Source organism: Pseudomonas duriflava (assembly GCF_007830155.1).
Taxonomy (GTDB): domain Bacteria; phylum Pseudomonadota; class Gammaproteobacteria; order Pseudomonadales; family Pseudomonadaceae; genus Chryseomonas; species Chryseomonas duriflava.
This window is the reverse complement of record NZ_VLKY01000008.1, coordinates 57,672-115,342: the sequence shown is the minus strand read 5'-3', so window position 1 is coordinate 115,342 and position 57,671 is coordinate 57,672. Positions and strand designations below refer to the sequence as shown.

The window sequence follows — 57,671 nt, the reverse complement described above, 5'->3', positions numbered from 1 at the left end:
GTAGCCAGACAGGCCTAGCCGATCGAATCGACCAAATTATGGCTTTTGGGCTTTGTATGATCAGTAACCGCGTATGTTGACTGCATCAGCCCGGGGGGTCAACGCCGAAGCCATTTACAAGCCAGCCAGAAAAGAATGTAGCACCCACTAGTAAATTCAAACAAACGTTTGTATTGGACCTGTTTATATAGCCAGATATAATGTCTTCTTATTTATACCAGCCGCCAAAACATAACTAGCATCAAAAGCCTTGAGGAGACTGTCCGTGGAACGCGAATTTATGGAATTCGACGTCGTTATTGTCGGCGCTGGCCCGGCAGGCCTTTCTGCTGCCTGCCGGCTAAAGCAGAAGGCGGCTGAGTCAGGTCAAGAAATCAGTGTCTGTGTTGTTGAAAAAGGTTCGGAAGTAGGCGCGCATATTCTTTCCGGTGCCGTATTCGAGCCGCGTGCGCTGAATGAGCTTTTCCCCGACTGGCAGGCCTTGGGCGCGCCCCTGAACACTCCGGTCATTCGTGACGACGTTTATGTACTCAAGGATGCCGAGCGGGCCAGAAAATTACCTGGCTTTATCGTCCCTAAAACCATGCACAACCAGGGCAACTATATCATTTCCCTAGGTAACCTGTGCCGCTGGCTGGCACAACAAGCTGAAGGGCTAGGCGTAGAAGTCTACCCGGGCTTCGCCGCTCAAGAAGCCTTGATAGATGAAACTGGTGTTGTTCGAGGCATTGTAACGGGCGACCTTGGGGTTGATCGAGAAGGTAATCCCAAGGGAGGCTATTACACGCCAGGTATGGAACTTCGCGCCAAATACACCCTGTTTGCAGAGGGTAGCCGTGGCCATATCGGTAAACAGTTGAGCCAGCGTTTCAATTTAGGCGCCAACTCGGACGTTCAGCACTACGCCATCGGTATCAAGGAAATCTGGGACGTCGATCCGGCTCGGCATGAGCAAGGTCTTGTAGTGCATACCGCCGGCTGGCCTTTGGATGATGACAATCCAGGCGGCTCGTTCCTATATCACCTGGAAAACAACCAAGTCGTAGTAGGCCTCATTGTTGACCTGGCCTATAGCAACCCTTACCTGTCGCCTTTCGATGAATTTCAGCGTTATAAGCACCATCCTGTCATCAAGCAGTATTTGGAAGGCGGCAAACGCGTTTCTTATGGTGCACGCGCCATTACCAAAGGTGGCCTGAATTCTTTACCCAAGCTGACTTTCCCTGGCGGCGCACTAATTGGCTGCGATGGCGGCACCTTGAATTTTTCGAAAATCAAAGGCAGCCATACCGCCATGAAAACCGGCATGATGGCTGCTGAGGCGATTGCTGAGGCCTTATCTACCGGACGTGAAGCCGACGAACTTACTGGCTATACAGAAGCCTTCAAGAACAGCTGGGTTTATGAGGAGCTCTACAAGAGCCGGAATTTCGGAGCGGCCATCCATAAATATGGAGCGATCAAGGGCAACGCATTCAATTTTATCGAGCAGAACCTGTTTAGCGGTAAGCTACCCATTACTCTGCACGATACCAAGCCTGATCATGAATGCCTGAAAAAGGCTTCTGAGTCGAAGAAAATTGATTATCCCAAGCCCGACGGAAAGATCAGCTTTGACAAACTATCTTCAGTATTCCTCTCCAACACAAACCACGAGGAAGACCAGCCCGTTCACTTGAAACTCAAGGACCCTTCGATTCCTATCAGCCGTAACCTACCCCTTTATGACGAGCCGGCGCAACGTTACTGCCCAGCCGGGGTATACGAGGTGGTTACGCAAGAGGACGGCGAGAAGCGCTTCCAAATCAATGCGCAGAATTGTGTACATTGCAAGACATGCGACATTAAGGATCCGTCGCAAAACATTACCTGGGTTCCACCAGAAGGTACAGGTGGACCAAACTACCCTAACATGTAAAACAAAAGGGCTTCTTTCGGAGCCCTTTTCAGTCCTGCTTATCAATTGGAAAAAATGTACCGTGACTCCAAAGACCTAGCCAAACCTCGTCACTTCGCCTTTCCGTCACCGCTACTTCGACCAATCGATAAAAGACGTTTCGATGGATTAGTGCCTCTAAATTATCGCGTACTAATATGTAGGGCGAAGGCTCCTGACTTACAGGATCAAGCACTACACGAAACGGATGTTCAGCGCTTGCTTCTACCATATCACCAACCTGAGTTGTAAAACGCAACACCTGATGTTTGCCTTCGCCCAAGACATCACACTCAGTTGCCACAAAAGGAGCATCGTCCACACGAATGCCGACCTTTTCAACCGGTGTAACCAGCACGTAGCTGTCTTCATCCTTGCGCAGGATTGTGGAAAACAGCCGAACCATGGCAGGCCGTGCAATAGGCGTTCCTTGGTAATACCACGTACCGTCGCGAGCAATACGCATATCGATATGACCACAAAAAGGCGGACTCCATGAATGAACCGGAGGAAGCCCCTGCTTTTTTTCATCAGCAGGCAATTGCGCTAACAATGCTCCAGCTTTGTCCAGCTCACTCATAAGGACTCCTTTCGTGGTTTTAACGGCTTAACCCCAACAAGTGCTGCGCATAATCTCGCAAGGGCTGAGCGAGCAGATCTTCAGGACGCTGGTCATAGAATGTCAAAAACCCGCCTCGGCTACGTATACGAGCGGTATCTACTAGATAGTAAGTACTCGTTTCAATCAGCATCACCTGAATCACACTGCGGTCACGCCCTACTCGATCTAACGCTTCTTGATCCTCCCACTCTTCGAAGGTTCCGATATTGTCATCAGCAGCAGCAAAACGGGTGTAAAGCAGATAATGAGCACCTAGGTTACGCGCCTCAAGAATAGCTTCATCCAACCCAATTGGTGCTTTAGCTCGACGTACACGTGGAAAATATTCTACAAAACCATTGAATGCCTGTTCGGCCACGACATTAGGTCTTGTATACGCATGCCCAGACGGCACGAAAGCTCCCTGGGCAATATATACATAGGAATCAGGCTGCAGCCGAAAGTTATTTAACCGCTGCGTACGGCTGTAGTCGAGAAAACCTGCGTCACGCATGTGATAGGCCGTACCAGCCGCCATGTCACTGACATTCATGCACCCGGACAACATCATGATCGCGCACAAGGCGAGGAAGCTACGCATTTCTATCTCCTGAACCGGTGACGAAAAACCGGCACTGAAGCGCGTATTAGCAGTTTCCAGGCCAACCTAACCGCCGATGATTTTCATTACAGTAACGTTGCCAGAAAAGGCAATGTCCTGCTTATCTGCCAAGGCTTTAACCAACAATCGCTGCAATGCTGGCAGAGCTAGGTGCCGCGGCTTATCGAGCAGGTCACCAATGAAGTGTCGATTGCTGGAAGACAGGCAACCATGCAGCCACCCAGTAGAGGACAAACGCAAGCGCGAACAGGTTCGACAAAAAGGAACGCTTTCATTGGCAATAATCCCAAAATAACCACCACTCTCCACGCGATAACGCAATGCTGTCGCATCAACAGGAGCATTCGCCTGAACGAAGGGGTGAACCTTGCCGATTAAGGCCAGCAGCTCAGCCAACGAGACAAACTGCTGCTGAAAACCATTAGGATCTCGCGCCAGATGTCCCATCCTCATTAATTCAATGAAGCGCAACTCAAAACCACGCTCAAGACAATAATCTAACAGCGGGACAACCTGGTCTAGGTTCTGTCCACGCAGTGGCACCATATTAATCTTTATCTTCAAGCCGGCCTGTCGTGCTTCCTCTAATCCAGCCAGAACTGTCTGCAAATCTCCGCCACGTGCTAAAACGGGAAAAGCCGCCGCATCTAACGTATCGAGTGATACATTCAAACGACGAATTCCATTATCAACGATGAGCGGTAACTTACGTGCCAATAACTGACCATTTGTGGTCAGGCTGATGTCTTTAAGCTTGAGCGCAGAAACCGCCTGCAGGAAGGGTTCAAACTTAGGTGTGACTAGAGGTTCACCACCAGTAATACGCAACCGTTCGATACCGGCAGCATCAATAAGATATTCAACCCCTCGCGCCATAGCATCAGCCGATAACTCATCCTGAGCAGCGACCAGGCGCTTTCCATTAGGGACACAATAGGTGCAAGCATAGTTGCATGCAGCGGTGAGGCTGATCCGCAGGTTGCGAAAGGCCCTACCCTGGCGGTCAACAATCATGCTTGGACTCCAACTGCTAGACAGAAAAATTAAAAGTGAGGGTGGACGCCAACAACTTCAACGTATAGCAGAAGGTTCCTGCTCACGCTTACGGCGGTTTCCCATACGCACCCCAATATCCATCAGGAACTGAAAAAAACCTTCCTGATCCTTGATTACGTCACGCCAGAATGGTGAGTGATACAGTGCTACCGCACCGTGAACCAACGCCCAGGCAGCGCAATAATGAAAATAAGGCGGAACATCCTCTAGTTTACCCTCAGCTATCCGTCCCTCAATCAGCTGAGTTAGACGCTCAAAATTTGACGCTCTAATCTTATGCAATTGTTCGACCAACTCAGGAACTTGATTCGTCTTGACTATCTTCTCTTCAAGTCGGTCAAACAGGCGATAACGCTGAGGGTCGCGCATCCTGAACTCGAAATAGGCACGAGACAAAGCCTCACGATCCCGAGCGACATCATCAGAGTGAAACAATGCAGCCAAATCACGCTCGTAATCTACCATCAGCCTTAGGTATATCTCGGCTTTGGAACGGAAATGTTTATAGATCGTTCCCTTACCGATTCCTACAGCATCAGCAATCATTTCGACGGTAACGCTATCTTCTCCCTCCGCCAAAAATAACTGGAGTGCCATATCAAGAATTTCTTGCTCACGACGGCGAAATTCACGGACCTTTCGAGGTTCTTTCTGCATAAAAATACGTTTCTTCTTAGAGTTTAGATGCGGAAGGTTCGATTGGAAGCCAAGCTGGAACTTGGTTAACTGAAGGTATAAGCCAATGAATGGGACAAAGCAGGCTATATCAAACAAGCATTATGCCTAAACTCTAACGAATGTGCAGGGATAGGACATGAAAGTCTGGACAGACGAATTTTCTTATGACGCCTCGCTGTACTATCTCAACCATGCAGCCATCAGTCCATGGCCCAACTGTACTGCGCAAGCTGTAGCTTCGTTTGCCTACAGGAGCACTCAACTGGTACGTGAGTATTCGGCATGGCTTGTACTGGAAAATAGATTAAAGCAGCGAGTAAAAAGAATATTTAATGCCCCGAGTGTCGATGATTTGGCTCTGGTCAAAAACACATCAGAAGCACTCTCTTTCGTGGCGTTCGGCCTCGACTGGCGTCCCGGAGACAATGTTGTAATACCTGCACAAGAATTCATCTCGAATCAGGTTATATGGGAAGCGCTGACGCCATATGGCGTAAGTATTATAAAAGTACCGCTTTCAAGCTTTACCCCCGAAGCAGACCTCTTAGCTGCCTGTACCACACAAACACGTTTGTTAGCCGTCAGCTCCGTACACCCTGTTACAGGCCTGCGTCTAGACATGGCCTCTTTAGGCCGGACATGTCGGCAGCGGGGAATACTGCTATGTGTAGATGCCATTCAGCATATCGGAGCTACCCCATTTGACGTCTCTGAGAGCGAATGCGCCTTTGCCATGGCAGGTGGGCACAAATGGCTACTTGGTCCGGAGGGGCTGGGCGCCTTTTACTGCAGGAGTGATATGCAAGAGCAGTTAGCCTTGCATGAATACGGCTGGTACATGTTGGAGGATGACGGCAACGATCCATCAACTAGCAGTTGGCGCCCTGCGCACTCAGCACGCCGCTTCGAATGTGGAACGCCTAACATACTGGGCGCTACAGCACTTGAAGCCAGCTTGGCGCTATTGGAGAAGATCAGCCTGAAAACCGTTCATGCCGAGCTTGAAATACGTATGGATTATCTAGTGAAGGGTTTAAATCGCTTACCAGGCATTCAATTGCATAGCCCGATTGCTCCCTCTCGCAGAGCCGGTATCGTAACTATTACTCTGGCTGGCTGGAACGCTACCCACCTACTGGAAGCTCTGAGGAAAGAAGGTATCGTATGTTCAATGCGCGGAGCAGGTATTCGCCTTTCGCCTCATTTTTATACATCCCAGCAAGCACTTGATCGTACCTTGATTACACTCGAAAGGTTAGCGTCACGATAAGTGCTCAACACTCAAAATCCTATTCCAAATCTGTTTAAAAAATGATCAAACCAGACTGGATGTTCCTTAGAACTGAACAATACTTCTAGGTACCACGATGCCACTCCCCCGAGGCACCGCTGGTGGAAAGCGCGTTAGCGCATTCCGTTTAAACTCCTAATGGTCTTGGCCCGGTTCGTTTACGAAGCCGGGTTTTTTTTTATTTCACAGCATTAGGTATTCAAGGCCAAAGGAAACAGTCGGTAGAAATTTTCTGTAGTCTGCTCGGCTAGTGTTTCGACCGGTACCCCGCGCAACGTTGCCACAAATTCAGCCACCTCTCGGACATACTGCGGCAGGTTAGGTTTTCCACGATAAGGTACAGGCGCTAGATAGGGGGAGTCCGTTTCGATCAGCAAACGGTCAGCGGGTACTTTACGGGCAACATCCCGCAAGGTTTCGGCATTTCTGAACGTGACGATTCCTGAGAGGGAAATATAAAAACCTAAATCGAGAGCTGATCTAGCCATATCCCAATCTTCAGTGAAGCAGTGCAGCACACCAGCACTGGCAAGATCAGCCTCACGCAATAAATCCAACGTATCGGCTTTAGCCTCCCGAGTATGAACGATCACAGGCTTGCCTGTTAACCGTGCGGCCTCGAGATGCAATCGGAAAGAAGACTTTTGCAAAGCTGCTCCTTCCGGCTCGTAATGATAATCCAACCCCGTCTCGCCAATCGCGACTACTTTAGGATGCTCCAACTCACGTAGCAGCCAATCGAGTGCAGGTTCAGAGTCAGGCGATACATCCAAGGGGTGAACGCCAATCGAGCAATGCACATCGGTATAACGCTCAGCTACGGCCTTCACATCAGCCGCATTATTGACACTCACACCAATGCACAAGAACTGCCCCACGCCTTGCGCCCGAGCCGCGCTCAAAGCTGCATCAAGCGACCCATCATAAGCGGTTAGGTCGAGACGATCCAAGTGACAGTGCGAGTCGACAATTTTCATGGTATTTCCTGAAGACAAAAAAGCACAACGCGCCTTTCGAAGCGCGTTGATAGCAAAGTATTACATCGTATGGGTAGGTCGATCGGACTTGAGGGCGCCTGCCAGGTAGGTCTCGATCTTGTTGCGTGCCGTGTTATCACCGTCATTGAATTGCACCCCTACACCAGCGGCTCGATTGCCCTGAGCCCCTTTTGGAGTGATCCATACAACCTTACCGGCCACCGGAATTTTTTCCGGCTCATCCATCAGGTTAAGGAGCATGAAAACTTCGTCACCTAACCTATAGGTCTTACTGGTTGGAATAAAAAGGCCACCATTGCGAATGAAAGGCATATAAGCAGCATAAAGCACGGACTTGTCTTTGATTGTTAGCGACAGGATTCCGTTACGCGGTCCAAGATTCGGCGGCAAACTCATGAGCGGCACTCAATAATCATTAAACGTATTCTAGCTTTGTGACGGTAGGCTTGCCCACCGTACGAGCAAGGACTCCAACAGTAATACGCGATTAAGATTGGCCTTGTTCATGACATGCTGACGCTGCTCCAAAACCCACGCCTGCCACGCCAAAACCTGATCAGTCGCAGCCTTATCACCAAGATACTGGATTACTTTGGCCATATCAGCGAGACCTGAATACGTGATATCGCGAGTCATCTGGTAGCGCAAGATCAATAATGCCCATTCACAGAACCAATCGAGTAGTAGACCAAGCGGCATGCTGTTCCAACTTTCAGCTAGGGCACTGGGAGAGAGCTGACGCTTCAATAATTTCTTCAGACCGTCCACTACCTGCTCACGACAGGCCAGCACGCCAGCATTTTGCAGGCGGACCGCTTTTAGCGGAGAGCCGCCAGATAACACCAGCAAATCTTTGCGTGTTGACTCTGACAGTTCAGGCAACATCTCAGCCAGCCAGGCAAGACTGACCGATTCAGTAGGCATGGGGCATGCCTGCTGAACACAACGACTTTTTATCGTAGGCAGCAAACGGCTAGGTTGGTGGCTCAACAAGAGCAAAACGGTATCGCCTGAAGGCTCTTCGAGACTTTTTAGTAAAGCATTGGATGCGTTGAGATTCATAGCTTCGGCGGGCTCCATAAGCACAAGCTTGCGCCCCCCTAGCTGAGGTGTCTGAGTAACAAAGCCAACCAGATCACGTATTTGATCTACCCGAATCGGCTTCTCCAACTCCTCAGGCTCGACTAGAAAGAAGTCAGGATGCGTACCAGCCTTTAGTAGCAAACAGGCCTTACACTGCCCACACGCCTCACGATGACGAACATTCTGACAAAGCAGGAGAGCCACAAGGCGGTCTGCCAGGGCACGCTTCCCAATACCAGCCGGACCATGCAGCAAATATGCATGGGAATGCTGCTTCCGATCTGCCAGCCGAGACCACGTAGCACTTTGCCATGGATAACATTCAGCCACGGCTACGTTCCAGCAGTACCGGAAAAATTTCATCGAGCTGCCGCTGGACTTCTGCCAACGGCTGGGCCGCGTCTAAAACTTTATAACGATCAGGAGCGGCTTTAGCACGCTTGAGGTATGTCTGACGTACAGCTTCGAAAAAGTCCTGATGCTCCTGCTCGAAACGATCCAGACGACCACGCTGTACCGCACGCTGTAAACCGATTTCCACAGGCAAATCGAATACTAAAGTAAGGTCAGGTTGTAAACCTGCCTGAACAAACTCTTCCAGCATAGCGATTCGCGCTTCAGGCAAGCCACGGCCGCCACCCTGATAAGCATAAGTGGCATCAGTAAACCGGTCACACAACAGAACAGCACCTCGCGCTAGCGCAGGACGAATAACGGTACTCAAATGTTGAGCCCGCGCAGCGAACATCAACAGTAACTCAGTATCCGAATCCATTTTTTCATTATTAGGAGCCAGCAAAAGCTCACGGATACGCTCGGCCAAAGGAGTCCCCCCAGGCTCGCGCGTCAAAACCACCTCGCGTCCAGCCTGACGTAACTTGCCAGCTAAGTACTGAAGATTAGTGCTTTTGCCGGCACCTTCAGGGCCTTCCAACGTAATGAACAAGCCGCTCACGGTGCCTCCTTGATAATAGGTGCTGGACTCGAACGATAATCGGACCGGCGATTAAGCTGATACTCCCGTACTGCACGGTTGTGTGCCTCGATGCTGTCGGAAAATATATGAGTACCATCCCCACGCGCGACAAAGTAAAGGCTTTTGCCAGGTTCGGGATGTAATGCGGCATGAATTGCTTCACGTCCCACCATGGCAATAGGTGTAGGAGGCAAACCAGGGTTGACGTAAGTATTGTAAGGCGTTGCTTCACGTAGATTCGAGCGAGTCAACTTTCCCTTGTAGCTTTCCCCCATGCCGTAAATCACCGTTGGGTCGGTCTGCAATAGCATATTGAGCGCTAGTCGGCGTACAAAAACACCTGCGATTTGCCCACGCTCTTGAGGAACACCTGTCTCCTTTTCTACCAACGAGGCCATGATAAGCGCCTGATAAGGATCCTTATAAGGCACATCCGCTGCTTTAGCGGCCCATTCTTCTGCCAAGACTTGTTCGAGCCGTTGACTGGCCTGCTTGAGGATGTCGCTGTCACGTGTACCTTTGACATAACGGTAGGTATCCGGGAAGAAGCGGCCCTCTGGATGTAGGCCCGGCTTACCCAGGCGCGCCATGACTTCGCTATCGGAGAGACCCGTCAATGTTTGCTCTATCTTTTCCTGACGAGCCAGCGCGTCGCGTAGCTGACGGAATGTCCAACCCTCTACAAAAGTAATGTTGTACTGAACAACCTCACCCCGCTGCCAAAGCGCAATTAACTCTTGTGCAGTCTGCCCAGGCATAACGCGATATTCGCCGCTATGAAGAGCCTGCCCAGAGACATTGAACCGCCAGTACAGGCGCAGCCAGAAAGCATTGCTTAAAAGCCCCTCAGCCTCTAACTGTCTTAACGTTCCACTTGGAGTAGCTCCTCCAGGAATATCGATCAGACGCTCCTCGTTAACTACTAGCACCTGCTGAAGCGCTTGGTGCTGTAGCCATCCCATCCCACCTATGGCTAACCCAAGCAGAAGCAGGCCGCTCTCAAACATCAGCAACAATTTACGCATTAGGAATCCAGTATTGTTTCAATCTCGCCTTGAAGCTTTTGAGTCAACACGCCAATTGGCCACTCATGTTCAGTGCACGCCCGTACAGGCCAGATACCGTACTGGCTGTTACACATGAATACTTCATCTGCCTTTGAAAACTCGCTCCATGAAAGATCGCGCACCTCGACCTTGATTGATAAGCGAGTCGCCGTACGCATGATCAAGCCTCTCATCACGCCAGCAACACCGCAACGCAACAAAGCTGGCGTGATAAGTACGCCATTGCGCACGATGAAGACGTTACTGAATACCCCTTCAATGACGCGCCCTTCTTGGTCACACATCAACCCTTCAGCAAACATAGGGTCTTGCCACTCCGATCTTGCCAGGACTTGCTCCAGGCGATTCAGGTGTTTGATTCCGGCCAGGCGTGGTTGTATGGCCAGACGGGTAGAACACGGAAACACACGTATCCCGTCCCGGCTGTTTTCAGGCGCATAATAAGGAGCAGGAGATCCCAGCAGTATTCGCTGAGAATTGGCAGGTGAAGGCATAGCATATCCTCGAGCGCCCTCTCCTGCTGTTACGATCAGTTTGGCAACCCCATCACCAATTAGCTGACAGAAAGCAGCTATCTCAGCATCCAGTATTGAATGCTCTACCGTAATTCCGAGACGCTGACATCCCTCTTTAAGACGAGCCAGATGATCATCCAACAGTCGCGGCTTGGCCGAACGCACTCGAATGGTTTCGAACAAGCCATGACCGTAGGCCAGGCCCCGGTCGCGCAACGCTATACCGTTTACAGGCTGGCCATTACACCATTCCAACATTAGTCAACGAAACGGCGGAAAACGAGACTACCGTTCGTACCGCCAAACCCAAAAGAGTTAGACAGACTAATTTCTATCTTTCGCGACTTGGGCTGATGCGGCACGAAGTCCAAGTCGCACCCCTCACCTGGCTCATCCAAGTTAATAGTAGGTGGTGCCACCTGATCACGTAAGGCCAGTACACTGAAAATAGCTTCAACAGCCCCTGCCGCACCTAATAAATGCCCTGTCATCGATTTCGTAGAACTAACCGACAGACGATACGCTTGCTCTCCAAAGACTCTTTTAATAGCTGATGCCTCAGCCATGTCACCAGCTGGAGTTGAGGTACCGTGAGCATTAATATAATGCACCTCATCTGGACTAATGCGCGCATCCTTCAAAGCACTTTCCATACATCGAGCAGCACCTGATCCGTCTTCCGGGGGGGCAGTCATGTGAAAAGCGTCAGCACTCATACCGAACCCAATCAGTTCAGCGTAGATTCGTGCCCCTCGCGCTTTAGCATGCTCTAATTCTTCAAGAATCAAAGCTCCGGCACCATCGGACAATACGAAACCATCGCGATGACGGTCCCATGGTCGACTGGCCTTGGTCGGCTCCTCATTGCGAGTAGATAGTGCACGTGCTGCGCCAAACCCGCCAAGGCCTAACCCGGACGTGGCCATTTCAGCACCTCCAGCCACCATGACATCCGCGTCACCATAGGCAATATTACGGGCAGCCATTCCTACGCAATGCGTAGCCGTCGTACAAGCTGTCGCAATGGAGTAATTCGGTCCTTGTAAACCCAAATGGATAGACAAAAAGCCCGATACCATATTGATGATGGATCCTGGCACAAAAAAGGGAGAAATACGGCGAGGCCCCTGATCCATCAAGGCCTTACAATTATTTTCTATATTGGTGAGACCACCAATACCTGAACCGATCGCAACTCCAATGCGCTCGCGGTTCGCATCCGTTACCTCTAACCCCGAATCACGCATCGCCTGGAAGCTAGCTGCCAGCCCATATTGAATGAAGAGATCAAGTTTCCGCGCTTCTTTCGCTGAAAGATATTTCTCTACATCAAATCCTTTGACCGAACCTCCAAAACGGGTGGCAAAGGCGGAAACGTCCATGTGCTCAATCGGGGCAATACCGCTCCGGCCTGCTAGGATACTGTCCCAGCTGCTCTGCACGTCCACGCCTACTGGCGATACCATGCCCATGCCCGTGATCACGACGCGTCTACGCGACACAACGATTTCCTCATAGCTCGTTTATCCGGTCATCTCAAGTTAATGCACTTGTAACCGTTATATAGAAAAGCCGCACGCCTTTACAGGACGTGCGGCTTTCGTGTTCTAGCGAAGGTACGACTTATTGCTGATGAGCAACAATATAGTCGATAGCTTCTTGAACAGTGGTGATCTTTTCGGCTTGTTCGTCCGGGATTTCGGTCTCGAATTCCTCTTCCAGAGCCATCACCAGCTCAACGGTGTCAAGGGAGTCGGCGCCTAGATCCTCGACGAAGGAAGCGCTGTTGGTTACTTCCTCTTCTTTTACGCCGAGCTGTTCAGCGACGATCTTCTTAACGCGTTCTTCGATGGTGCTCATACCGTGTTTTCACTCCTATGGAAAAATCCGCGCAGCCGGACTGCACGTAAGTGTATAGAAAGGGTTTTCACTATTTCAAGCTGACGCGACATCCTGACCCTTGATCCAAGATTTTGCCAGTCTTGAAAAATACAAAACTTTCGATCTAATGCTGGAAAATCACTTAACTCATGTACATGCCGCCATTCACCGGTACAGTTGCACCAGTGACATAAGCAGCACCATCAGTAGCCAAGAAAGCAACAATCTTGGCAATCTCTTCAGCTTGCCCTAATCGCCCCAATGGAATTTGAGTCAACAGCGCCTCGCGCTGAGCTTCTGGAAGCTCACGCGTCATATCTGTATCGATAAATCCTGGCGCCACGGCATTGACAGTAATAGCCCTGGACCCCACTTCCCGGGCCAAAGCCCGTGTAAAACCTTCAAGACCGGCTTTCGCAGCGGCATAATTCGTCTGGCCTGCATTACCCATGGCACCTACAACGGAGCCTATGCTGATAATGCGCCCCCAACGTGCCTTGGTCATCCCACGCAACACAGCTTTCGACAAACGGAACAAGCTGTTGAGATTGGTATCGATTACATCGAACCATTCATCGTCCTTCATGCGCAGCATCAGATTATCACGCGTGATGCCGGCATTGTTCACTAAGATCGCAGGAGCACCAAATTGCTTTTGGATTTGATCAAGCGCAGCGGCAACCGAAGCCTCATCTGCGACATTCATAATCAAACCGGTTCCTTCGATCCCGCTGCTCTTGAGCGTTTCGGCGATGCGGGCAGCACCATTCTCACTGGTAGCCGTACCGATAACCGTAGCCCCTAAACGCCCCAACTCAAGAGCGATAGCCTGACCAATACCTCGTGTGGCACCGGTAACCAGCGCAACTTTACCTTGAAGGCTCATGTTTTCTCCTTATATCAGGCCAGCACAGCCTGCGCAGCAGCAAAAGCATCGGGTGTATCCAACCCATGGGTCTCAATGCCTTTGACGCAACGCTTGTTCAATCCAGCCAAGACTTTTCCGGGGCCGCACTCTACCAGCTGTGACATGCCTTTGTCCGCAAGCAGTTGAATCGTTTCCACCCAACGCACTGGACTATATAGCTGAGCAAGCACGCTCTGCTTAAGCTCATCCACTGTAGAACTTATAGAGGCATTTACATTCTGAATAACCGGAATCGCTGGCACCTGCCAGTTCAGGCTCTCTATGGACTCAGCAAACCGCTCGGCAGCAGGTCGCATGAGCTCACAGTGCGAAGGAACGCTTACTGGAAGCGCGACTGCACGCTTAGCACCACGCGCCTTACAAAGCGTAATAGCTCGATCTACCGCAGCCGCATTACCAGCAATCACGACCTGGCCGGGCGCATTAAAATTAACAGCGCTTACCACCTCGCCTTGGGCTGCCTCGCTACAGGCCGTCAAAACATCCTGATCTTCCAGACCAAGAATCGCGGCCATAGCACCTGCGCCAGCGGACACAGCGTCCTGCATCAGCTGCCCACGCCGCTCCACAAGCTTTATAGCTTGGGCAAACTCAAGCGAGCCGGCAGCAACCAGGGCCGAATACTCGCCCAAGCTATGTCCAGCAACATAGGCCGGACGATGGCCGCCCTCAGCCTGCCACAATCGCCATAGAGCGATGGAAGCACAAAGAATAGCTGGCTGAGTCTTATCAGTCTGGTTCAGACGGTCTTCCGGTCCCTGCTGCACAAGCATCCACATATCATATCCGAGCGCCTCGGAAGCTTCGGCAAAGGTAGCGCGCACCAAAGGATGCCGAGTTTCCATGGCAGTCAACATGCCCAGCGACTGTGAACCCTGACCAGGAAATACGAAAGCGAAGGAAGCTGACATATTCGATCTCTTTTTGATTTCGTCGAAAACCCATATCTTAGCAAGATGCCTGGGCGTAATCCTGTTTGGATGCCAAGTGCCGCACACCGGTCACACTTGGTGAGCTGACCCACCCTGCAAAGATATAAGCTGTTGAGCCATCCTGCCCATTAGATCATTCTCCACAGCGGTTACAGCACGAGCCAAGGCAGACTGGAAACCTGCCCCATCAGCATTTCCATGACTTTTGACAACCACCCCGTGCAACCCTAGGAAGCCAGCCCCATTACGCTTGTCAGGACGTACTTCGTCTTTGAGCTGCGACAGCAAAGGCTGCGCCAGCATACGAAAGAAATTACTGCCTAAGCGTCCTGCTTCGAGCTCTCGAAGCAGCATCGTAATTAACCCTTCGCTTGACTTTAGCAATACATTACCAACGAAACCGTCACATACGACAACATCAGCCTCTCCACGAAATACTCCGTCACCCTCTACGAAACCGGCGTAATTAATTGTACTCGCCTTAAGTAACTCAGCCGCCTGCTGTACAGCCAGCACTCCCTTAACGTCCTCAGTACCAACATTCAACAAGCATACCCTGGGAGCAACTACTCCATGAGCAGCTGCAACTGCCGCACCCAAATGGGCAAATTGGTATAGATGCTGAGCCGTACAATCAAGATTTGCGCCTAAATCCAATAGAACACATTGCCCATTGGAAACAGGCAAGAGTGTATACATAGCGGGCCGTTCAATACCTGGCAACATGCGTAACGTCTGACGAGCAAAAGCCATCAGCGCCCCTGTATTGCCCGCACTAACACAAGCATCTGCCTGACCGCCAGCCACCAAGTCGAGCGCCACTTTCATAGATGAATCAGATTTGCCACGCAATGCACGTGAAGGCTTCTCTGCCATTCCAACAACCTGACTGGCCGTTTGAACATGCAGACGAGAACTGTCGAAACGGTATGAGTCCAGACAAGGGCGAATTAAGCCCACTTCGCCTACCAGGACTAGCTTGACAGCAGGGTGACTCTTAAGAAATGAAATACAAGCAGGCACAATGCAGCGGGGACCGAAGTCCCCGCCCATTGCATCGACAGCGATGACAGGTAACGACAAGGATTACTCGTCGGAGCCCTTATCAATCACTTTACGACCACGATAAAAACCGTCGGGAGAAACGTGGTGACGCAGGTGAACTTCACCAGTGCTCTTCTCTACGGACAAGGCATTCGGCTCGAGCGCATCATGCGAACGACGCATATCACGGGCGGAACGGGATTTTTTGTTCTGCTGAACAGCCATAACTCATTAACTCCTAAACGTTTGGGTCACGCTTCAACTGCGCCAGTACGCTGAACGGGTTGGCTCGCTTTTCCTCGTCCGCGCTTTCTTCGGGCGCTTCAGGCGCTTCGAATCCTGCTGGATGATGGCAAATGCCCGGCTCATGAGTTGGAATGATTGGCAAGGCGAGTATTAACTCATCTTCCAACAACCCTATCAGATCCAAAGGCTCTTCACCGACTTCCAGTGCGTCATAGCCTTTTGGCAATGCATCCGCCGATTGCCCTTCCCATAACACGGCATATTCATACTCGCCATGAATAGGAAATCCAGCCGGCTCCAAGCATCGCTGACATACCATTTGCACTTCTGTATCCAATTCGCCACGAATGACGACAAGCCTTTGCTCATTGCGAAAAAATTCGAAAGCGGCTTTTACCGTACCTTCCGAACTTGTTAGCTGCTCGCAAAGACGCGGCAAACTGGAAACCGGTAATTCACCCCGAAGAGTAACACCGCGATCAGCCAGTTTACGTGGATCTACGTGAGGTGGAATTGGCCCATTCAACATAAGCGCGCCATTATAGAGACGACCTCAAGCCTGTCAAAGGAAATTAGGCAAAGGGTACTATCCCAAGCCGACTTTTGGTCGTTTATCCCAACCCAGCCCTCAAAGAGACTCATCTATTATGCTCCCGCTAGTATTAGCTTCCGGCTCGCACTATCGACGCGACCTCCTGTCGCGTCTAAATCTGCCTTTCGAACACGAGTCGCCTGACATTGATGAAACACCACTACCTAACGAGACAGCGGAGTCCTTAGTACGACGCCTGTCCGAAGCCAAGGCGCGTACCCTTGCAGCCAAATATCCTGATCATTTGATTATAGGCTCTGACCAGGCTGCCACACTTGAAAACAAAATTCTTGGCAAACCGCTTGTCTTTGAGCGCGCACGCGATCAACTCATGAACGCCCAAGGCAAAAGCGTAACGTTTATGACAGGCCTTTCCTTACTCAATACCCGTACCGGGCACTGTCAATCGGATTGCATTCCTTTTACCGTGCACTTTCGAAATCTAGACGAAGCCACCATTGAACGCTACTTACGAACCGAGCAGCCTTTCGATTGCGCCGGCAGCTTTAAAGTTGAAGGCCTAGGCATCACTCTGTTTCGCTCTACCGAGGGGGAAGACATGACCAGCCTGATCGGTCTCCCCCTGATACGCCTGACTGATATGCTTCTTAAGGAAGCTGTCTTGCTACCTTAATATCTGGATTGGGCCCACTTAACGCAGTACGGGCCCTTGCCAACCCATCATCAAAGCAAGATGCTCGGCAACACTAGTACCAATCCGCTTGGCAAAACGATCGAAGGGTGAGTCCTGAACCGTATAGTCAACTAGCTTTTCCTCTCCAACGATCTCACGCGCCACATAACTGGCACTGCCCAGACCATCAATCAAGCCCAACTCTAAAGCTTGCTCGCCAGACCAGACCAAGCCGGAAAAGAGCTCAGGATGCCCTTCCACCTTCAAACGATCACCCCGCCCCCTTTTGACACTATCAATGAACTGCTGATGCGTAGTGTTCAAGACCTGCTGCCAAAAGCGAGTTTCCTCTTCTTTAGCCGGCTGGAAAGGATCCAAAAAGGCCTTATGCTCTCCAGAGGTATAAACGCGCCGCTCTACCCCTAGCTTATTCATGGCCTCAACAAACCCGAACGAGGCTGCCGTAACACCAATGGAGCCAACCAAACTGGCTTTATCCGCATAGATAGCATCAGCTGCACTAGCAATATAATAGGCTCCGGAAGCCCCCAGATCTGAAATCACAGCGTACAATTTGATATCTGGATGCAACGCACGAAGCCGTTTAATCTCATCATAAACATAACCTGACTGAACCGGACTACCGCCAGGGCTGTTGATACGCAAAACGACCGCTCGGACACTGGAGTCATCGAAAGCCTTGCGTAAGGCGCCAACAATATTGTCCGCGCTAGCCTGCTGATCGTCTGCAATCGTGCCCTTCACTTCAATGAGCGCTGTATACCCACCCTCATGTGAAGCTTCGGAGGTAAGATCCGACAGAGGAACGAATAAGGCCAGCATGATGAAAAGATAAGTAAACGTCAGAAACTTGAAAAAAATCCCCCACCGCCTAGCTCTGCGCTGCTCATGCACGCTAGCTAACATGGTCTTTTCGATAAGCTTCCAGCTTTTCTCATCAGCCGGTCGATCCTGCGCTTTCCAATCGTCTGCCATTGAAGAGTCCTAACTGTTTTATCGTTCGCTGCGTACCAGCCAAGTGCGCAACTCATTGAAATGATCGATGACCATACGCGGCTTATAATCACGCAACACATGAGACGGTTGCGCCCCATAACTGACCGCAACAGAATCCATTTGCGCCCTACGAGCCATTTCTAGATCAAATGCCGCATCGCCGATCATGAGCGCCCTGGAAGAATGCGTCGAACAATGCGCCAGAATTTCGTTAAGCATAAGCGGGTCAGGTTTGCTTGCAGTTTCATCCGCGCAACGGGTGACATCAAAAAAATGTGACAACCCCTTAGATGCCAGCGCACGATTCAAGCCTTGACGACTTTTCCCGGTTGCGACAGCCAGCCAATACCCTTGTGACCGGAAAGCCTGCAGCGCCTCAGTTACACCATCAAACAAGGGAGAGGGCTCTTGATCGTGCAGGATGAAATATTGGCTATAACATTGACGAAAACTTTCTACCGCCTCGCCTTCTAACTCAGGATAAAGCGTGGAAATGGCCTCGGGCAAACCCAGACCAATAATAGCTTTTATGGAGCTGGCGCTTCGTGCAGGCAGGCCCAGCTCTTTCGCCGCCGCCTGCATTACATGGATGATACGCTCAATGGAGTCACATAACGTACCGTCCCAATCAAATATCAGCAGATCATAGCTAGCCATCCAATCGGCCCACTGTGGTACTCCACATGTCATCGACAGGAGCCGTTAATTGCAATTCCCCGCCCTCGGGCAGTGGTATACGCAGGCTAGCGGAGTGTAAAAACAACCGCCTGCCACCTAACTCGCGGATCTCATGCGAAAAAGATTCATCACCATATTTAGGATCGCCGGCTATGGCATGCCCCGCATGCTTGGCATGTACCCGAATTTGATGAGTGCGCCCAGTAACCGGCTTTGCCTCTACTAATGTCGCAAAATCGCCATAGCGTCGAAGCACCCTGAACTCAGTCAAGGCATCCTTACCCTCAACATTTACCTCGACCATACGCTCACCAGAGCGCAGGTTGTTTTTCATAAGAGGTGCACGAATCTGCTTTTTCGCAGCTGGCCAATGCCCTCGGACCAAAGCATGGTAACGCTTATCGACACCATCACCTCGCAGCGCCTCATGTAGGTGCCTCAGCATGCTTCGCTTCTTTGCGATCATAAGCAGCCCCGAGGTATCCCGGTCCAGGCGGTGGACTAACTCAATATCACGTGCCTCCGGACGCAACTGTCGAAAAATTTCAATAACGCCTTGGCTGATACCACTGCCACCATGCACAGCAATACCGGCAGGCTTGTTGATCACGATAAGGGCCTTGTCCTCATAGACAATAGCTGCCTCCATGCGCTCAAGCCAGCCCTGTGATACAGGCACTGGTTCGTCACGCTCTGCCAGGCGCATGGGCGGAACCCGGATAATATCGCCAGCCTGCAAACGATAGTCAGGCTTGATTCGCCCCTTGTTCACGCGCACTTCGCCTTTACGCAAAATACGATAGATAAGTGTTTTCGGCGCACCTTTGAGCTGAGTGCGCAGGTAATTGTCGATACGCTGGCCAGCCAGCTCCGACGGCACTTCGAAAAGCTGCACGCCGGTATTTTGCGAAGGAAGATTGGTCATGAACATATAATAGCAATTTCCACTTAATTGAAGCACTTAATGGTTGCTGTTATAGTCCGGAAGCCATTAACCCTGGCATGACATAAAGTGTGCGAATGCACTTCCCTGTCATAAACATGTTCTGTGGGCGTCAGGCCGTCCTTGGAGTGGCTCACCTCATCCATAGCAGTAGGTAAACCACTCAAAAAATGCCTTGAACCAAAACACCGTGCCCACTGTTGAATTGTGTGAGCGCAAAAAACAACCGCTCCGGATTCTGCGAGCGGCACCTGATTCCTGAAGGATGTGTGCAGGGTGGAGATGCACAAACCATGGAGTGCGTAGCCAAAAGCTGGCATAGACGCCAAATGTCCGCCTCCATCGGTCTGATTCCTCCTCCTGACTGTTTGACGTTGCTGCTGTTACGACAGCCAGCAGGAGACGTAGTCGCGGCTCGGCACGACCGAGTGCTGCTGGACACGGAGGCGGACCGCTCTGTTTCCGATACGATCCCAAGCACCGACCCTCGGAGAGTCGTGTGTGCCGAACGCCGTTTCCGGTAGCCCGGAAACCGACGGTATTACATGAAAAGAATGCTCATTAACGCCACGCAGCCTGAAGAACTGCGTGTTGCCCTAGTCGATGGCCAGAAGCTGTTTGATCTAGACATTGAATCTGGCAGTCGCGAGCAAAAAAAAGCCAATATTTATAAAGGTCGCATTACCCGTATAGAGCCCAGCCTGGAAGCAGCCTTCGTAGATTTTGGCTCCGAACGTCACGGCTTTCTTCCCCTCAAGGAGATCTCCCGGGAGTACTTCAAGAAAGCTCCAGAAGGTCGTATTAATATTAAGGACGTGCTCTCCGAAGGCCAGGAAGTCATCATCCAGGTTGAAAAAGAGGAGCGCGGCAACAAAGGCGCGGCACTGACCACCTTTATCAGCCTGGCAGGCCGTTACCTGGTCCTGATGCCCAACAACCCTCGTGCGGGTGGTATTTCTCGCCGTATTGAAGGTGAAGAGCGCAACGAGTTACGCGAAGCACTCAATGGCCTGGACGTTCCAGGGGATATGGGACTGATCGTGCGCACTGCCGGTCTCGGTCGTAGCACTGAAGAGCTGCAGTGGGACCTAGATTATCTCCTGCAACTGTGGACAGCCATCAAAGATGCTTCGGTTGAGCGCAGCGCTCCCTTCCTGATTTACCAAGAAAGCAATGTCATTATCCGTGCCATCCGCGACTATCTACGCCAAGACATTGGCGAGGTCCTTATTGATAGCATCGAGGCCCAGGAAGAAGCCCTAAGCTTTATCCGTCAGGTCATGCCTCAATACCAGAGCAAGATCAAGCTCTATCAGGATAGCGTCCCCCTGTTCAATCGCTTCCAGATCGAAAGCCAGATCGAGACAGCTTTCCAGCGCGAAGTAAAATTGCCTTCAGGCGGCTCTATCGTAATCGACCCAACCGAAGCCTTGGTGTCTATTGATATTAACTCAGCTCGTGCAACCAAGGGCGGAGATATCGAAGAAACCGCTTTGCAGACCAACCTGGAAGCCGCTGAGGAGATCGCGCGCCAGTTGCGTCTACGGGATATTGGCGGCCTGATTGTCATCGACTTCATCGACATGACGCCCGTCAAGAATCAACGCGCCGTAGAAGATCGTATGCGTGAAGCTCTTGAGGCCGACCGCGCTCGCGTTCAAATCGGACGCATTTCACGTTTCGGTCTTTTGGAAATGTCCCGTCAACGTTTGCGTCCTTCTCTTCGAGAGACCAGCGGTATTGTCTGCCCACGCTGTAATGGACAAGGCATTATTCGGGATGTTGAATCGCTGTCGCTGGCTATTTTGCGCCTGATTGAAGAGGAAGCCCTGAAGGACCGTACCGCAGAAGTACGTGCGCATGTACCTATACAGGTAGCGTCATTCCTACTAAATGAAAAGCGCAACAGCATTACCAAGATCGAACTACGTACTCGGGTTCGTATCATCATTCTTCCAGATGATCACCTCGAAACACCACACTTTGAAGTTCAGCGTCTGCGTGACGACAATCCTGAGTTGATGAATGGCCAATCCAGTTATGAAATGGCTCATTTAGAAGTTGAGGAAGCTCAGCCCGTTAGCGCGACTCGTAGCCTGGTTCGTCAAGAGGCCGCCGTTAGGGTTGCTCCGGAGCGTACGCCAGCACCACAAATCGAAGAGCCTGCTAAACAAGCTCACCAGCCGGAGCCCAGCCTGTTCAAAGGGCTCGTAAAGTCGTTGGTAAGCTTATTTGCTGGCAAGACGGAAGAGCCCGCCCCTGCACCGGAAAAGGCTAAACCTGCCAGTGAAGCTCGCCGTGCGGAAGAACGCCGCAATGGGCGTCAGCAGAACCGCCGACGTGACAACCGCCGTGACGAAGAGCGTAAACCACGTGAGGAGCGCCAGCCTCGCGAGGAGCGCGCTGTACGCGAAGAACGCCCCGTCAAGGAAGAGCGCACTCCACGAGAGGAACGCCAACCGCGTGCCGACCGCCCACCACGCGCTGAGCGCCAACAGGCCCGTGAAGAAGCCGAGGCACGCAACGACGCCCTACTGAATGCAGAGTCGAATACTGAAGAAGAACTGCTTGAACAGGGTGACGAGCATGAAAACGATGAGCGCCCTCGCCGTCGCTCTCGCGGTCAGCGCCGTCGTAGTAATCGCAGAGAGCGTCAACGTGACGTTAACAGCGAAAACAGCGAAAACAGCGACAATGAGGCCGAGGAAGTTACTTCTAGCGAGACTGGAGAACAGGCAGACCCGCGCGAGCAGATTCCTGCCAGCGCAGCCGTCGTAGTCGAGAGTGTCAATGCGGAAGCCGCACTAGCCACCATTCACAAGCACACCGACAGAGCACAGGCACCTGTAGATATCACGCCCAACAAGGACGAAACATCGATATCTTATGAAACGCCCGCGAAGAGCCTGACACCAACAGCAACGGAGCAAGCATCAGCACCCGAGACCGAGACCGAGACCGCTACTACGGCCACGCCTGAAAGCCAGAAAGCTGTTACACCCGAAACGTCGGTTTCGACGTCTGACGCCCCGATGCCTGCCCCAGGTAACGCTTCGGAGCCAGTTAGCGCCGAGGTGAAGCCGTCCGTCTCAAGCGAGACAAAGTTGCCTGAAAGCTCTCAGAGTTCAACTACGGCCAGCAACCACCCCGTATCGATGCCTGCCAGTACAGGTCGTGCCGCCAATGACCCTCGTGAGCGCCGTCGCCTACAGCGTGAAGCGGAGCGTCTTGCCAGAGAGGCTGAACTCTTGACAGCCCAGACTCGCAGCCAGGACATCGGCTCATCCATTGAGAATGCGAGCTCTCGTTCAACTGCAGATGCTATGCCTGCAACGCCAGTATTGGCGGCCGACTCTGAACCTGTAGTCGAGATTTCTGCTCCTAAAGTAAACGCCTCCGCTATTGAAACAGCTGCTGACTATGAAAAAGGCGCATCTGAGGCTACTTCTCAGCCAGCAACAGTTCAGCCCGAAACCATCAAAACGGAGCCGTCGCAATCATCAGCCGAGATTGTGACACCAAGCACCCAAAGCCTGGTTCAGCTACCAGAAACTATGGTTGAGGAGTCTGAAATTCCAGCCAACGCGTCAGGCAATACAACCGCTACCGTAGCCGAGGCACCTGAAGGTACTAAAGAGCAAGATAAAGAAGAACCCAAGCCTCAGGGCTAAGCTTTTGCTGATAAAAAAGGGATGCCCTGGCATCCCTTTTTCTTTCAACGTTTCTAAAGCTTTAAGTCAGCGTCCCTGGCTCCATTTCAAGCGTCACTGAAAACCGCTGCGCTATATCAATCTTAATCCGCTCGGCCAGTTGCATGACCTCATGACCAGTACCCCCTCCACGGTTTACCAAGACTAATGCTTGCCGATCATGTACGCCTATCGCTCCGTCCCGATACCCACGCCAGCCCGCTTTATCAATAAGCCATCCCGCAGCCAGCTTGCTTCTGCCATCGGGCTGCGGATAAAGGACTACATCAGGATAACGGAGCTTGAGGTGTCGAGCTGTCTCCTTGTCTACAACAGGATTTTTGAAAAAGCTGCCAGCATTGCCAAGCATGGCTGGATCAGGAAGCTTTTCGCGGCGAATGGCGCTGACAGCCTGACTGACTGCTTCAGGCGTAGGCACAATAATGCCCATTTCATCGAGTTTTTGTCTGATGGGACCGTAATCCAAACGCAGATTAGGATTACGACTTAGCCGAAAGCGGACCCGCAAAACAATCCACTTCCCAGGCTCAGCCTTGAAGCGGCTTTCACGGTAAGCAAACGCACACTCTTCCAGCGAAAACTCTTGTAGCGACTCACTCTCCCGCGCCAAAGCAGTCAAACCCGCAAATACGTCTTTAAGCTCGACGCCATAGGCACCAATATTCTGAATCGGTGAGGCGCCAACCGTACCGGGAATAAGACTCAAGTTTTCGAGACCAGACAAACCTAGCGCCAACGTAGCGTCTACCAGTGTCTGCCATGATTCTCCAGCTTCGGCCTCGATGATAACCGCCCCGTCCTCCGACTCGCTCAACAAGCGAATACCGCGACTGGCCATATGTAGCACCAGCGCATCGATATCTTCTGTCAGTACCAAATTACTGCCGCCGCCAAGCACATACAAAGGGACGTCATGCTGCTTGGCAAATGCCAATGCCTCGCATACATCCTTATCCTGGCTGGCCTTTGCATAAAAGCGGGCCGTGACATCGAACCCAAATGTATTTAAAGGTTTTAGCGAAACCTGCTCCTGCACGACAAGACTCAAGCGGCCTCCTCTATGCTCGCTATCAAGGCCTGACACCCTGTCTCGATCAATTCGATGACCTGGGCAAACCCATCCATCTCGCCAAAATAAGGATCCGGAACTTCCGCTACAGGTAAACCGTAACGACGCAAGAACAAGTCCAGCTGAGCAGTACTTGCCTGCGGGCGCAATGCCTCAAGACGAGAAAGATTATCCTGATCCATAGCCAGGATCAGATCGAAACGATGGAAGTCATCCACCGCCACCTGTCGAGCACGCAGTGATGAAAGATCATATCCTCGTGCAGCCCCAGCCTCGATAGCACGTTGGTCAGGTGCCTTTCCAACATGCCAGTCACCCGTGCCAGCAGAGTCCACGCTTACTCGATGCGATAGTTTTTTTGACAAAAGCTGTTGAGTCAACACTGCTTCAGCCGTGGGTGAACGGCAAATGTTTCCCATACAAACGAACAAAATGCGCATGTCAGCCCCCTAGAATACGGCGAACACGCTCCAGATCTTCAAGCGTGTCGACACCCGCTTCCGGTGGCTCAATAGCATCCGCCACATGGATTCTAACGCCGTTCCAGAGTGCGCGTAATTGTTCTAGAGCTTCAGTACGCTCCAACCCACACGCCCCCCACCGAACAAAATCTCGCAAGAAGCCTGCTCGATAAGCATACAAGCCAATATGTCGCCTATAAGGCACTTCGGACGGCAAGGTATCACGCGATAAGGCAAAGGCGTCCCGAGCCCATGGCAGCGGCGCACGGCTGAATGTCAATGCCAGACCCTGCCGATCACTAGCGACCTTGACGACATTCGGATTGAACAGCGCCTCTATGTCTGTAATAGGCTCAGCCAGCGTTGTGATACCTGCTTCCGGGTGATTGATGAGATTGACAGCCACTTGATCGATAATCGCCGGTGGAATCAAAGGCTCATCGCCTTGAACATTAACGACGATAACATCGTCCGGCAAGGCAAGTAGATCTGCGACCTCAGCCAAACGATCCGTACCCGAAGCATGCTCAGCAGACGTCAGGACGGCATGAGCTCCAAAGCGTGTACAGGCCGAGAGGATATCTGTATGGTCCGTTGCCACTACAACCTGTTGAGCCTGACTGCGACGCGCCTGCTCCCATACATGCTGAATCATGGGCTTGCCCATAATATCTTGCAGGGGCTTGCCTGGCAGTCGCGTGGAAGCTAATCGTGCCGGAATGACTACCGTAAAAACTGGGCTCATTTATCGAGACGCTCATCAACAGTTAGGACTCTGGCCTCGCTTTCCAGCATAACCGGGATGCCATCACGAACGGGAAAAGCCAGGCCAGCAGCCTTACTGATCAATTCGGTCTTGTCCTCACTTAGGATTAAGGGACTTTTGGTTACTGGGCAGGCAAGAATATCAAGAAGCTTAAGATCCATACGGAGGTCCTTAAATAATGAGGGAGCGGCATACTTAATGTGGTAACAAGCCATCCAGCCAAGTATCTAGCCAGGAAACGAATGCAGAAGATGGCTGGGCTTCAATCGCCAGATACCACCAGTCAGGCGTCGCAAATTCCCTACATTTAACAGCGTCCTTTTCAGTCATGACAACTGGCCAGGCGGGCTGAAAACGTAGCTGCTCAGCGGTATAAATTGCATGGTCTGGGAAAGCATGCGCGACAGGACGCCAGTGTAGCGTTTCAAGAGTCGTGAAGAAACGCTGTGGATTACCGATGCCAGCCACAGCATGTACTTCTTGTCCTGGAGAGAAATAATTGAGCGGGCGCCGCTCACCACTTACTAAATTGACCAGCGTGCTCGGTTTTAGCTGAACAGCATAACCGTCTTCAGTATCGGCCCTTGCTCCGGTCTGAAGCACTGCATCAACACTCTGGATACGCTCAATAGGCTCCCGCAAAGGCCCTGCTGGCAAGCAATGACGATTACCAAACCCTCGAACTGCGTCAACCATGACAAGCTCTAAATCCCTTGCCAGCGCATAGTGCTGCAGTCCGTCATCGCTCAGAATGAGATCTAACTGCTCGGCTTTGAGCAAAGCTTTTACTGCGTCAGGACGGTTAGGGTCGATCATGATGGGAGCTCCGGTGCGCTGAGCAATCATAAGCGGCTCATCACCTACCACAGCGGGTGACTGATCAGCAGTTACCTGCCAGGGAAACTCTGGGGGCTTTGCACCGTAACCACGACTAACAATACCTACACGCAACCCACGCGCACGGCAGTGATCGACTAACCATAGAATCATGGGTGTCTTACCGGTCCCCCCTACAGTGAGATTACCCACAATGAGGACTGGAACCGGCGAGACAAAAGTATTGAGCTCTCCATCCAGAAAGCGCCGCCGCTTGCGGCGGGCAAACTGGCAATACAGCAGCTCAAGAGGCCGAAGCAACCTGAGAGCCGGATGATCTCGATACCAAGCCCTGAGTAGGCGGGACGAAAGGCTCACGGCTTTTCAGCCCGAGCCTCGATGGTTGTGAAACGCAACCGCGAGAATCCCAGCTTACCAGCTGCATCCATGGCCGTTATAACGGTTTGATGCGGCGCACGGCCATCAGCTGAAATAATCAGAGGCAGCGTATTGTCACCTGCCGATTCTCGCTGTAGAGCGGTCATCAGTGATGTAAGGTCGCTCTGAACGAGAGCCTTGTCGTTAAGAGCAAACTTTCCATCCGCTGTAATACTAATCTCTAGGGACTTAGTCGCATTTGGCTCTGCAGGCTGCGCGCTATCTGCTTCCGGCAGTTCCAGCTTCATCTGGCTAGGTTTATTGAATGTCGTTGTCACTACGAAAAACAATAACAGCACAAACACAACGTCAATTAGGGATGCCAGATTGATAAACGCCTCGTCCCGGGCAGCGCTCCCAGTTCTACGACGAAACTTCACGCCTTGGTATCCTCTGCGGCTGCGAAGTCCACTTCGCGATCCCCCATGACCATCTCGACCAGCTTGACGGACTCCTGCTCCATCGAAACCACTAACTCATCTACGCGACGTAGCAAGAAACGATGGAAAAACACTGCCGGGATAGCCACTAAAAGACCTGCAGCAGTAGTCAGCAGAGCCTTCGAAATACCACCAGCGAGTACAGGAGCATTGGCCATGCCATCACTCATGAAACCACTAAAGATCTCGATCATACCGAAAACGGTACCTAGGAGCCCCATCAAGGGCGCCATGGCTGCAATCGTACCAAGTGCGTTCAGGTAACGCTCGAGCTCATGAATAATGCGACTACCCGCCTCCTCGATAGACTCTTTCATGATTTCGCGACCATGACGAGAATTAGCCAACCCGGCCGCCATGACATCTCCCAAAGGAGAATTAGCACGTAACTCACGCAACTTGTCACTTGTAAGTGAATTATCCTGAAGCCAGCGCCATACCTGAGCCAACAGGTTTGGCGGGACTACCCGAGAGCGGCGTAAAGCCCAGAAACGCTCAGCCACAATCGCCGTCCCGACAACAGAACACAGAAGTATTGGCAGCATCATCCAGCCGCCCGCTTTCACCAGTTCGAACACGCCTTGAACTCTCCCCTTTCAAAAGTGCGCCACTCTAGCACGAAGCGTTAATCAATTTTCTCGCCAAAAATACCGCTTCTGACGAGCGCCTTGCGGAAGGTCACGCTTTCCTAACGTAAATGTTAACGCACCACTCATTGCCGTATCGTATACCCGAACACCCGCCGCCTCGTAGCGTGCCAGTGTAGACGGATGTGGATGCCCGAAAGAATTGTACCGCCCACGAGAGAGCAATGCGGCACTGGGCGCAACTGCTGCAATAAAGGCGGCACTTGAAGAGCTACGACTGCCATGATGTGGTATTACCAGCCAATCGGCATGTATATCACGCCCAGAAGCTATGATTCGGCGCTCCGTCTGCTGATCGATATCACCTGTCAGAAACAAGCGCTCCCCACTAGCTTCGACCAAGAGCAGACAAGAAGCAGCGTTTCCCTTGGCGTCAGGAGCTGGCTGCCAGGTCGTGAACATAACCCCGTTCCAGAGCCAGCGCATATCATGGCATGACTGCGGCCCAAGTACAGGAGGGATACGTAAAGGCTCTCCACTAAGCACACGACCAACTGTCATTCCCTGCGCCACTGCAAGTGCGCCGCCTGCATGATCAGCATCTCCGTGACTGAGTATCATCATATCGAGCCGGCCAATCCCCATGGATTTGAGCGCAGGGACGACTACCCATTCACCCGTATCGAAATCACCTGATTTAGGCCCTGCATCGTAAAGCAACACATGATCTCGCGTCTGGACAAGCACTGAGAGCCCTTGGCCTATATCCAGCACGCGAATAGTGGCGACTCCAGGAGCCGGAAGGTAGAGAGGTGGCCAACAGAGCGGCGCCGCTAAAAACAATCCTAACCCACGAAGCGGGAAGCCTTCGGGCGCAAGCAGAACCAGCAATCCAAGCATGCCCATTACCAATGCCCAGACAGGCGCCTGGGTAGGCTGCCACGCCGGAGCAATCTCAGCGATCCAATGCAATACGATAAACAACAGATGCAACGCTCCGCCAGCCAAGGACAGACAGAGCATTCCTAGAGAAGGTAGCACTAGCAAAAGTAGCGCTCCGCCCAGGGCCGCCGGTACGACCAACAGATCCACCCAAGGCACTGCAATGAGGTTAGCCAGAGGCCCAGTGATACTAATGGGCAGCCCTAGTGCCATAAGTAAAGGGGCCAGTCCTACAGCCATCATCCATTGGGCGCGCCCCCAGGTTCGCCATGGACTCCAAGTGCCCAACCGACCACCGAAGATCCAGATCAGCATCCCTACAGCCGCAAAAGACAGCCAGAACCCTGGTAGTAAACTGACTAACGGATCGAAGGCTAAGACAACTGCCAGTGCAATGCTGACCGGCGTCCATATATTGAGATGGCGAAAACGCAGACGCCATAACATCACCAGACCGATCATGACGCATGCTCGTCTGACGGGGACATCAAATCCAGCTAGCACGCCATAACTCAGCGCTACGCTCAAGGACAAGACACAAGCCAAAGGTAGCCAAGGCAAGCGACTCGGCCAGCAACCAAGTCGGGCCAATAGGGCCACGCCTGCAAATATAAAACCGGCCAGCAAAGTGATGTGCTGGCCTGAGATCACCATAAGATGGGTCGTACCAGTATCACGAAGCAACTGCCAATCACGGGTAGAAAGCCCCGAGCCATCGCCTAGGATCAGCGCCGAAAGGCCACCATTGCGACCGTACGCATCCACTTCGAGAAGACGATGTCGCAACCGGTCTCGCCAAGCATCCAGGCTTTGCTGCCCTGCTATCCGCTGTCCTGCCTTGACCGAGCCAGTTGCACCGATACGATGGGCCAGTAACCAAGCCTCAGTGTCCGAGCCTTGAAAATTGACTACCCCATAAGGCTTTTTCAGCTCAACCGCCAAACGCCAGCGCTCCCCTGCCTTTACTTCAGGCGCGTGGCGCCATGACACTCGAATCAATGAAGGTAACTCACCCCGACGACTGGTCGCTTTCTCGACAAGGAACCGTGTTGAATCCTGCCGCTTTTCAGGCAGGCCACTTACACGGCCCTCAATCCAAAGCGTACGACCATCAAACGTCTCGACCAAACGATCATCAAGAGCATACTGGGCAGCGGTACAGGCCCAGCATAAGCCCAACAAGAAGCTTCCTACTGGATAAGCTCGAGTCAGTAACAGAGCTGCACTCAGTAGAGCTATTGCGACCAATAACTCGCCAGGAGGCAACGTTGGTAAAAATCGCAGGACCAATAGCCCTACCATGAAAGCGATCATCCCTGAACGCATGACCTCGTTCCTTGAAGTCAACCTTTGATAAGCAGCTGAAGTCTCTCAGCCAAGATATTTAACTTTTGATTAGTCGTTCATCGAATAACTCAAGCCCTGGCAGAATCCTACCTATCATGCAGCTCCTTCGGCATAGCCTTCATTTATTGGTAATAACGCTACGCTCAATCATAACGCAACGCTTCAGCCGGCTCCGTCTGTGAGGCCCGCCAAGCGGGATAGAGCGTAGCCAAAAAGCTCATGCATAGGGCAGCCGAACAGATCAGTATTACATCCTCAACCTGTAAGTCTGAGGGCAGGTTGCTGATAAAGTACATATCGGAGCCGAATAATTTATGGCCAGCCAGCGCTTCCAACGCAGAGATCCATGTACTGATATTAAGGGCAGAAATTACTCCTAGTACAGTGCCTACAGCAGTACCTACAACGCCAATCACAGTTCCCTGAACCATGAATACGAACATAATCTGGCGAGGCGTAGCTCCCAGAGTACGCAAGATTGCGATATCAGCTTTCTTATCGGCCACTACCATGATCAACGTAGCGATGATATTGAAGGCGGCCACCGCCACGATCAGCAAAAGTAGCAACCCGATCATAGTCTTTTCCATCCGCATGGCCTGGAACAAGCTGCCTTGAGTACTGGTCCAGTCCTGTGCTCGGTATCCGTTGCCCAGCGCCTGAGCGACCTGATGTGAGTATTCCGGTGCCTTGAAGAGATCGTCTACTGCCAGGCGGACACTTTGGACAAGGTTAGGCTCCCACCCCTTGAGGAGTGCGGCATCAGCAACATTGATTAGGCCCAGCGAGCCATCCAGCTCCGCTCCCACCTTGAAGATACCGACGATGGTGAAACGCCGCATACGAGGTGTAATGCTGCCAGCAGCAGAGGTTACCTCAGGCACGATCAGCGTAACCTTGTCACCTATGTCGATCTGAAAGCGATGGGCAGTGATCTCACCAATGATCATTCCAAGTTCACCGGCTTTTAAATCGTCAAGGCTTCCACGTACCATCCGGTCACCGATAATAGAGACGCTCCGCTCCAACTGAGGGTCCACACCATCTACTAGAATCGGCTGCATACGCCCCCGCTGCGAGAGCATGCCCTGTAAAGGTGTATAGGGTACGGCTGCCAGGACATGAGGCTGAGCTATAGCTTTGGCAGCAACACTTTTCCAATCCGAAAACGGCCGCTCAGCGCTCAAGGTGGCATGCGGAACCATACCTAGAATGCGCGTACGCATCTCGTGTTGGAAACCGTTCATGACAGATAACACGAGAATCATGGCCAGCACACCTAAGGCCAGACCAATCATGGAAACCAAAGAGAAAAAAGAAATGAACGACTTGCGTCGTTTGGCCCGCGTGTAACGCAGCCCAATGAAAAGGGATAGAGGTCTGAACATAACGCCCGATACCGCTCGGTAAAATGAAAACGTCCGACTAAGCCGGAACTAGGTGTCCTTCTTCCAGGCGCAGCGTACGATCCATCTGCCCAGCTAACGCAGGATCGTGCGTGACAACCAAGAAAGCCGTACGTAGCGATGTGGACAGCTCTAACATTAACTGTTGGATACCATGCGCCGTATGCTGGTCCAGGTTGCCTGTAGGCTCATCCAACAACACTAGCTTCGGCTCGTTTACCAACGCCCGTGCAATAGCCACCCGTTGCCGTTCACCGCCTGATAACTCAGCAGGCTTATGATGCAAGCGATGGCCTAGCCCTACCCGCTCTAACAATGTCGTAGCGCGACGCCGTGCCTCGGGAATGGCCATTTTCCCAATTAAAAGAGGCATGCACACGTTTTCCAAAGCTGTGAACTCTGGAAGCAGATGATGGAATTGATAGACGAACCCCATTGCGCGGTTGCGTAGAAGGCCTCGAGCCCGCTCATTCAGGGCTGATAATTCCTCACCGGCCAGCCAGACACTGCCTTCGCTAGGCGTATCGAGCCCACCTAACAAATTCAGTAACGTGGTCTTGCCCGATCCAGAGCTGCCTACGATCGATACTCGCTCGCCAGGACGCAGATCGAGCTCTACATTTTTGAGCACTTCCACTGTCTGCGGACCCTCTTCGTAGCGCTTACCTAAATTCAGGCAGCGCAGGACGGATTGTTCATTCATAACGCAACGCCTCGGCAGGCTGGGTGCGAGCCGCACTCCAGGATGGATACAAGGTAGCCAGGAAACTCAGCAGCAACGAGGCGCCACAGACCAGAATCACATCATGGATCTGAAGTTGTGAGGGCAGGTAGCTGATGAAATACACTTGTGCATTAAGAAAATGATGCCCGGTCGCCTGCTCGAACCAAGCGATAAGACCACTGATATTAAGCGCAGCAACGATCCCTAATACACATCCCAATAACGTTCCGATCACACCAATAACAGTGCCTTGAACCATAAAGATCCACATGATCTGCCAGGGCGTTGCACCCAGCGTACGCAGAATGGCAATGTCAGAAGTCTTATCGGTAACGACCATTACCAGTGTTGAAATAATATTAAAAGCCGCTACGGCCACAATCAGCAAAAGCAGCAGACCGATCATGGTTTTTTCCATTCCTATGGCTTGATAAAGATTGCCATGGCTACGGGTCCAGTCTCGTGCATAGTAATCATTGCCAGAAAGGGTCTGGACGATTTCCCAAGCTACCTGAGGCGCCTGGAAGAGATCATCCAATTTCAAACGGACCCCCTGCACCTGATTAGGCTGCCACCGTTGCAAACGTGCGGCATCCTCTACATGGATGAGTCCGACTGAACCGTCCAACTCTCCTGCTCCTACACTGAAAATACCAACAACAGTAAACCGCTTCATGCGTGGAAACATGCCAGCTGGTGTGACGGCTACTTCAGGAGCGATGTAGGTTACCTTGTCACCTATTTTGACCCCGAGCTTTTCAGCAGCCAGCGTTCCGATGATGACGCCAAACTGACCTGGCTTTAGCGCATTAAGGTTACCTTCGCGCATAAAGTCACCAATAATCGAGACTTTGCGCTCTTCAACCGGATCAATAGCATTCAGCAGAACGGTTTGTACTGCTTTTTCCTGAATCAACATCCCCTGCAGTTGAGTAAAAGGCGCTGTAGCTGTCACATGAGGATTTTTCATGGCTCGATCAGCCACAGCGTGCCAATCGTCTATAGGCTGATAAGACTCAACAGTAGCATGCGGCACCATACCCAGAACTCGGGTCCGCATTTCATGATCGAAGCCATTCATAACAGAAAGTACGACGATCATGACCAAGACGCCTAAAGCCAGCCCAATCATGGAAGTTAGCGAAATGAACGATACGAAATGGTTTCGTCGCTTGGCACGCACATAGCGCATACCGATATAAATAGGAAATGGTCTAAACATATCCAGACTTAAGCAGGAATGAGACGTAGACGAGTCGCGTGATATTTATCAAGGTCAGACCAGCTCTTTTGGGAGCGTGTGTACCTGAGTAATGGACGCACGTCTGTATGTTGTACACCCTGACCGAGGACCCACACTGCATACATCGCCTTCGCATTGCGCTCATGTACGCCTAGCAAGGCCTTGCAAGCAAGGATTACACTCAGCCTTTCGATCATCGCTGTGGGTTTATCATGACCACCTCTGACGCGGATGAACGCCGCGAATACTATCGCATCACTGACTCCATCGCACTGGAAATCACCCTGCTGGATGGATCTGCATCTGATGCAGTACCTAATGCCTCGCCTTTGTTCGACTTGTTGAGCGAAATGCATCTGCTCGAATTTGAATCGCAGCACCTGCTGCGTAATCTAAACGAGCGTGATCGTCCCGTTGCAGCCTGCCTCAAACTATTCAGCAAGCGGCTTGATTTGCTAGGCCAGGCTTTGACCTGGAATTTGACGCATGAAATAGGAGAGGCTCAAACCGTCGTACTATCGGAGGGAGGCCTTAGCTTTACCCATCAGACGTCCTTTCCCCTAGGTAGCCTGCTGGGATTACGTATGATTCTTATGCCTCAAGGGCTGGGCCTGCAACTCACGGCTGAAGTGATTCACTGCCAAGAAAGCACTAAAGGTAAATATGAGATTGGCACTCGCTTTCCTGATATCAGTGACTCCCAGCGTCAACTTCTGGCTCGCCATATCATCAAAAAACAAGCCCATGATCGGCGTACGCTCAGAGCACAGCCTGGAGAGCTCTGATCCATGAAGCTCACTCAAATCATCGTGTTCATGGCAGCGATGCCCATCGCCACGATAATGGCTGAAACAATTAGCATTCCTATTAGTCAACAAGGCGACCAACGCATCGTCTTGCCTCGCCCCGGTGAAAGTCAGAGCGCCGTGCTAGAGCGCTTTGGGCTGCCTGACGAAGAACACCCTGCCGTTGGTAACCCACCTATTACACGCTGGGATTATCGAACATTCAGTGTTTATTTCGAAAACAAACACGTCATTAATTCAGTACGCGACCATCACTCCTCTATACGCAGAGACACTCCATGACCCTTATCTATGGTCACCGCGGCGCCAGAGGCGAAGCGCCGGAAAATACACTGGTCAGTTTCGAACAATGTTTAAAGGACGGTGTTAAACGCTGCGAACTGGACCTCCATCTTTCAAGTGATGGAGAGCTAATAGTCATTCATGATCCTACGCTAAAACGCACTACTGGCCGGCGTGGCAAAGTAGCTGAGCTGCCTGCTCAGACCCTTACGCAGTACGATGCCCGCCTAAGTAACCCATCATGGCCGCACCCCTGCCCGATTCCTCTTCTATCTCAGCTGTTCGAACAATGCGACTTCGAACACTGGCAGCTAGAGGTCAAAAGCGCCTCACGTGTTCGATCCGCGAGGATAGTCAAAGCAATTAATGAGTTGACCCAACGCTTCAACTTAGTTGATCGCATTACGGTTACATCCAGCTCGCGAGAAGTCCTTCGTGCCCTCCAGCGCGATACTCCCCATCTTTCACGCGGTCTAGTGGCAGAATACGCCTGGCTTGACCCACTCAAAGTTGCAGCCAACTACGGCTGCAACCTACTGGCTCTTAACTGGACCTTGTGTACACCGGAGCGCTTACTCAAGGCGCAGCGCCAAGGGCTGCATGTATCGGTCTGGACGGTCAACGAGCCGGCTTTAATGCGCCGACTCGCTGATTTTGGTGCAGATAGTTTGATTACGGACTTTCCAGGCTTAGCCATGGATACTTTGCATAATCAATGATGACCGGTGAGCTGAACGGTTAGAACAACCGGTTCAGCCCATCGAAAGCAGCAACGCGATAGGCTTCTGCCATAGTGGGATAGTTAAACGTGGTATTGATGAAGTATTTAATGTTATTAGCTTCGCCTTTCTGATTCATAATGGCTTGGCCAATGTGCAAGATTTCCGAAGCTTGGTCACCAAAACAGTGCACTCCCAATACTTCCAGCGTTTCTCGGTGGAACAAAATTTTAAGCATCCCCACCGGCTCGCCTGAAATCTGTGCCCGCGCCATACTCTTGAAGAACGCCTTGCCTACCTCATAAGGTATCCTAGCCTGAGTCAAGTCACGCTCGTTCTTGCCAAGCGAGCTAATCTCCGGAATGGTATAAATTCCTGTTGGGATATCGTCCACATAGCGAGCAGAGTCATCGCCAATCAGATTACCGGCAGCAGAACGCCCTTGGTCAAAAGCAGCACTAGCCAGACTTGGCCAGCCAATTACATCTCCAGCAGCCAGAATGTTTGAACAGGCGGTTCGGTAGTTTTCATCTACCGTAATCTGGCCACGACTATTGACCTCAATGCCTACGTTCTCCAAGGCCAACTGGTCAGTATTACCGGTACGGCCATTACACCAGAGCAGCGCGTCGGCTCGTAATTTCTTGCCAGACTTCAAATGCAAGACGACACCATGCTCCATTCCTTCAATCCGCTCATATTCTTCGTTATGGCGAATCAAAACGTTATTGGTACGTAGGTGATAGCTCAAGGCATCTGAGATTTCGTCGTCCAAGAAGCTCAACAGTTGGTCACGGGTATCGATCAGGTCGACCAAAACGCCTAATCCACTAAAGATAGACGCATACTCACAACCAATCACACCTGCACCATAAATGATCAATCGGCGCGGGGTGTGGCTTAAGGTTAGAATCGTATCGCTGTCATAAACCCGCGGATGAGTGAAATCGACATCGTTAGGACGGTATGGACGCGACCCCGTTGCAATCACTATTTGCTTACCAACCAATCGCTCGGTTCCCCCATTGGGATTCACGACGTGAATGGTGTGCTCGTCGACGAAACTGGCCGTACCGAAGTAAACGTCGACCCGATTACGTGCAAAATAGGATGTATGCGAGTTGACCTGCTTCCCAATAACACGCTCAGCGCTTTTCAATACATCGGGAAAAGAGAACCAGCGTGGCTCTCCTATGGTGCGGAACATCGGGTTGTTATTGAAATGAATAATCTGCTTGACCGAGTTACGCAGCGCCTTTGACGGAATGGTACCGAGGTGGATGCAGTTACCCCCGATAACCTGGCGATTATCCACGACCGCGACCTTACGGCCGTGCTTGGCTGCATTGATTGCAGCCCCCTCGCCTGCCGGGCCCGAGCCCAGCACCACTACGTCATAGTTATAGACAGCCATGGTTACTCCTCAAGAAAACGGACCGATCGCCGCATAAGCGTCGAATGATCATCGCTCATTCGGGATAAACTATTGAAAGCGATGATCTTATATAGAGTACACCTATCTACTTGCCGCGACCTTTCGTCACACCAGAAAATCTTTTCATTCCGTGGCAACAAATAAAAATGGGAGCCTAGGCTCCCATTTTTATTCAGATAGTTTAAACGGCTGGGAAGGCCGGCGGATTGACACCCGCCATCTCCTCCAGAACACGTACTACCTGGCAGCTGTACCCGAATTCGTTATCGTACCAGACATACAGAACGACACGATTATCGCTACAAATCGTAGCGCCAGCATCGACCACTCCTGCATGGCGCGAGCCGACAAAGTCACTAGACACCACTTCCGGCGAATATACGAAATCGATCTGCTTATGAAGATCTGAATGCAGGGCCATACGACGCAGATAGTCATTGATCTCATCCTTGGTCGTACCCTTTTCCAAATTTAGGTTAAGAATAGCCATGGAGACGTTGGGCGTTGGAACCCGGATCGCGTTACCGGTCAGCTTGCCAGCCAACTCCGGAAGCGCTTTGGCAACTGCTTTGGCCGCACCAGTTTCGGTAATCACCATATTCAGTGGAGCGCTACGACCACGCCGGTCGCCTTTGTGGAAGTTGTCGATCAGGTTCTGGTCATTGGTAAATGAATGAACTGTCTCAACATGGCCGTTGACGATACCGTACTTGTCATTGACAGCTTTCAAGACCGGTACAATAGCATTGGTCGTGCAGGACGCTGCGGTAACGATAGTATCTTCAGCTGTAATCGTGTTGTGATTGATGCCGTGCACGATGTTTTTGAGCGAGCCTTTACCTGGGGCGGTTAGGACGACACGCGCTGCACCTGGGCATTTTAGGTGCTGACTTAAACCTTCAGCATCACGCCACTTGCCTGTATTGTCTACGATAATCGCATCTTTAATACCGTACTGGGTGTAATCCACCGTAGTCGGATCGTTAGAGTAGATCACTTGAATCAAGGTACCGTTGGCACAAATAGTGTTGTTGGCCTCGTCTACAGTAATCGTACCGTCGAAAGAACCATGAACGGAGTCACGGCGCAGTAGACTTGCGCGCTTGATCAGATCGTTCTCAGCCCCCTTACGCACAACGATAGCGCGCAAGCGCAAGCCATCGCCGCCGCCCGAGTGTTCTATCATGATCCGGGCCAGCAAACGGCCAATACGGCCGAACCCATAGAGGACAACATCCGTGCCCTTACGTTTTTCGGTGCCTTGTTTGCCTACAACGGTAGCCAGCTCTTCCCGAAGGAAGTCTTTTAGATCACGCCCTGCAGCAGCCTGCTTGAACTTCAAGCTCAGACGCGCCAAATCAATAGAGGCAGCGCCCAATTCAAGCTCCAACAGCGCTTTCAGCAACGGGTAGGTATCGTGCACAGACAGTTCGACATCATCGATCTGACGGGCAAAGCGATGCGCCTTGAGAATGGCGATCACGGAACGATTAACCAAACCACGTCCATAAATGGAGGTCACAACATTATTATTACGATAGAGCTGACCGATCAGAGGAATCATAGCCTCAGCAATTGCCTCTCGATCGATCCATTCACCAAGACACTGGTCGGGCTTCTGACTCACGGTGATACCTTCCATATGTAGGAGCTGAAAAAAGGAACTACATTATGACCGCACCTGCCTAAACGGGCAATCTTCGCGCGTCGTTGCACTGACAGCGAGACACACTGATCGTTACAATCCCTACTCAGATATTTTTTTAACGGAGCCTTACCCGCGTGCCCGTTTTGCGTACTCCATCAACTCCCGATACCGCTGGACGCCAACACTGGGGAAATCTTCCCGGGGCCGCGCTAAGTCTAGCTATTGCCGAGGCCGCAAGTGCTGCGAGCCAACGCTTCACCGTATTATTAACGCCTGATAGCCAAGGTGCCGAACGACTCGAACAGGAACTGCGCTTCTTTGCACCTAACCTTCCAGTCTTGCATTTTCCCGATTGGGAGACGTTACCCTATGATGTCTTTTCGCCACACCAGGACATTATCTCTCAACGTGTAGCTACGCTTTATCGCCTGCCAGAGCTCAACCACGGTATTTTGGTAGTCCCCATCGCTACTGCCCTACATCGTATGGCACCCACGCGTTTCCTCCTCGGCAGCAGCCTGGTCCTGGACGTTGGGCAAAGCCTGGATGTAGAGGCCATGCGGGCACGCCTGGAGGCGGCGGGCTACCGCTATGTTGATACCGTTTACGAACGTGGCGAATTCACTATACGAGGAGCTTTGATCGACCTGTTTCCGATGGGCAGCAGCCTGCCTTATCGAATCGATCTGTTTGATAACGAAATCGAAACCCTACGCACCTTCGATCCGGAAACCCAGCGCTCCATTGATAAGGTCGAGTCGATCCGCCTTCTCCCGGCACGTGAATTTCCGTTGCACAAAGAAGCAGTAAGCGGTTTTCGAGCACGCTTCCGTGAGCGTTTCGATGTTGATTATCGCCGCAGCCCCCTTTATCAGGATCTTACCAGCGGCTTAACACCCGCAGGTATCGAATACTATCTGCCCTTGTTCTTTGACGAGACTTCGACTCTTTTCGACTACTTGCCACAGAATGCGCAGGTCTTTTCACTGCCCGGTATTGAGCAAGCGTCAGAGTATTTCTGGACCGATGTACGCACCCGCTATGAAGATCGCCGGGTCGACCCTGAGCGTCCTTTACTCCCTCCTGCTGAAGTATTTGTTCCGGTAGAGGAATGCTTTGCCCGTCTAAAGCAATGGCCACGGATTACCATTAGCCATGAAGACATTGAGTCTGGCGTAGGCCGCGAACGCTTTTCGGCTCGCCCCCTACCCGACCTGGCAATTGAAGCCAAAGCCAATCAACCACTGGCTGCACTTCAGCAGTTTCTCACCGACTTTAATGGACGCGTCTTATTCACAGCCGAATCGGCAGGACGCCGTGAGGTTCTGCTAGAACTCTTGGCGCGCATCAACCTACGCCCTGATACGGTCGAGAGCTGGGAAGACTTCTATACCAGCAACGAGCGCTTCAGCATTACCATCGCCCCGTTGGATGAAGGCTTGCTGCTTGAAAATCCAGCCGTTGCGCTGATTGCCGAAAGCCCTCTGTTCGGCCAACGGATCATGCAGCGCCGACGTCGCGAGAAAAGAAGCGAACACGGCGATAACGTCATCAAGAACCTGACCGAGCTACGTGAAGGTGCTCCGGTCGTACATATCGATCATGGAGTTGGTCGTTATATGGGGCTGGTGACGCTAGAGCTTGAAGGACAGGCTCAGGAGTTTCTGCTACTCGAATACGCTGATGAAGCCAAACTCTATGTTCCGGTAGCTAACTTACACCTGATCGCACGATATTCCGGTACGGATGATGCTCTGGCACCGCTGCATAAACTAGGCTCAGAAGCCTGGCAGAAGGCTAAGCGCAAAGCGGCTGAGCAGGTGCGTGATGTAGCTGCCGAACTGCTGGATATCTACGCACGTCGAGCGGCACGGGAAGGCTTTGCCTTCAATGACCCCAAGCTCGATTACGAAACGTTCGCAGCGGGCTTTCCATTCGAGGAAACACCCGACCAGCAAGCAGCTATCGATGCGGTCATCAAGGACATGCTCACAGGCAAGCCCATGGACCGCCTGGTATGTGGCGACGTCGGCTTCGGCAAGACCGAAGTCGCGATGCGTGCAGCCTTCGTAGCGGTGCACAGCGGCAAACAGGTAGCCGTTCTTGTGCCTACAACATTGCTTGCCCAGCAACACTACAATAGCTTCCGAGACCGTTTCGCTGACTGGCCTGTGCGTGTAGAAGTCATGTCCCGCTTCAAGTCAGCCAAGGAAATCGACGCAGCTGCACAAGAGCTGGCGGATGGCAAGATCGACATTATCATCGGGACGCACAAGCTGTTGCAGGATGATGTCAAGTTCAAGAGCCTGGGCTTGGTCATCATCGACGAGGAGCATCGTTTCGGCGTGCGCCAGAAGGAACGTCTCAAAGCACTACGCAGCGAAGTCGATATTCTCACCCTGACGGCAACACCGATTCCGCGGACATTGAACATGGCCGTAGCCGGTATGCGTGACCTGTCTATTATCGCTACTCCCCCTGCAAGACGCCTTTCCGTACGCACGTTCGTAATGGAACAACAGAACGCTGTCATTAAAGAGGCCTTGCTGCGTGAGCTGCTGCGCGGCGGACAGGTCTATTACCTGCACAATGAGGTCAAGACCATTGAGAAATGCGTACGCGACCTGGCCGAACTGGTACCAGAAGCACGTATAGGTATTGGCCATGGCCAAATGCGCGAGCGGGAACTGGAGCAGGTGATGAGTGATTTCTACCATAAGCGCTTTAATGTACTTGTTGCTTCAACCATCATCGAGACCGGGATTGATGTCCCTAGCGCTAATACAATCATCATCGAACGTGCCGACAAGTTCGGCTTGGCCCAGCTTCATCAGTTACGCGGGCGAGTTGGCCGTAGCCATCACCAGGCCTATGCCTACTTGCTTACTCCACCGCGCAAAGCCATGACCCCTGACGCTGAAAAACGCCTGGAGGCTATTGCAAGCGCGCAGGATTTGGGAGCTGGCTTTATTCTGGCCACGCACGATTTGGAGATCCGCGGAGCAGGTGAGTTGCTGGGAGAAGGTCAGAGCGGCCAGATACAAGCCGTTGGCTTTACTCTTTATATGGAAATGCTGGAGCGGGCCGTCAAGGCGATTCGCAAGGGCGAGCAACCTAATCTCGAGCAACCATTAGGAGGCGGCCCAGACATTAATCTACGGGTACCCGCCTTGATTCCCGAAGATTATTTACCTGATGTGCATACCCGCTTGATTCTATACAAACGTATCGCCTCGGCAGCCGATGAAGATGCGCTGAAAGAACTGCAAGTGGAAATGATCGACCGGTTCGGTCTTTTACCTAATGCCGTCAAGAATCTGGTACGCCTGACGCTAATGAAGATCAAGGCAGAGATTCTAGGTATAAAAAAAGTCGACGCTGGCCCTCAAGGTGGACGTATCGAATTCGGCTCCGATACAAAAGTCGATCCGCTGGTGTTGGTAAAAATGATTCAAAGCCAGCCCAATAAATATCGTCTGGAAGGCGCGACGCTTTTCAAGTTCCAGGTGCCCATGGAACGGCCAGAGGATCGCTTCAACATTATCGAAGCCCTGTTCGAACGCCTCGCTCCAGAAGGCACATGAGATTGTATCCGGCGACTCTTGACCGAGTCGCCGGATACACCTTTCTGAGTCAGTCTGCCAATACTGCCGCTAAGACCTGTTTCACCTTACCCATGCCGTTGTGCAAAGCCTGCTCAATTTGAGCCATGGTGATAATACCTGTCACCTTGCCTGCTGCTGGATTCACGACTAACGCCAGGCAGGCGTAAGCCAAGTCCTGCTCACGCGCCAAAGCCGCTTCGGGCATCCCCGTCATCCCCACAATATCGCAGCCGTCCCGTTCGAGCCGGACGATTTCTGCAGCCGTTTCCAGGCGCGGCCCTTGAGTACAGGCATATACTCCATGGGAGCTGTAGCTATAGCCCTGCTGCTGCAAAGCGGTAATCAAACGCTGACGGAGCGGTTCGTCGTAGGGATAACTGAAATCGACATGAGTCACAACCTCAAGATCACCCTCGAAAAAGGTATGAGCCCGACCTGAAGTGTAATCCACGATTTGATGCGGCACGCACAAATGCCCGCTTTCCATGGCAGCATGAATGCCACCTACAGCATTAACTGCCAGTACTGCCTCGGCACCCGCCTGCTTGAGCGCCCATATATTGGCCCGATAGTTAACTTGATGCGGAGGAATCCGGTGCGGATGACCATGACGCGCCAGGAATAACACTTCGCGCCCAGCATAATGACCTTTAACAATAGCAGCTGACGGTGCGCCATAGGGCGTATCCATAGTAATGGATTCATCGAGAGTCAGGCCTTCCAGTTGGGTAAGGCCTGTCCCGCCAATAATGGCGTAAACGGGCATAGCGTCTCCTTACTCAATCAAACCTGCATCACGCAAGATGGAAACAGACAAGCGCCACCGCGGATGCTGGCGATATTCAATCGAAGGAAAAGCGCGGCCTCGCATTATTTTCAAGCGGCTTGGCGGCGAAGTTCCAAGTCGCTGTAATGTCATTAAAGCCAGCTCAGCAGCAGCACGATCGTTACAGACCAATCCCATATCACATCCGGCAGACAGTGCCGCCTCGATACGACTGGCTGCATCCCCTACAATATGAGCACCTGCCATAGAAAGATCGTCACTAAAAATGACGCCATGAAAGCCTAACTCGCCACGCAAAATCTCCTTCAGCCAGCGGCGGGAGAAACCAGCCGGCTGAGCATCGACGTGCGGATAGATGACATGAGCCGGCATTACAGCATCAAGCGTCGCGGCCAGACGTTGAAAAGGCACAAGATCTGTATTACGAATCTGCTCAAGATCACGTTCATCTGTCGGAATCGCCACATGCGAATCCGCCTCGGCCCAGCCATGCCCCGGAAAATGTTTGCCTGTAGCCGCCATGCCAGCTGAATGCATACCGCGGATAAAGGCGCCAGCCAACTGGACAGCCCGCCCAGGATTACCCTCAAAGGCTCGCTGACCAATAACAGCGCTGCGGCCATGATCCAGATCCAAAACTGGCGCAAAACTGAAATCAAGCCCAGAAGCCAGCACCTCTGTTGCCATTAGCCATCCGCACGCCTCGGCAAGCGACGCCGCCTGTTCGTGTGCGGCAAAACTGCGCATGGCAGGTAACCGGACAAAGCCCTGCCTTAGTCGCTGTACACGGCCCCCTTCCTGATCAACTGCCAGCAATAGATTAGGACGCTCGGCGCGGATAGCAGCACATAGTTCCCTGACCTGTCGGGGATGTTCGATATTGCGAGCGAAGAGTATCAAACCGCCTACTTCAGGCTGCCGGATAAGCTGTCGGTCTTCAGCCGTCAACCATGTGCCATCTACATCCAGCATCAACGAGCCCTGCATACGAATCCCCAAGACACCAAGAAAGCTTGGCATGGTGCCTTCTCAACCCTCGCTGATCAATGTGTAACTAATAAAGCCTGACGGAATTTGCCCGATAGTTGTCTACAAGCGCTATTTCATCAAAAACGCGAGGAATCGAGGCTGACGCCAGGCTTGTGTGGCTTAAACTGAGCAGAGGCAAGCACTTGGTCGGTCATGGTGCTATCGGTTCGCATCCCAGCCGCCATAAAAGGCACCATCAGGCGAAGCACTTGTTCGGTAGAGGTGTGTACACCAAAGTCGTTTTCCGCCATTCCTTTCAGGGCCTTGATACCCGACATGCTGAATACAGCTGAACCCAGTGTGAAATGGGCTCTCCAAAATAACTCGAGGGGCGGAATCGCAGGCGAGGCCTCTGCAACAAGCGCCATGTATCGTCGAAAGACACGCCCATAAGCTTCCTCAAGATATTTACGTAGATGTCCCTGGCTTTGACTGAAGGCTAATCCCAGTAAGCGCATGAATGTAGACAGGTCGTTCCCATGACGGGGCTTGATGGCCAATGCCTGATCCACCAACAGATAAAAAAGCTCCTCAAGATCAGGGCGAGTACCTGATTTGCCATAACGACGATCTAGCTCAGTATCCAGAGAAGCGCAATAAGGATCGAGAAAGCGTGAAAAAACCGCTTGGATCAATGCTTTCTTAGAGCCGAAATGATAATTCACCGCAGCCAAATTCACATTCGCTTTACTTGTGATCAAGCGAAGCGATGTTTCGGCAAAACCACGCTCCGCGAACAAGTGCTCGGCGGCATCCAGAATCCGCTCAACCGTCTCTGACTGGGCCATTGATAACCACCTGATTGTAAAATGTTTTAAACATATGTTTAAAACAACAACCCGTCAATAGTAAATATTATTGCTATAAAAACGGTTTTAGAGGCATCAAGAAAGTTAGTTGCCCCACCCCAAATACTGTATATAATCCCAGGACCTGTATATAAAGCCAGAATCTCATCATGCAAAAACTCACGCCGAGACAGTCCGAAATCCTAGGCTTTATCAAGCGCTGCCTAGAAGGGAATGGGTTTCCTCCTACCCGCGCGGAAATTGCTCAGGAATTAGGCTTCAAATCACCCAATGCTGCTGAAGAGCACTTGAAAGCTCTTGCTCGCAAGGGCGCTATCGAAATGACGCCTGGTGCTTCACGTGGAATTCGTATTCCAGGTTTTGAGGCCAAAAAAGCCTCGGCTGAAGGCGAGCTACCTGTTATTGGACGTGTAGCAGCGGGCGCACCGATCCTAGCGCAGCAGCATGTCGAAGAGAATTGCAATATCAATCCTGACTTTTTCCAGCCACGTGCCGACTACCTTTTAAAAGTAGAAGGGATGAGCATGAAAAACATTGGCATTCTCGACGGTGATCTACTGGCTGTGCATGTTACACGCGAAGCGCGCAACGGCCAGATTGTTGTGGCCCGGGTAGGTGACGAAGTTACGGTAAAACGTTTCAAGCGTGAAGGCGATAAAGTCTGGTTAATCGCTGAAAATCCCGACTTCCAGCCCATAGAGGTTGATCTAAAAGAACAGGACTTAGTTATCGAAGGCCTGAGTGTAGGTGTTATTCGCCGCTAACCAGGCGTGCCAATAAGGAGGTTTTATGCAAACGTTACTGCCCCCGGATCGAGCACAGCTTCCCTTGTTCCATGACACACTGGTTGTTCCGCCTCGTCTTAATCCTTTTTTGGCAGAGCCTCTTCCAGCGGCTACATTACCAGAATCATTCAGTGAGCTAACACTAAATGGAGCGCAAGACCATTGCCTGCATTTATTAGCGCCTATGCTACGCGAGCTGAGCGAAGAACTAGACCCCCGCTGGCTGACACTGATCGCCCCGCCCACGCTACTAACGACTACATGGCTTCGCTCTAGAGAGCTAAACCTGAATAGAATCTTATTACTGCAGCCTCGACAAGGTAAGCAGGCATTGGACCTAGCTTGTGAAGCGCTACGTTCTGGGCAAAGCCATACTGTAATCAGTTGGCTTCATGGCATGAGAGCCACTGATAAAAGAAAGCTGGCTCTGGCCGCCCAAACAGGCGAGGCGCAGAGCCTGAATATTCGCTTAGGCTGATCAGTGCAGAACGCGAGGTGTATCCTCGCGTTCAATCATGTCACCTTCGGCCAGACGGCCAGCCATCTGAACCCCCAGATTGAACATCGCCTTGGCAACTTCAACTTGCTGGCCATGCAGGAAGTCTTTGGCATCTGATGAAAACTCTAAAGTGACAAGTGCTTCTTCACCATCAGCACGCCGTAAAACGATACGGCCATCAGCCAGTTCAACAATTTCAAGATAAGACGTAGACATATAAGAATCTCCAGCAGGCGCTGGCATTGTAACAGTCGCACCTGCCCTTCCCTAGGCTCTATCGATAGTCGTGGCAATAAATGTCAAGTGTCACGCTTATCGAAGCGAGACGCATCACATCTTAAGCAGAATTACCACTCTGTTAAGGCCCCACGAAACCGCAAAGCCAATTCCTTGATATTTTTACGCCACTCATCAAGTGTTTCGTGACTTAACAGCTGCGGCTCCTCATCAAGGCTAACGGCTGTAATCAAGGGCAGGCCTGGGTCAGCTTTGACTTGCCTGGGAGGCCGAGGTGGCTTATGTAGACAGGCAAACTCAACAAGTAACTTAGCCAGCCATGTTTCCGAATGCTGAGCTAGCTCAATTAACTCAGCTAGCTCAGGACCAGGAGAAGCGGCCAACGTTTCTTCAGTTAGAATATCTTCTACCAAACGAGCCTGTGCATTTGGTGAGCGATAATAACCTGCCACCTCATGACAGAGCCCAAGAATCGCGCCATATAAATGGAATAAGGTAGCTTCCCGCTCCGCCTGAACCTGCCCCTGAGCATTCATAGACTGAGTCTGTTCGGCTTTGCGCCAGGCTTCAAGACTCAGGCCTGCAAAGTAGAGCTTCTGATTAGTACGTGTATACAACTCATGGGCCATACTGGTTCCTCCCAAGGCAAGGCCCTTGAGCCCTGCCCTGCTCTGCCCTAATGAATACGTTCAGAATAGCAAACAAGCTCCACTATCAGCTCCGTTTGTCCTCAACCTTCCACGTACCATTATCGAAGAAGGCACGCCAGCCTGTAGGCTTGCCGTTTTCTTCGGTCTGTACATATTGCTCCTTGGTCTTTCGGCTGAAGCGAATTACAGCAGAGCGTCCCTCTGGATCACGAGCCGGTGCGCTAAGCAAATAATGATACTTTGGATCAATCTCGTCTTTATGCGGTAACAGTTCGCTGACCAGTGGCGCCCGCGTTTCTCTATTCTTAGGAAATTGGCTGGCTGCCAGAAACAGACCTGAAGCACCGTCACGCAACACATAGGTATCGTTGACCTTTTCGCACTTGAGCTCTGGCATAGGAATCGCGTCCATCTTAGGCGGCGCAGGTTCACCATTCTTCAGCAACTTGCGTGTGTTCTTGCATTCACTGTTTGTGCAACCGAAAAACTTACCGAAGCGGCCCGTTTTCAATTGCATTTCGCTGCCGCATTTATCGCATTCGAGCGAAGGACCCTCGTATCCCTTGATGCGATAGCTCCCGTGCTCAACTTCATAGCCAGCGCAGTCCGGGTTATTACCACAAATGTGCAGCTTGCGATGTTCGTCGATCAGATAGGCATCCATAGCCGTCCCGCAGATGTCGCAGCGGTGCTTACCGCGCAATACTCGTGACTCGGACTCGCCCTCGTCATCATCAGCGATTTCATCGCCGGGAATCAGATTGATAGTGCCCTTGCAGCGCTCTTTAGGCGGCAGGCTATACCCCGAGCACCCCAAGAAAACCCCTGTCGAAGCCGTACGAATCATCATTGGCCGACTGCACAACGGACACGGAATATCCGTCATGGTGGGCTGATTGGCACGCATACCTTCGCCGGTTTCTGCCGCTTCTAACTTTTTCTTGAAGTCTGCATAGAACGTGTCGAGCAGGCGCTTCCAGTCGAGTTCTCCTTGCGCAACATTATCAAGGTTGTCTTCCATGCTGGCGGTAAAGCCATAATCCATCAGATCCGAAAAGCTTTCGTTCAGGCGATCGGTAACGATGTCGCCCATTTTCTCGGCGTAAAAACGGCGATTATGCACCGTAGCATAGCCCCGATCCTGAATCGTCGAGATGATGGCAGCATACGTTGAAGGACGGCCAATGCTGCGCTTTTCGAGCTCCTTAACCAGACTGGCTTCAGAATAGCGCGCTGGCGGCTTAGTAAAATGCTGGCTGGGATCGAGATTGAGGAGTTGCATGGAATCGCCCTGCTTCATCTCAGGCAATACATCGTCCTCACCCGGCCGGCTTTGCTGAGCCAGCACCCGAGTAAAGCCGTCAAATTTAAGGATACGTCCCTTAGCACGCAACTCAAAATCATCGGCTTTGGCTGTAACTGTCGTCGATAGGTACTCAGCTGGCGGCATCTGGCAGGCAATGAACTGACGCCAAATCAGATCATACAAACGCTCAGCATCTCGCTCCATACCAGACAACTGATCTGGACGCGTATTGACATCAGAGGGACGAATTGCCTCGTGGGCCTCCTGCGCGCCTTCCTTGCTGCTGTAAACATTGGGTTTAGTTGGCAAATATTTTTCGCCGAACTCGCTCTCGATGAATCCACGTACCATACCGATGGCGTCTGCAGACAAATTCGTCGAGTCGGTACGCATATAGGTGATGTAACCCGCCTCATACAGACGCTGGGCCATCATCATTGTCTTCTTTACTCCGAATCCGAGACGATTGCTGGCCGCCTGTTGCAGGGTCGATGTAATAAACGGTGCGGATGGCCGACTGCTGGTCGGCTTGTCTTCACGCTTAATGATGCTATAGCTGCTGACCTTGAGCTTCTCAACCGCTGCCATAGCCTGGGCTTCGTTTAGCGGTTTGAAGGCCTCGCCTTTTTCACGCACCACCTCGAAGCGCACCTTGCTCTTCTTGGGCGTGGCAAGGTCAGCATGGATTTCCCAGTACTCTTCCGGCACGAACGCACGGATTTCACGCTCCCGCTCCACCAGCAATTTGACGGCTACAGACTGAACCCTTCCAGCCGAAAGACCACGGGCTATTTTCTGCCAAAGCAGAGGCGAAACCATGTAACCAACCACGCGATCCAGGAATCGACGAGCCTGCTGAGCATTGACACGATTGATATCCAAGTCACCTGGCTGAGAGAAAGCCTCCTGAATAGCTTTTTTCGTGATCTCGTTAAAGACGACACGCTTGTAACGGCTTCCATCGCCACCAATTGCTTCACGCAAGTGCCAGGCAATAGCCTCTCCTTCACGATCCAAGTCGGTTGCGAGATAAACAGTATCCGCCTCCTTGGCCAGGCGCCTCAGCTCCTCGATGACCTTTTCTTTACCTGGAAGGATCTCGTACTGCGCCTTCCAGCCGTGTTCAGGATCGACGCCCATGCGAGAGAACAGTTGACGCTTCGCCTTTTCCTTTGGAGACAGGGCGGGCGCTTCGGCAGACTTACGTCCTTTCGTGGCTGGTTCTTTACTCGCACTTGCCGAACCACTCGTAGGCAAGTCGCGAATATGGCCGATACTCGACTTCACCACGTACTGGTTGCCCAAATACTTGTTGATGGTCTTGGCCTTAGCCGGGGATTCCACGATGACCAGCGATTTGCCCATGTATCGGTTAATTCCTGCGTTATTAAACGGATAAAACGGTAGAGGCGAGACAGCACAACAAGCGAGCGGCCGTGCAGCAGCGACTGATAAGCTATGGCGGCTTGGCCATGCGGCACCGCTATATATAGTGGCGAACGGAGCCAGGTCAAGGTTGCGCTGGCACTTCTTGGTCTACAAATGACCCTTCAACTCGGATCAAAGCAAAGCGAGGAACCCGCTCACTGTCCACCTCGACACTCTCAATGAACATACTCAACGGGCGTGCCCAGAGGCCGAATTCGCCATATAGTGCCTGATAGATCACCAACTCCTCCTCCGTTTCAGAATGTTTGGCAACGCCTAGGACTCGATAATCCTGACCCTTGTAATGTCGATAGAGCCCAGGTTGTAACTTCATGTTCCCTCCAGAAAGAAAAGCCGGGGCATTTAGCCCCGGCTCCGGTAGCACGTGTAACGGTTAGACGCGTTCGAAAACAGTAGTAATACCTTGACCAAGCCCAATACACATGGTCGCAACGCCTAACTGACCACCTTTTTGCTTCATTACATTTAATAGCGTGCCGGAAATTCGCGCTCCAGAGCAACCGAAGGGATGACCTAGTGCAATGGCACCTCCATGAAGATTGACCTTTTCTTCCATTTTGTCGAGCAACTTAAGATCCTTGAGAACAGGCAGGGCCTGTGCAGCAAAGGCTTCGTTCAACTCGACATAATCGATGTCATCTATTGTCAGACCCGCACGCTTGAGCGCTTTCTGAGTAGCGGGAACTGGTCCATAGCCCATGATAGCTGGGTCAACACCTGCCACAGCCATTGAACGGATACGGGCCAACGGTTGGAGTCCCAAGTCCATGGCACGCTGACCTGACATAACGATCATGCAGGAAGCACCGTCAGTGATTTGCGAGGATGTACCTGCGGTTACGGTACCGTCTTTCGGATTGAATGCAGGCTTGAGTTCGGCAAGCCCCTCGAGCGACGTGTCAGGGCGAATCGTCTCATCGTAGTCGAAAACGCGCAGGAAGCCGTTCTCATCATGACCTTCCATCGGGATAATTTCATCTTTGAAGGCGCCATCCATAGTGGCTTTCCACGCTAGCTGATGAGAGCGATAGCCGAATTTGTCCTGCGCTTCACGCGAGATACCGTGCATTTTGCCCAGCAATTCAGCCGTCAAACCCATCATACCTGAGGCTTTTGCGGCATAAAGTGACAGATGCGGATTAGGGTCAACGCCATGCATCATGCTGACATGGCCCATATGCTCAACACCACCAACTACAAAGACATCGCCATTATTTGTCATGATTGCCTGGACGGCGGTATGCAAGGCACTCATGGAGGAACCGCACAGACGGCTGACCGTTTGGCCGGCGCTAGTATGTGGGATCGGCGTCATCAGCGAGGCCATTCGGGCAATGTTCCAACCCTGCTCCAGAGTCTGGTTCACGCACCCCCAAATAACATCTTCAACTTCAGCCGGGTTAATCTGCGGATTACGCGCTAACAACTGAGTAATAAGATGGGCAGACATATTTTCCGCCCGGGTATTGCGATGCATGCCACCCTTGGAGCGGCCCATCGGCGTCCGGCCAAAGTCGACGACAACAACGTCTCTTGGATACAGGCTCATAAAATTCTCGCTCTGCTCTGTCTGCGTTAACCAAAAAAGGACTGGCCGGTACGAGCCATTTCGCGCAGTTTTTCAGTCGGGTGGTATAACGGTCCGAGATCAGCATATTTGTCAGCCATTGCCACGAACTCAGCGACGCCCAGCGTATCTATGTAACGCAGCGCACCACCCCGGAAGGGTGGGAAGCCGATACCATAAATGAGTCCCATGTCCGCTTCGGCTGCCGTTTCGACGATGCCATCTTCCAGGCAACGTACCGTCTCCAGGCACAGCGGGATCATCATCCGCTCGACGATTTCCTCATCAGTGAATTCACGCTGCTCATGTACTACAGGCTCTAGTAGCTTATAGGTCTGCGTATCAGCTACTTTCTTCGGCTTGCCTCTTTTATCCGTCTCGTAGACATAGAACCCTTGGCCGTTTTTCTGACCAAGCCGCTGAGCTTCGTACAAAGCGTCGACAGCGGTCTTTCGAGTTTCCTTCATGCGATCCGGGAAACCCTCAGCCATGACATCACGCGCATGATGCGCTGTATCCATTCCGACGACATCCATCAGATAGGCCGGCCCCATCGGCCAACCGAATCGCTCCATCAGCTTGTCGATGCGCTGAAAATCCGCCCCCTGCCCTACAAGGCTGGCAAAGCCGCCAAAGTAGGGAAACAGTACGCGATTGACTAGAAAGCCCGGGCAGTCATTGACCACGATAGGGTTCTTACCCATCTTCTTGGCATAAGCCACTGTCGTAGCGATAGTCTTCTCGCTGGTTTTCTCACCGCGAATGACTTCTACCAGAGGCATCATGTGCACCGGGTTAAAGAAATGCATGCCACAGAAGTTTTCCGGACGCTTGAGCGCCTGGGCTAGCAAGCTGATAGAAATGGTAGAGGTATTGGAGGTCAAAATAGCGTTTTCATTCACTTGGCTCTCCACTTCGGCCAAGACGCTTTGCTTGATTTTAGGGTTCTCGACAACCGCCTCTACTACGATATCGACACTCTTAAAATCCCCATAAGACAGGGTCGGTCGAATACGATTGAGCGCTTCAGCCATCTTCACGGGCTCCAAGCGGCCTTTTTCGACGCGTTTGTTGAGCAGCTTGGAAGCTTCGCCCAAGCCCAGTTCAATCGCCTCTTCGCGAATATCCTTCAGCAAAATCGGCGTACCTTTGAGTGCCGATTGATAAGCGATACCGCCACCCATGATACCAGCGCCTAATACGCTGGCCAGCTTGACCTCGCCTGCGTCGCGGTCATACCCCTTGGACTTTTTCTTGAGCAGCTGATCGTTTAGGAAAAGACCAATCAAACTCTGCGAGACTGTAGTTTTTGCCAGTTTGACGAAACCTTTGGCCTCGACTTCCAGCGCTTTGTCTCGACCGAAATTGGCAGCCTTCTGGATCGTCTTGATCGCTTCGACTGGCGCTGGATAGTGCGGACCAGCCTGACCCGCCACATATCCTTTTGCTGACTCGAACGCCATCATCGACTCAATAGGATTCAGCTTGAGCTTTTCAAGCTTGGGCTGGCGGCGTGCCAGGTAGTCAAGTTCACCGGCAATCGCGCGCTTTGCCAGATCCAATGCCGCATCCAGTAACTTGTTCGGCGCAACGACTGCATCTACGACGCCTACTTTCAGCGCATCAGCTGCCGAGTTTTCTTTGCCAGAGGCAATCCACTCGATTGCATTGTCGCTACCGATCAGCCGCGGGAGACGCACCGTTCCGCCAAAGCCAGGATAAATACCTAACTTTACTTCAGGCAGACCAACTTTGGCCGTCTCGCTCATGATCCGGAAGTCAGTAGCTAAACAGATTTCCAGCCCGCCTCCCAAGGCGATTCCATTAATAGCAGATATCGTTGGAACACTCAGGTCTTCCAGGTCACTGAAGATACGGTTGATTTCAAGGTTCGCAGCCAATAACTCCTCATCGGGCATACGAAAGCTGTCTACAAACTCGGTGATATCCGCTCCAACCAGGAACACCTCCTTGCCGCTACTGAGAATAACGGCTTTGACCGAGCTGTCAGCCTTAAGAGCATCGACAGCCTGGCGAAGCTCGTTCAAGGTCAGGCGATTAAATTTATTGACCGACTCGCCGGCAAGATCGAATTTGAGCTCGGCAATGCCGTTTTCTAGAGCCTTAACCGTGATGGCTTTACCTTCGTAAATCATCAACTGATCTCCATACGTGGAAGCGAATATCCATACCGAGCGCTTTGGCATCGGCATGAACCAAGAATCTCAGACCCATCTCAGAGCGCTCAAGACGTTATCCGTACCGTATCGCGCCCCAGACAAGCCGTACAGGACCTGCAACCAAACACTTGATTCATACAAGTGTTTAACATCTAACACACGATCAGCCAAAACCTGCGCTATGTCAATTCACGCCAAGCGTTAAGCTGGCATAACACCTTTACAAAAAGCCGATGAAGTATGGTTGAAGATCGCGCATATGGCCTGCCTAGTGCTATGGTCGGCTCCGTGCCTTACAAGCTCCCTTCAACAGATGGGAGCAAGCGCGGGTCAGGCATGGTCCAAACACTATTCGGACAAACAAGTGCATGTCCTGCCAGACAAGGCCATACTTGAATTGTTCGCCATCCTTATAAGGAGGAGAAATCATGTCTTACAAACACATTCTGGTAGCCATCGACCTAACCGATGATTGTCATCCAGTGATCCGGCGTGCCGTCGATCTTGCTGCCAGCGTTCAAAGCAAGGTTTCTCTTGTTCATGTAGTAGAGCCCATGGCGATGGCATTTGGCGGTGATGTGCCTATGGACCTGTCCTCACTACAGCAACAGCAAATTGAACAATCCCGCGAGCGACTCGACAGCTTTGTAGCGCAGTACAGTCTGCTAGAGGGTCAATGCCAGTTGGCTTATGGTCAGCCGCGACAGGAGATCCACCGTTTCGCACGTGAGAATGGGTGTGACCTGATCGTGGTCGGCAGTCATGGTCGTCATGGTCTTGCGTTGTTATTAGGCTCAACAGCAAATGACCTGTTGCATGGCGCCCCATGCGATACCTTGGCTGTAGCCTTGAGCCGGAAATAATAAAGGGGCCTTGAGCCCCTTTATTCATCTTCTTACTCTTCCAGTTCAGCCCAGCGTTCCAAAAAGCGGTCCAGGTCAGCTTGCAGCGTCTCGATACGAGCCAGTATTCCCCGGGTCGTTTCCAGCGGCTCCTGATAAAAACCCGGATCGGCAATTTGCTCCTGCAGTGCTTTCAGCTCGCTCTCGGCCTGCTCGATCAAGCCTGGCAATGCCTCAAGTTCACGTTGCTCCTTGTAACTAAGCTTGCGCTTTGCTGTAACAACCGGAGGCTTAGGACTATCAGCAGGTGTAGCGGATGAGGATACAGGCGACTTAGGTTCAGCCTTGGCATTGGTAACGCCCAACAACCGAGGAGAACCGCCTTGACGTAACCAGTCCTGATAACCGCCAACGTATTCGCGGACCAGGCCCTCGCCTTCGAACACCAGCGTACTGGTCACAACATTATCTAGAAAGGCCCGATCGTGACTGACCATCAGAACCGTTCCTTCGAACCCTAGTAGTACTTCCTCCAGGAGTTCAAGCGTCTCGACATCCAAATCATTGGTCGGCTCGTCCAATACCAGCAGGTTGGCAGGCTTACTAAACAATTTGGCGAGCAAAAGCCGAGCCCGCTCGCCTCCTGATAGAGCTTTGACAGGCGTACGTGCTCGCTGAGGACTAAAGAGGAAGTCCCCCAGATAACTGAGCACATGCCGATCCTGACCGTTGATCGTAATGAATTCCCGGCCTTCTGCCATGTTATCAATCACGGTCTTCTCAGGTTCTAGCTGGTGCCTGAGCTGGTCGAAATAGGCCACCTCCAACTTAGTACCATGGGTTATCTTTCCTTCGGTCGGCTGCAAGTCACCTAGCAGCAACTTCAATAAGGTCGTTTTACCCGAGCCATTAGGGCCCAATAGCCCCATACGGTCGCCACGCTGTACGACCAAGGAAAGATCTCGGATGATCGGCGCCCCTCCGGGATGGGCATAACTGACCTGTTCGGCCACGATCACCTGTTTTCCCGACTTATCTGCCGTTTCCAGTTGCAGATTGGCTCGGCCCTGCCGCTCACGCCGCTCGCTCCGCTCGTTCCGCATGGCCTTGAGCGCACGTACGCGACCTTCGTTACGGGTACGTCGGGCCTTAATACCCTGGCGAATCCAGGTTTCTTCCTGCGCCAAACGCTTATCGAACAAGGCATTGGCCGCTTCTTCTGCCGCCAGCTGCTGTTCCTTATGCACCAAGAAGCTGGCGTAATCGCCTTGCCAGTCAATAAGATGTCCGCGATCAAGCTCCAGAATACGGGTAGCCAACGATTGCAGAAAAGCCCGGTCGTGCGTGATGAAGAGGATGGCCCCAGGATACTGACTTAGGGCCTCCTCCAGCCAGGCAATCGCCCCAATATCGAGATGGTTGGTTGGCTCATCGAGCAGCAGCAAATCCGGCTCGGCGACCAGTGCCTGCGCCAGCAATACGCGTCGACGCCAGCCTCCCGACAACTCAGCCAAAGTCTTTTCAGCCGGTAACTGCAATCGGCTCAAAGTACTTTCTACCACTTGCTGCAATCGCCAGCCGTCTCGCGCCTCAAGTTCTTGCTGCACTCGCATTAAGCGCGTCAGGTCGTCATCGGTATGAATGTTTTGGGACAATCGATGATATTCGGCAAGCAATTCACCGACGCCGGATAACCCTTCAGCCACCACATCAAATACGGTTCGGTCATCTGCTCGCGGCAACTCTTGAGGCAGCTCGCCGATTCTCAAAGTTGGGGCTCGCCAGACCTCGCCATCATCAGGCATTTGCTCACCCTTGACCACACGCAACAGACTGGACTTGCCAGTGCCATTGCGACCAATCACGCAAACGCGCTCCCCTCGCGCAATCTGCCAAGAGATGCCGTCCAATAACGGCATGGCCCCAAAGGCGAGGGACACGTCAGTGAATTTAAGCAGGGTCATGTGCCTCTCCATCAAAAAGGACAACCATTCTAGTGCTCTGACCTCGCGGCTGCATGCTTTCGTCGAAAAAGCCTGTCGGGAATCCGATATGACAACATGACGGATAGCCTGACCACTGGTAGAGCGCACCCTTTCGCCCGTCCTTGTCAACAGGCTAAAGTAGTCTGATGCACTGCCTGTCTGGCAGCATTTATCGCAGTCTCTTTTATGGAATTTCCATGCGCGGCCGTCTGTTCAAGCTGTTGACTTGTGTTTTTGCCTCTCTTATTGGATTCGAGGCCGCCCAAGCGGTCCCTATCGACCAACAACGCAAACTGTATGATCAAGCCAAAGCGGCACTGGAAAAAGGTAACTCTGCACCTTATTTCGCCTCACGCAGCGCCTTGCAAGGCTACCCTCTCGAACCTTACTTGCAATATGACGAACTCACCCAGCGATTGAAAACCGCCAGCACGGCTGAGATCGAGTCATTTCTAAGTCAACATGGCGATCTACCTCAGGCCAACTGGATGAAACTACGCTGGCTGCGAACACTGGCTGAACGAGGAGACTGGGCCACGTTCAACCGGTATTACGATACCAAGCTGAATTTTACCGAACTGGACTGCCTTCATACGCACCACCAAATTCTCCAAGGAGAGACAGCAGAGGCATTTAAAGCTGCAGAAAAACTGTGGCTGGTCGGTAAGTCTCAACCTAACGCCTGCGATGCATTGTTCTCGGCCTGGGCAGCCCGCGGGCAGATGACCGAAACGATGGTATGGCGCCGTGCCAAATTAGCCGCTGAAGCACGTAACTATGCGCTGGTCACGTACCTCAGCAAACAAATGCCAACGTTGAGCCCACTAGCCTCGCTCATGGCGGATGTCGCGCAAAAACCACAGCAGCTAAGCAACACGCAGCGCTTTACTCCAGCCAGCGAGGCCATGGCTGATGTAGTGGGACTCGGATTGCGACGTCTAGCCCGTCAAGACCCTGAGCAGGCATTGGGGTTGCTGGACTATTACAGTCGGCAGCTTCCCTTTTCCAAGGATGAAAAGGTCTCTATCGCTCGTGGAATCGGCCTGACTTTAGCCAAGAACTTCGACTCGCGCGCTCTGCCACTAATGGAGCGTTACGATCCTGAACTGCGTGACGATACGGTAAGCGAATGGCGGGCACGTCTATTACTTCGCCTAGCGCGTTGGAACGACGCCCACCAACTGATCCAGCGGTTTCCCCCGTCACTACTGGAAACTAACCGCTGGCAATACTGGCGTACCCGTACGCTGGAGCTTTCTCGCCCTCAGAGCACAAGCATCCTTGCCGATTACAAGCCTGTCTCCCATGAACGTGACTTTTATGGCTTTCTCGCTGCCGATCGAATCAAGGCGCCCTACCAACTCAATAACCGTCCGCTCGTACT

General features: G+C 52.0%; 56 protein-coding genes (1 of these 56 only partly in view). 13 read left to right on the top strand and 43 right to left on the bottom strand.

Annotated features, from left to right (window positions below; genetic code table 11):
• Positions 1–265: 265 nt before the first annotated feature.
• Entirely contained in the window at positions 266–1,918 is a 1,653-nt protein-coding gene (locus IQ22_RS12970) for an electron transfer flavoprotein-ubiquinone oxidoreductase (RefSeq protein ID WP_145142453.1), read from the top strand.
• A gap of 28 nt (positions 1,919–1,946) precedes the next feature.
• Here IQ22_RS12970 and IQ22_RS12965 read toward each other — a convergent pair whose 3' ends face one another.
• The 4 genes from IQ22_RS12965 to IQ22_RS12950 all read right to left on the bottom strand — a co-directional run bounded on the left by IQ22_RS12965 (position 1,947) and on the right by IQ22_RS12950 (position 4,872).
• Positions 1,947–2,516, bottom strand: a complete 570-nt coding sequence (locus IQ22_RS12965) for a DUF1285 domain-containing protein (protein WP_145142451.1) — start codon at positions 2,514–2,516, stop codon at positions 1,947–1,949.
• A gap of 19 nt (positions 2,517–2,535) precedes the next feature.
• Entirely contained in the window at positions 2,536–3,138 is a 603-nt protein-coding gene (locus IQ22_RS12960; protein ID WP_145142449.1) for a DUF4823 domain-containing protein, read from the bottom strand.
• Positions 3,139–3,204: 66 nt separating this feature from the next.
• Entirely contained in the window at positions 3,205–4,173 is a 969-nt protein-coding gene (locus tag IQ22_RS12955) for a GTP 3',8-cyclase MoaA (protein ID WP_145142446.1), read from the bottom strand.
• Between the two features lie 57 nt (positions 4,174–4,230).
• Entirely contained in the window at positions 4,231–4,872 is a 642-nt protein-coding gene (locus tag IQ22_RS12950; RefSeq protein ID WP_145142872.1) for a TetR/AcrR family transcriptional regulator, read from the bottom strand.
• Between the two features lie 157 nt (positions 4,873–5,029).
• Between IQ22_RS12950 and IQ22_RS12945 the strand changes: the two genes are divergently transcribed.
• Entirely contained in the window at positions 5,030–6,163 is a 1,134-nt protein-coding gene (locus IQ22_RS12945) for an aminotransferase class V-fold PLP-dependent enzyme (protein WP_145142444.1), read from the top strand.
• Positions 6,164–6,375: 212 nt separating this feature from the next.
• Here the strand turns inward: IQ22_RS12945 and IQ22_RS12940 are convergent, their stop codons facing one another.
• The 13 genes from IQ22_RS12940 to IQ22_RS12880 all read right to left on the bottom strand — a co-directional run bounded on the left by IQ22_RS12940 (position 6,376) and on the right by IQ22_RS12880 (position 16,383).
• Complete coding sequence (locus IQ22_RS12940; protein ID WP_145142442.1) at positions 6,376–7,161, bottom strand: TatD family hydrolase; 786 nt, start codon at positions 7,159–7,161, stop codon at positions 6,376–6,378.
• Between the two features lie 60 nt (positions 7,162–7,221).
• Positions 7,222–7,578 carry a PilZ domain-containing protein gene (locus IQ22_RS12935; protein ID WP_145142440.1) on the bottom strand — a complete coding sequence of 119 codons (357 nt, stop codon included), beginning with the start codon at positions 7,576–7,578 and terminating at the stop codon, positions 7,222–7,224.
• Between the two features lie 30 nt (positions 7,579–7,608).
• Positions 7,609–8,595 (bottom strand): DNA polymerase III subunit delta', encoded by a 987-nt coding sequence (locus IQ22_RS12930; protein ID WP_145142438.1) that lies wholly within the window; start codon positions 8,593–8,595, stop codon positions 7,609–7,611.
• Entirely contained in the window at positions 8,588–9,220 is a 633-nt protein-coding gene (gene tmk, locus IQ22_RS12925; RefSeq protein WP_145142436.1) for a dTMP kinase, read from the bottom strand. Before tmk ends, IQ22_RS12930 begins: the two co-directional genes overlap by 8 nt.
• Positions 9,217–10,266 (bottom strand): endolytic transglycosylase MltG, encoded by a 1,050-nt coding sequence (mltG, locus tag IQ22_RS12920; RefSeq protein ID WP_145142434.1) that lies wholly within the window; start codon positions 10,264–10,266, stop codon positions 9,217–9,219. Before mltG ends, tmk begins: the two co-directional genes overlap by 4 nt.
• A complete protein-coding gene (pabC, locus tag IQ22_RS12915) occupies positions 10,266–11,081 on the bottom strand; it encodes an aminodeoxychorismate lyase (RefSeq protein ID WP_145142432.1) in 816 nt (271 codons plus the stop codon). Before pabC ends, mltG begins: the two co-directional genes overlap by 1 nt.
• Positions 11,081–12,325, bottom strand: coding sequence for a beta-ketoacyl-ACP synthase II (fabF, locus tag IQ22_RS12910; protein ID WP_145142430.1), 1,245 nt, complete (start codon positions 12,323–12,325; stop codon positions 11,081–11,083). The genes pabC and fabF overlap by 1 nt, the downstream gene beginning before the upstream one ends.
• 121 nt (positions 12,326–12,446) lie before the next feature.
• Positions 12,447–12,683, bottom strand: a complete 237-nt coding sequence (gene acpP / locus IQ22_RS12905) for an acyl carrier protein (protein WP_007160597.1) — start codon at positions 12,681–12,683, stop codon at positions 12,447–12,449.
• A 163-nt stretch (positions 12,684–12,846) separates the two neighbouring features.
• A complete protein-coding gene (gene fabG / locus IQ22_RS12900; RefSeq protein ID WP_145142428.1) occupies positions 12,847–13,590 on the bottom strand; it encodes a 3-oxoacyl-ACP reductase FabG in 744 nt (247 codons plus the stop codon).
• A gap of 14 nt (positions 13,591–13,604) precedes the next feature.
• Positions 13,605–14,543 carry an ACP S-malonyltransferase gene (gene fabD, locus IQ22_RS12895; protein ID WP_145142426.1) on the bottom strand — a complete coding sequence of 313 codons (939 nt, stop codon included), beginning with the start codon at positions 14,541–14,543 and terminating at the stop codon, positions 13,605–13,607.
• A gap of 90 nt (positions 14,544–14,633) precedes the next feature.
• Complete coding sequence (gene plsX, locus IQ22_RS12890; RefSeq protein WP_145142424.1) at positions 14,634–15,647, bottom strand: phosphate acyltransferase PlsX; 1,014 nt, start codon at positions 15,645–15,647, stop codon at positions 14,634–14,636.
• A gap of 3 nt (positions 15,648–15,650) precedes the next feature.
• Positions 15,651–15,833 carry a 50S ribosomal protein L32 gene (gene rpmF, locus IQ22_RS12885; protein WP_010797729.1) on the bottom strand — a complete coding sequence of 61 codons (183 nt, stop codon included), beginning with the start codon at positions 15,831–15,833 and terminating at the stop codon, positions 15,651–15,653.
• A gap of 13 nt (positions 15,834–15,846) precedes the next feature.
• The gene (locus IQ22_RS12880) at positions 15,847–16,383 is read right to left on the bottom strand and encodes a YceD family protein (RefSeq protein ID WP_145142422.1); all 537 of its coding nucleotides are present in this window, start codon (positions 16,381–16,383) and stop codon (positions 15,847–15,849) included.
• A gap of 118 nt (positions 16,384–16,501) precedes the next feature.
• On the opposite strand from IQ22_RS12880, the gene IQ22_RS12875 reads away from it, so the two are divergent.
• A complete protein-coding gene (locus IQ22_RS12875; protein WP_145142420.1) occupies positions 16,502–17,080 on the top strand; it encodes a Maf family protein in 579 nt (192 codons plus the stop codon).
• A gap of 18 nt (positions 17,081–17,098) precedes the next feature.
• On the opposite strand, the gene sppA is transcribed toward IQ22_RS12875, so the two are convergent.
• From sppA to rluC, 3 genes are read right to left on the bottom strand one after another with little or no spacing between them, the layout of a single operon-like run.
• Positions 17,099–18,076, bottom strand: a complete 978-nt coding sequence (gene sppA, locus IQ22_RS12870) for a signal peptide peptidase SppA (RefSeq protein WP_145142418.1) — start codon at positions 18,074–18,076, stop codon at positions 17,099–17,101.
• An 18-nt stretch (positions 18,077–18,094) separates the two neighbouring features.
• Complete coding sequence (locus IQ22_RS12865) at positions 18,095–18,754, bottom strand: HAD-IA family hydrolase (RefSeq protein ID WP_145142417.1); 660 nt, start codon at positions 18,752–18,754, stop codon at positions 18,095–18,097.
• Positions 18,747–19,700: a 23S rRNA pseudouridine(955/2504/2580) synthase RluC gene (gene rluC, locus IQ22_RS12860; RefSeq protein WP_145142870.1), complete on the bottom strand. Its 954-nt coding sequence runs from the start codon at positions 19,698–19,700 to the stop codon at positions 18,747–18,749. The genes IQ22_RS12865 and rluC overlap by 8 nt, the downstream gene beginning before the upstream one ends.
• Positions 19,701–20,047: 347 nt before the next feature.
• Between rluC and IQ22_RS12855 the strand changes: the two genes are divergently transcribed.
• Together IQ22_RS12855 and rne are read left to right on the top strand one after the other, a co-directional pair.
• Complete coding sequence (locus tag IQ22_RS12855; RefSeq protein WP_145142415.1) at positions 20,048–20,242, top strand: hypothetical protein; 195 nt, start codon at positions 20,048–20,050, stop codon at positions 20,240–20,242.
• A 21-nt stretch (positions 20,243–20,263) separates the two neighbouring features.
• Positions 20,264–23,389, top strand: a complete 3,126-nt coding sequence (gene rne, locus IQ22_RS12850) for a ribonuclease E (RefSeq protein WP_145142413.1) — start codon at positions 20,264–20,266, stop codon at positions 23,387–23,389.
• Positions 23,390–23,450: 61 nt separating this feature from the next.
• Here rne and murB read toward each other — a convergent pair whose 3' ends face one another.
• From murB to IQ22_RS12795, 11 genes are all read right to left on the bottom strand, one after another.
• A complete protein-coding gene (murB, locus tag IQ22_RS12845; RefSeq protein WP_145142411.1) occupies positions 23,451–24,476 on the bottom strand; it encodes a UDP-N-acetylmuramate dehydrogenase in 1,026 nt (341 codons plus the stop codon).
• Positions 24,473–24,937 carry a low molecular weight protein-tyrosine-phosphatase gene (locus IQ22_RS12840; RefSeq protein WP_145142409.1) on the bottom strand — a complete coding sequence of 155 codons (465 nt, stop codon included), beginning with the start codon at positions 24,935–24,937 and terminating at the stop codon, positions 24,473–24,475. The genes murB and IQ22_RS12840 overlap by 4 nt, the downstream gene beginning before the upstream one ends.
• Position 24,938: 1 nt before the next feature.
• Entirely contained in the window at positions 24,939–25,703 is a 765-nt protein-coding gene (kdsB, locus tag IQ22_RS12835; RefSeq protein ID WP_145142407.1) for a 3-deoxy-manno-octulosonate cytidylyltransferase, read from the bottom strand.
• Positions 25,700–25,885 carry a Trm112 family protein gene (locus IQ22_RS12830; RefSeq protein WP_145142405.1) on the bottom strand — a complete coding sequence of 62 codons (186 nt, stop codon included), beginning with the start codon at positions 25,883–25,885 and terminating at the stop codon, positions 25,700–25,702. Before IQ22_RS12830 ends, kdsB begins: the two co-directional genes overlap by 4 nt.
• Before the next feature lie 34 nt (positions 25,886–25,919).
• Positions 25,920–26,918, bottom strand: coding sequence for a tetraacyldisaccharide 4'-kinase (gene lpxK / locus IQ22_RS12825; protein ID WP_145142403.1), 999 nt, complete (start codon positions 26,916–26,918; stop codon positions 25,920–25,922).
• Complete coding sequence (locus IQ22_RS12820) at positions 26,915–27,358, bottom strand: ExbD/TolR family protein (protein ID WP_145142401.1); 444 nt, start codon at positions 27,356–27,358, stop codon at positions 26,915–26,917. The genes lpxK and IQ22_RS12820 overlap by 4 nt, the downstream gene beginning before the upstream one ends.
• Positions 27,355–27,996 (bottom strand): MotA/TolQ/ExbB proton channel family protein, encoded by a 642-nt coding sequence (locus IQ22_RS12815; protein ID WP_145142399.1) that lies wholly within the window; start codon positions 27,994–27,996, stop codon positions 27,355–27,357. The genes IQ22_RS12820 and IQ22_RS12815 overlap by 4 nt, the downstream gene beginning before the upstream one ends.
• 51 nt (positions 27,997–28,047) lie before the next feature.
• On the bottom strand, positions 28,048–30,273 hold the full coding sequence (locus IQ22_RS12810; RefSeq protein WP_244309130.1) for a DNA internalization-related competence protein ComEC/Rec2: 2,226 nt from the start codon (positions 30,271–30,273) through the stop codon (positions 28,048–28,050).
• Positions 30,274–30,437: 164 nt separating this feature from the next.
• Positions 30,438–31,682 (bottom strand): lipoprotein-releasing ABC transporter permease subunit, encoded by a 1,245-nt coding sequence (locus tag IQ22_RS12805; protein ID WP_145142397.1) that lies wholly within the window; start codon positions 31,680–31,682, stop codon positions 30,438–30,440.
• A 37-nt stretch (positions 31,683–31,719) separates the two neighbouring features.
• On the bottom strand, positions 31,720–32,403 hold the full coding sequence (gene lolD / locus IQ22_RS12800; protein ID WP_145142395.1) for a lipoprotein-releasing ABC transporter ATP-binding protein LolD: 684 nt from the start codon (positions 32,401–32,403) through the stop codon (positions 31,720–31,722).
• Complete coding sequence (locus tag IQ22_RS12795; RefSeq protein ID WP_145142393.1) at positions 32,396–33,646, bottom strand: lipoprotein-releasing ABC transporter permease subunit; 1,251 nt, start codon at positions 33,644–33,646, stop codon at positions 32,396–32,398. Before IQ22_RS12795 ends, lolD begins: the two co-directional genes overlap by 8 nt.
• Positions 33,647–33,879: 233 nt before the next feature.
• Between IQ22_RS12795 and IQ22_RS12790 the strand changes: the two genes are divergently transcribed.
• Genes IQ22_RS12790 through IQ22_RS12780 form a run of 3 tightly spaced genes read left to right on the top strand, consistent with a single transcriptional unit; the run spans position 33,880 to position 35,474 of the window.
• Positions 33,880–34,452 carry a PilZ domain-containing protein gene (locus IQ22_RS12790; RefSeq protein ID WP_145142390.1) on the top strand — a complete coding sequence of 191 codons (573 nt, stop codon included), beginning with the start codon at positions 33,880–33,882 and terminating at the stop codon, positions 34,450–34,452.
• 3 nt (positions 34,453–34,455) lie between these two features.
• On the top strand, positions 34,456–34,755 hold the full coding sequence (locus tag IQ22_RS12785; protein ID WP_244309128.1) for a phosphodiesterase: 300 nt from the start codon (positions 34,456–34,458) through the stop codon (positions 34,753–34,755).
• The gene (locus IQ22_RS12780; protein WP_145142388.1) at positions 34,752–35,474 is read left to right on the top strand and encodes a glycerophosphodiester phosphodiesterase; all 723 of its coding nucleotides are present in this window, start codon (positions 34,752–34,754) and stop codon (positions 35,472–35,474) included. The genes IQ22_RS12785 and IQ22_RS12780 overlap by 4 nt, the downstream gene beginning before the upstream one ends.
• 19 nt (positions 35,475–35,493) lie before the next feature.
• On the opposite strand, the gene sthA is transcribed toward IQ22_RS12780, so the two are convergent.
• Complete coding sequence (gene sthA / locus IQ22_RS12775) at positions 35,494–36,888, bottom strand: Si-specific NAD(P)(+) transhydrogenase (protein ID WP_145142386.1); 1,395 nt, start codon at positions 36,886–36,888, stop codon at positions 35,494–35,496.
• A gap of 202 nt (positions 36,889–37,090) precedes the next feature.
• The gene (locus IQ22_RS12770) at positions 37,091–38,536 is read right to left on the bottom strand and encodes a glyceraldehyde-3-phosphate dehydrogenase (RefSeq protein WP_425298863.1); all 1,446 of its coding nucleotides are present in this window, start codon (positions 38,534–38,536) and stop codon (positions 37,091–37,093) included.
• A 155-nt stretch (positions 38,537–38,691) separates the two neighbouring features.
• Between IQ22_RS12770 and mfd the strand changes: the two genes are divergently transcribed.
• The gene (mfd, locus tag IQ22_RS12765; protein WP_145142382.1) at positions 38,692–42,141 is read left to right on the top strand and encodes a transcription-repair coupling factor; all 3,450 of its coding nucleotides are present in this window, start codon (positions 38,692–38,694) and stop codon (positions 42,139–42,141) included.
• A 49-nt stretch (positions 42,142–42,190) separates the two neighbouring features.
• Here mfd and IQ22_RS12760 read toward each other — a convergent pair whose 3' ends face one another.
• The 3 genes from IQ22_RS12760 to IQ22_RS12750 all read right to left on the bottom strand — a co-directional run bounded on the left by IQ22_RS12760 (position 42,191) and on the right by IQ22_RS12750 (position 44,766).
• Positions 42,191–42,928, bottom strand: a complete 738-nt coding sequence (locus IQ22_RS12760) for an S-methyl-5'-thioinosine phosphorylase (RefSeq protein ID WP_145142380.1) — start codon at positions 42,926–42,928, stop codon at positions 42,191–42,193.
• A gap of 9 nt (positions 42,929–42,937) precedes the next feature.
• Complete coding sequence (nagZ, locus tag IQ22_RS12755) at positions 42,938–43,936, bottom strand: beta-N-acetylhexosaminidase (RefSeq protein WP_145142864.1); 999 nt, start codon at positions 43,934–43,936, stop codon at positions 42,938–42,940.
• Between the two features lie 119 nt (positions 43,937–44,055).
• On the bottom strand, positions 44,056–44,766 hold the full coding sequence (locus IQ22_RS12750; RefSeq protein WP_145142378.1) for a TetR/AcrR family transcriptional regulator: 711 nt from the start codon (positions 44,764–44,766) through the stop codon (positions 44,056–44,058).
• A gap of 170 nt (positions 44,767–44,936) precedes the next feature.
• Between IQ22_RS12750 and lexA the strand changes: the two genes are divergently transcribed.
• Both lexA and sulA read left to right on the top strand, forming a co-directional pair.
• A complete protein-coding gene (gene lexA, locus IQ22_RS12745; RefSeq protein WP_145142375.1) occupies positions 44,937–45,551 on the top strand; it encodes a transcriptional repressor LexA in 615 nt (204 codons plus the stop codon).
• 25 nt (positions 45,552–45,576) lie between these two features.
• Entirely contained in the window at positions 45,577–46,050 is a 474-nt protein-coding gene (gene sulA / locus IQ22_RS12740) for an SOS-induced cell division inhibitor SulA (protein WP_145142373.1), read from the top strand.
• Here the strand turns inward: sulA and IQ22_RS12735 are convergent, their stop codons facing one another.
• The 6 genes from IQ22_RS12735 to fadB form a co-directional block, all read right to left on the bottom strand.
• Positions 46,051–46,287 (bottom strand): hypothetical protein, encoded by a 237-nt coding sequence (locus IQ22_RS12735; protein ID WP_010797699.1) that lies wholly within the window; start codon positions 46,285–46,287, stop codon positions 46,051–46,053.
• 131 nt (positions 46,288–46,418) lie between these two features.
• Entirely contained in the window at positions 46,419–46,937 is a 519-nt protein-coding gene (locus IQ22_RS12730) for a DUF6586 family protein (RefSeq protein WP_145142372.1), read from the bottom strand.
• 85 nt (positions 46,938–47,022) lie between these two features.
• On the bottom strand, positions 47,023–49,629 hold the full coding sequence (topA, locus tag IQ22_RS12725; RefSeq protein ID WP_145142370.1) for a type I DNA topoisomerase: 2,607 nt from the start codon (positions 49,627–49,629) through the stop codon (positions 47,023–47,025).
• A gap of 145 nt (positions 49,630–49,774) precedes the next feature.
• Positions 49,775–50,026: a DUF1653 domain-containing protein gene (locus tag IQ22_RS12720; protein WP_145142368.1), complete on the bottom strand. Its 252-nt coding sequence runs from the start codon at positions 50,024–50,026 to the stop codon at positions 49,775–49,777.
• Between the two features lie 60 nt (positions 50,027–50,086).
• Entirely contained in the window at positions 50,087–51,262 is a 1,176-nt protein-coding gene (gene fadA, locus IQ22_RS12715) for an acetyl-CoA C-acyltransferase FadA (protein WP_145142365.1), read from the bottom strand.
• 26 nt (positions 51,263–51,288) lie between these two features.
• The gene (gene fadB, locus IQ22_RS12710; protein ID WP_145142363.1) at positions 51,289–53,436 is read right to left on the bottom strand and encodes a fatty acid oxidation complex subunit alpha FadB; all 2,148 of its coding nucleotides are present in this window, start codon (positions 53,434–53,436) and stop codon (positions 51,289–51,291) included.
• Positions 53,437–53,888: 452 nt separating this feature from the next.
• On the opposite strand from fadB, the gene IQ22_RS12705 reads away from it, so the two are divergent.
• Positions 53,889–54,323: a universal stress protein gene (locus tag IQ22_RS12705; RefSeq protein ID WP_145142361.1), complete on the top strand. Its 435-nt coding sequence runs from the start codon at positions 53,889–53,891 to the stop codon at positions 54,321–54,323.
• Positions 54,324–54,355: 32 nt separating this feature from the next.
• Here IQ22_RS12705 and IQ22_RS12700 read toward each other — a convergent pair whose 3' ends face one another.
• The gene (locus IQ22_RS12700; protein ID WP_145142359.1) at positions 54,356–56,266 is read right to left on the bottom strand and encodes an ATP-binding cassette domain-containing protein; all 1,911 of its coding nucleotides are present in this window, start codon (positions 56,264–56,266) and stop codon (positions 54,356–54,358) included.
• Between the two features lie 218 nt (positions 56,267–56,484).
• Between IQ22_RS12700 and IQ22_RS12695 the strand changes: the two genes are divergently transcribed.
• On the top strand, positions 56,485–57,671 hold the 5' portion of the coding sequence (locus IQ22_RS12695) for a transglycosylase SLT domain-containing protein (protein ID WP_145142357.1). The gene runs 742 nt beyond the window's last position; 1,187 of the gene's 1,929 nt are visible here — the first part of the coding sequence; it begins with the start codon at positions 56,485–56,487; the stop codon falls past the right edge of the window.

Excerpts from the sequence above, each read along its gene's own strand:
- IQ22_RS12965 (WP_145142451.1), bottom strand. The coding sequence starts at position 2,516 with ATGAGTGAGCTGGACAAAGCTGGAGCATTGTTAGCGCAATTGCCTGCT.
- IQ22_RS12960 (WP_145142449.1), bottom strand. The coding sequence starts at position 3,138 with ATGCGTAGCTTCCTCGCCTTGTGCGCGATCATGATGTTGTCCGGGTGC.
- IQ22_RS12955 (WP_145142446.1), bottom strand. The coding sequence starts at position 4,173 with ATGATTGTTGACCGCCAGGGTAGGGCCTTTCGCAACCTGCGGATCAGC.
- IQ22_RS12950 (WP_145142872.1), bottom strand. The coding sequence starts at position 4,872 with ATGCAGAAAGAACCTCGAAAGGTCCGTGAATTTCGCCGTCGTGAGCAA.
- IQ22_RS12945 (WP_145142444.1), top strand. The coding sequence starts at position 5,030 with ATGAAAGTCTGGACAGACGAATTTTCTTATGACGCCTCGCTGTACTAT.
- IQ22_RS12940 (WP_145142442.1), bottom strand. The coding sequence starts at position 7,161 with ATGAAAATTGTCGACTCGCACTGTCACTTGGATCGTCTCGACCTAACC.
- IQ22_RS12935 (WP_145142440.1), bottom strand. The coding sequence starts at position 7,578 with ATGAGTTTGCCGCCGAATCTTGGACCGCGTAACGGAATCCTGTCGCTA.
- mltG (WP_145142434.1), bottom strand. The coding sequence starts at position 10,266 with ATGCGTAAATTGTTGCTGATGTTTGAGAGCGGCCTGCTTCTGCTTGGG.
- pabC (WP_145142432.1), bottom strand. The coding sequence starts at position 11,081 with ATGTTGGAATGGTGTAATGGCCAGCCTGTAAACGGTATAGCGTTGCGC.
- acpP (WP_007160597.1), bottom strand. The coding sequence starts at position 12,683 with ATGAGCACCATCGAAGAACGCGTTAAGAAGATCGTCGCTGAACAGCTC.
- fabG (WP_145142428.1), bottom strand. The coding sequence starts at position 13,590 with ATGAGCCTTCAAGGTAAAGTTGCGCTGGTTACCGGTGCCACACGAGGT.
- fabD (WP_145142426.1), bottom strand. The coding sequence starts at position 14,543 with ATGTCAGCTTCCTTCGCTTTCGTATTTCCTGGTCAGGGTTCACAGTCG.
- rpmF (WP_010797729.1), bottom strand. The coding sequence starts at position 15,833 with ATGGCTGTTCAGCAGAACAAAAAATCCCGTTCCGCCCGTGATATGCGT.
- IQ22_RS12880 (WP_145142422.1), bottom strand. The coding sequence starts at position 16,383 with ATGTTGAATGGGCCAATTCCACCTCACGTAGATCCACGTAAACTGGCT.
- IQ22_RS12875 (WP_145142420.1), top strand. The coding sequence starts at position 16,502 with ATGCTCCCGCTAGTATTAGCTTCCGGCTCGCACTATCGACGCGACCTC.
- sppA (WP_145142418.1), bottom strand. The coding sequence starts at position 18,076 with ATGGCAGACGATTGGAAAGCGCAGGATCGACCGGCTGATGAGAAAAGC.
- IQ22_RS12865 (WP_145142417.1), bottom strand. The coding sequence starts at position 18,754 with ATGGCTAGCTATGATCTGCTGATATTTGATTGGGACGGTACGTTATGT.
- rluC (WP_145142870.1), bottom strand. The coding sequence starts at position 19,700 with ATGACCAATCTTCCTTCGCAAAATACCGGCGTGCAGCTTTTCGAAGTG.
- IQ22_RS12855 (WP_145142415.1), top strand. The coding sequence starts at position 20,048 with ATGTCCGCCTCCATCGGTCTGATTCCTCCTCCTGACTGTTTGACGTTG.
- rne (WP_145142413.1), top strand. The coding sequence starts at position 20,264 with ATGAAAAGAATGCTCATTAACGCCACGCAGCCTGAAGAACTGCGTGTT.
- IQ22_RS12840 (WP_145142409.1), bottom strand. The coding sequence starts at position 24,937 with ATGCGCATTTTGTTCGTTTGTATGGGAAACATTTGCCGTTCACCCACG.
- kdsB (WP_145142407.1), bottom strand. The coding sequence starts at position 25,703 with ATGAGCCCAGTTTTTACGGTAGTCATTCCGGCACGATTAGCTTCCACG.
- IQ22_RS12830 (WP_145142405.1), bottom strand. The coding sequence starts at position 25,885 with ATGGATCTTAAGCTTCTTGATATTCTTGCCTGCCCAGTAACCAAAAGT.
- IQ22_RS12810 (WP_244309130.1), bottom strand. The coding sequence starts at position 30,273 with ATGCGTTCAGGGATGATCGCTTTCATGGTAGGGCTATTGGTCCTGCGA.
- IQ22_RS12805 (WP_145142397.1), bottom strand. The coding sequence starts at position 31,682 with ATGTTCAGACCTCTATCCCTTTTCATTGGGCTGCGTTACACGCGGGCC.
- lolD (WP_145142395.1), bottom strand. The coding sequence starts at position 32,403 with ATGAATGAACAATCCGTCCTGCGCTGCCTGAATTTAGGTAAGCGCTAC.
- IQ22_RS12795 (WP_145142393.1), bottom strand. The coding sequence starts at position 33,646 with ATGTTTAGACCATTTCCTATTTATATCGGTATGCGCTATGTGCGTGCC.
- IQ22_RS12790 (WP_145142390.1), top strand. The coding sequence starts at position 33,880 with ATGACCACCTCTGACGCGGATGAACGCCGCGAATACTATCGCATCACT.
- IQ22_RS12785 (WP_244309128.1), top strand. The coding sequence starts at position 34,456 with ATGAAGCTCACTCAAATCATCGTGTTCATGGCAGCGATGCCCATCGCC.
- IQ22_RS12780 (WP_145142388.1), top strand. The coding sequence starts at position 34,752 with ATGACCCTTATCTATGGTCACCGCGGCGCCAGAGGCGAAGCGCCGGAA.
- sthA (WP_145142386.1), bottom strand. The coding sequence starts at position 36,888 with ATGGCTGTCTATAACTATGACGTAGTGGTGCTGGGCTCGGGCCCGGCA.
- IQ22_RS12760 (WP_145142380.1), bottom strand. The coding sequence starts at position 42,928 with ATGCCCGTTTACGCCATTATTGGCGGGACAGGCCTTACCCAACTGGAA.
- nagZ (WP_145142864.1), bottom strand. The coding sequence starts at position 43,936 with ATGCAGGGCTCGTTGATGCTGGATGTAGATGGCACATGGTTGACGGCT.
- IQ22_RS12750 (WP_145142378.1), bottom strand. The coding sequence starts at position 44,766 with ATGGCCCAGTCAGAGACGGTTGAGCGGATTCTGGATGCCGCCGAGCAC.
- lexA (WP_145142375.1), top strand. The coding sequence starts at position 44,937 with ATGCAAAAACTCACGCCGAGACAGTCCGAAATCCTAGGCTTTATCAAG.
- sulA (WP_145142373.1), top strand. The coding sequence starts at position 45,577 with ATGCAAACGTTACTGCCCCCGGATCGAGCACAGCTTCCCTTGTTCCAT.
- IQ22_RS12735 (WP_010797699.1), bottom strand. The coding sequence starts at position 46,287 with ATGTCTACGTCTTATCTTGAAATTGTTGAACTGGCTGATGGCCGTATC.
- IQ22_RS12730 (WP_145142372.1), bottom strand. The coding sequence starts at position 46,937 with ATGGCCCATGAGTTGTATACACGTACTAATCAGAAGCTCTACTTTGCA.
- topA (WP_145142370.1), bottom strand. The coding sequence starts at position 49,629 with ATGGGCAAATCGCTGGTCATCGTGGAATCCCCGGCTAAGGCCAAGACC.
- IQ22_RS12720 (WP_145142368.1), bottom strand. The coding sequence starts at position 50,026 with ATGAAGTTACAACCTGGGCTCTATCGACATTACAAGGGTCAGGATTAT.
- fadA (WP_145142365.1), bottom strand. The coding sequence starts at position 51,262 with ATGAGCCTGTATCCAAGAGACGTTGTTGTCGTCGACTTTGGCCGGACG.
- fadB (WP_145142363.1), bottom strand. The coding sequence starts at position 53,436 with ATGATTTACGAAGGTAAAGCCATCACGGTTAAGGCTCTAGAAAACGGC.
- IQ22_RS12705 (WP_145142361.1), top strand. The coding sequence starts at position 53,889 with ATGTCTTACAAACACATTCTGGTAGCCATCGACCTAACCGATGATTGT.
- IQ22_RS12700 (WP_145142359.1), bottom strand. The coding sequence starts at position 56,266 with ATGACCCTGCTTAAATTCACTGACGTGTCCCTCGCCTTTGGGGCCATG.